This window comes from Emticicia agri (genome assembly GCF_004168285.1).
Classification (GTDB): Bacteria; Bacteroidota; Bacteroidia; order Cytophagales; family Spirosomataceae; genus Emticicia; species Emticicia agri.
In genome coordinates this window covers 1-57671 of sequence record NZ_SEWF01000017.1, presented here as the reverse complement: position 1 = coordinate 57671, position 57671 = coordinate 1, and the positions used below count along the sequence as shown (strand labels likewise).

The 57671-nt window shown below is 38.4% G+C and carries 47 protein-coding genes and 1 tRNA gene (1 of these 48 running past the window's edge); 28 read left to right on the top strand and 20 right to left on the bottom strand.

Features of this window, described 5'->3' with window-relative positions; translation table 11 throughout:
- On the bottom strand, nt 1–3570 hold the 5' portion of the coding sequence (locus tag EWM59_RS13080; protein WP_130021428.1) for an AAA domain-containing protein. 336 nt of this gene lie to the left of the window's left edge; only the first 3570 of its 3906 coding nucleotides appear in the window; the start codon lies at nt 3568–3570; its stop codon lies beyond the left edge, outside the window.
- 244 nt (nt 3571–3814) lie between these two features.
- Here EWM59_RS13080 and EWM59_RS13075 point away from each other — a divergent pair, with 244 nt between their 5' ends.
- A complete protein-coding gene (locus tag EWM59_RS13075) occupies nt 3815–6676 on the top strand; it encodes a M16 family metallopeptidase (RefSeq protein ID WP_130021427.1) in 2862 nt (953 codons plus the stop codon).
- A gap of 34 nt (nt 6677–6710) precedes the next feature.
- Here EWM59_RS13075 and EWM59_RS13070 read toward each other — a convergent pair whose 3' ends face one another.
- Together EWM59_RS13070 and EWM59_RS13065 are read right to left on the bottom strand one after the other, a co-directional pair.
- Nucleotides 6711–7346: a TetR/AcrR family transcriptional regulator gene (locus EWM59_RS13070; protein WP_130021426.1), complete on the bottom strand. Its 636-nt coding sequence runs from the start codon at nt 7344–7346 to the stop codon at nt 6711–6713.
- Between the two features lie 95 nt (nt 7347–7441).
- Nucleotides 7442–8683: a PQQ-dependent sugar dehydrogenase gene (locus EWM59_RS13065; RefSeq protein WP_130021425.1), complete on the bottom strand. Its 1242-nt coding sequence runs from the start codon at nt 8681–8683 to the stop codon at nt 7442–7444.
- A gap of 287 nt (nt 8684–8970) precedes the next feature.
- On the opposite strand from EWM59_RS13065, the gene EWM59_RS13060 reads away from it, so the two are divergent.
- From EWM59_RS13060 to EWM59_RS13050, 3 genes are all read left to right on the top strand, one after another.
- Complete coding sequence (locus EWM59_RS13060) at nt 8971–9315, top strand: hypothetical protein (RefSeq protein ID WP_130021424.1); 345 nt, start codon at nt 8971–8973, stop codon at nt 9313–9315.
- A gap of 248 nt (nt 9316–9563) precedes the next feature.
- On the top strand, nt 9564–12584 hold the full coding sequence (locus tag EWM59_RS13055) for a PVC-type heme-binding CxxCH protein (RefSeq protein ID WP_130021423.1): 3021 nt from the start codon (nt 9564–9566) through the stop codon (nt 12582–12584).
- 7 nt (nt 12585–12591) lie between these two features.
- Nucleotides 12592–14940: a penicillin acylase family protein gene (locus tag EWM59_RS13050; protein WP_130021422.1), complete on the top strand. Its 2349-nt coding sequence runs from the start codon at nt 12592–12594 to the stop codon at nt 14938–14940.
- Here the strand turns inward: EWM59_RS13050 and EWM59_RS13045 are convergent.
- Together EWM59_RS13045 and smpB are read right to left on the bottom strand one after the other, a co-directional pair.
- The gene (locus EWM59_RS13045; RefSeq protein ID WP_130021421.1) at nt 14937–15740 is read right to left on the bottom strand and encodes an HpcH/HpaI aldolase family protein; all 804 of its coding nucleotides are present in this window, start codon (nt 15738–15740) and stop codon (nt 14937–14939) included. The two genes, EWM59_RS13050 and EWM59_RS13045, sit on opposite strands and share 4 nt — an antisense overlap.
- Before the next feature lie 44 nt (nt 15741–15784).
- The gene (gene smpB, locus EWM59_RS13040; protein WP_130021420.1) at nt 15785–16240 is read right to left on the bottom strand and encodes an SsrA-binding protein SmpB; all 456 of its coding nucleotides are present in this window, start codon (nt 16238–16240) and stop codon (nt 15785–15787) included.
- A gap of 826 nt (nt 16241–17066) precedes the next feature.
- Between smpB and hflX the strand changes: the two genes are divergently transcribed.
- The 3 genes from hflX to EWM59_RS13025 all read left to right on the top strand — a co-directional run bounded on the left by hflX (nt 17067) and on the right by EWM59_RS13025 (nt 22548).
- Entirely contained in the window at nt 17067–18302 is a 1236-nt protein-coding gene (gene hflX / locus EWM59_RS13035; protein ID WP_130021419.1) for a GTPase HflX, read from the top strand.
- A gap of 95 nt (nt 18303–18397) precedes the next feature.
- A complete protein-coding gene (rnr, locus tag EWM59_RS13030; RefSeq protein ID WP_130021418.1) occupies nt 18398–20749 on the top strand; it encodes a ribonuclease R in 2352 nt (783 codons plus the stop codon).
- Nucleotides 20750–20757: 8 nt separating this feature from the next.
- On the top strand, nt 20758–22548 hold the full coding sequence (locus tag EWM59_RS13025) for an acyl-CoA dehydrogenase (RefSeq protein WP_130021417.1): 1791 nt from the start codon (nt 20758–20760) through the stop codon (nt 22546–22548).
- Between the two features lie 41 nt (nt 22549–22589).
- Here the strand turns inward: EWM59_RS13025 and EWM59_RS13020 are convergent, their stop codons facing one another.
- Nucleotides 22590–23006 carry a DoxX family protein gene (locus EWM59_RS13020; RefSeq protein ID WP_130021416.1) on the bottom strand — a complete coding sequence of 139 codons (417 nt, stop codon included), beginning with the start codon at nt 23004–23006 and terminating at the stop codon, nt 22590–22592.
- Nucleotides 23007–23130: 124 nt separating this feature from the next.
- On the opposite strand from EWM59_RS13020, the gene EWM59_RS13015 reads away from it, so the two are divergent.
- Entirely contained in the window at nt 23131–23583 is a 453-nt protein-coding gene (locus tag EWM59_RS13015) for a hypothetical protein (protein WP_130021415.1), read from the top strand.
- Between the two features lie 171 nt (nt 23584–23754).
- On the opposite strand, the gene EWM59_RS13010 is transcribed toward EWM59_RS13015, so the two are convergent.
- Both EWM59_RS13010 and murB read right to left on the bottom strand, forming a co-directional pair.
- Nucleotides 23755–24489 carry a hypothetical protein gene (locus EWM59_RS13010; protein WP_130021414.1) on the bottom strand — a complete coding sequence of 245 codons (735 nt, stop codon included), beginning with the start codon at nt 24487–24489 and terminating at the stop codon, nt 23755–23757.
- Between the two features lie 217 nt (nt 24490–24706).
- Nucleotides 24707–25723, bottom strand: coding sequence for a UDP-N-acetylmuramate dehydrogenase (gene murB / locus EWM59_RS13005; protein WP_130021413.1), 1017 nt, complete (start codon nt 25721–25723; stop codon nt 24707–24709).
- Between the two features lie 564 nt (nt 25724–26287).
- On the opposite strand from murB, the gene sucD reads away from it, so the two are divergent.
- The 9 genes from sucD (at nt 26288) to EWM59_RS12960 (ending at nt 36557) form a co-directional block, all read left to right on the top strand.
- Nucleotides 26288–27163, top strand: coding sequence for a succinate--CoA ligase subunit alpha (gene sucD, locus EWM59_RS13000; RefSeq protein WP_130021412.1), 876 nt, complete (start codon nt 26288–26290; stop codon nt 27161–27163).
- Nucleotides 27164–27250: 87 nt separating this feature from the next.
- The gene (locus tag EWM59_RS12995; protein WP_130021411.1) at nt 27251–28405 is read left to right on the top strand and encodes a DUF4271 domain-containing protein; all 1155 of its coding nucleotides are present in this window, start codon (nt 27251–27253) and stop codon (nt 28403–28405) included.
- A 252-nt stretch (nt 28406–28657) separates the two neighbouring features.
- Nucleotides 28658–29446, top strand: a complete 789-nt coding sequence (locus EWM59_RS12990) for a uroporphyrinogen-III synthase (RefSeq protein WP_130021410.1) — start codon at nt 28658–28660, stop codon at nt 29444–29446.
- Nucleotides 29447–29557: 111 nt separating this feature from the next.
- Nucleotides 29558–30517 (top strand): PorP/SprF family type IX secretion system membrane protein, encoded by a 960-nt coding sequence (locus EWM59_RS12985; protein ID WP_130021409.1) that lies wholly within the window; start codon nt 29558–29560, stop codon nt 30515–30517.
- A 489-nt stretch (nt 30518–31006) separates the two neighbouring features.
- Complete coding sequence (gene porK / locus EWM59_RS12980; protein ID WP_130021408.1) at nt 31007–32101, top strand: T9SS ring complex lipoprotein PorK/GldK; 1095 nt, start codon at nt 31007–31009, stop codon at nt 32099–32101.
- Nucleotides 32102–32404: 303 nt separating this feature from the next.
- Nucleotides 32405–33220: a type IX secretion system motor protein PorL/GldL gene (porL, locus tag EWM59_RS12975; RefSeq protein WP_130021407.1), complete on the top strand. Its 816-nt coding sequence runs from the start codon at nt 32405–32407 to the stop codon at nt 33218–33220.
- A gap of 103 nt (nt 33221–33323) precedes the next feature.
- Nucleotides 33324–34922 (top strand): type IX secretion system motor protein PorM/GldM, encoded by a 1599-nt coding sequence (porM, locus tag EWM59_RS12970; RefSeq protein WP_130021406.1) that lies wholly within the window; start codon nt 33324–33326, stop codon nt 34920–34922.
- Between the two features lie 23 nt (nt 34923–34945).
- Complete coding sequence (gene porN, locus EWM59_RS12965; protein WP_130021405.1) at nt 34946–35848, top strand: type IX secretion system ring subunit PorN/GldN; 903 nt, start codon at nt 34946–34948, stop codon at nt 35846–35848.
- Nucleotides 35849–36206: 358 nt separating this feature from the next.
- On the top strand, nt 36207–36557 hold the full coding sequence (locus EWM59_RS12960; protein WP_130021404.1) for a hypothetical protein: 351 nt from the start codon (nt 36207–36209) through the stop codon (nt 36555–36557).
- Between the two features lie 268 nt (nt 36558–36825).
- On the opposite strand, the gene glyA is transcribed toward EWM59_RS12960, so the two are convergent.
- The 6 genes from glyA to EWM59_RS12930 all read right to left on the bottom strand — a co-directional run bounded on the left by glyA (nt 36826) and on the right by EWM59_RS12930 (nt 42303).
- On the bottom strand, nt 36826–38118 hold the full coding sequence (glyA, locus tag EWM59_RS12955; protein ID WP_130021403.1) for a serine hydroxymethyltransferase: 1293 nt from the start codon (nt 38116–38118) through the stop codon (nt 36826–36828).
- A 159-nt stretch (nt 38119–38277) separates the two neighbouring features.
- Nucleotides 38278–39510: a hypothetical protein gene (locus EWM59_RS12950; protein ID WP_130021402.1), complete on the bottom strand. Its 1233-nt coding sequence runs from the start codon at nt 39508–39510 to the stop codon at nt 38278–38280.
- A 105-nt stretch (nt 39511–39615) separates the two neighbouring features.
- Nucleotides 39616–40116: a hypothetical protein gene (locus tag EWM59_RS12945; protein WP_130021401.1), complete on the bottom strand. Its 501-nt coding sequence runs from the start codon at nt 40114–40116 to the stop codon at nt 39616–39618.
- 24 nt (nt 40117–40140) lie between these two features.
- Nucleotides 40141–40392, bottom strand: coding sequence for a phosphoribosylformylglycinamidine synthase subunit PurS (purS, locus tag EWM59_RS12940; RefSeq protein ID WP_130021400.1), 252 nt, complete (start codon nt 40390–40392; stop codon nt 40141–40143).
- 44 nt (nt 40393–40436) lie between these two features.
- Nucleotides 40437–41189 (bottom strand): CDP-alcohol phosphatidyltransferase family protein, encoded by a 753-nt coding sequence (locus EWM59_RS12935; RefSeq protein WP_130021399.1) that lies wholly within the window; start codon nt 41187–41189, stop codon nt 40437–40439.
- A gap of 391 nt (nt 41190–41580) precedes the next feature.
- Complete coding sequence (locus EWM59_RS12930; RefSeq protein WP_130021398.1) at nt 41581–42303, bottom strand: GNAT family N-acetyltransferase; 723 nt, start codon at nt 42301–42303, stop codon at nt 41581–41583.
- Between the two features lie 375 nt (nt 42304–42678).
- Between EWM59_RS12930 and EWM59_RS12925 the strand changes: the two genes are divergently transcribed.
- The 7 genes from EWM59_RS12925 (at nt 42679) to EWM59_RS12895 (ending at nt 48290) form a co-directional block, all read left to right on the top strand.
- Entirely contained in the window at nt 42679–43254 is a 576-nt protein-coding gene (locus tag EWM59_RS12925) for a hypothetical protein (RefSeq protein ID WP_130021397.1), read from the top strand.
- 89 nt (nt 43255–43343) lie between these two features.
- Entirely contained in the window at nt 43344–43952 is a 609-nt protein-coding gene (locus tag EWM59_RS12920) for an RNA polymerase sigma factor (protein WP_374755947.1), read from the top strand.
- 50 nt (nt 43953–44002) lie between these two features.
- A complete protein-coding gene (locus EWM59_RS12915; protein ID WP_130021396.1) occupies nt 44003–44581 on the top strand; it encodes a hypothetical protein in 579 nt (192 codons plus the stop codon).
- On the top strand, nt 44556–45641 hold the full coding sequence (locus EWM59_RS12910) for a DUF4097 family beta strand repeat-containing protein (protein WP_130021395.1): 1086 nt from the start codon (nt 44556–44558) through the stop codon (nt 45639–45641). The genes EWM59_RS12915 and EWM59_RS12910 overlap by 26 nt, the downstream gene beginning before the upstream one ends.
- A 256-nt stretch (nt 45642–45897) precedes the next feature.
- On the top strand, nt 45898–46743 hold the full coding sequence (locus EWM59_RS12905; RefSeq protein WP_130021394.1) for a DUF7452 domain-containing protein: 846 nt from the start codon (nt 45898–45900) through the stop codon (nt 46741–46743).
- 136 nt (nt 46744–46879) lie between these two features.
- Complete coding sequence (locus EWM59_RS12900) at nt 46880–47398, top strand: cupin domain-containing protein (RefSeq protein ID WP_165372170.1); 519 nt, start codon at nt 46880–46882, stop codon at nt 47396–47398.
- A gap of 79 nt (nt 47399–47477) precedes the next feature.
- On the top strand, nt 47478–48290 hold the full coding sequence (locus EWM59_RS12895; RefSeq protein ID WP_130021392.1) for an SDR family NAD(P)-dependent oxidoreductase: 813 nt from the start codon (nt 47478–47480) through the stop codon (nt 48288–48290).
- Here EWM59_RS12895 and EWM59_RS12890 read toward each other — a convergent pair whose 3' ends face one another.
- The 5 genes from EWM59_RS12890 to EWM59_RS12870 form a co-directional block, all read right to left on the bottom strand.
- Nucleotides 48291–49499 carry an endonuclease/exonuclease/phosphatase family protein gene (locus EWM59_RS12890; protein ID WP_229239354.1) on the bottom strand — a complete coding sequence of 403 codons (1209 nt, stop codon included), beginning with the start codon at nt 49497–49499 and terminating at the stop codon, nt 48291–48293.
- Between the two features lie 2 nt (nt 49500–49501).
- Nucleotides 49502–50443: a DUF8428 domain-containing protein gene (locus EWM59_RS12885; RefSeq protein WP_229239353.1), complete on the bottom strand. Its 942-nt coding sequence runs from the start codon at nt 50441–50443 to the stop codon at nt 49502–49504.
- Between the two features lie 189 nt (nt 50444–50632).
- The gene (locus tag EWM59_RS12880) at nt 50633–52003 is read right to left on the bottom strand and encodes a sensor histidine kinase (RefSeq protein WP_130021390.1); all 1371 of its coding nucleotides are present in this window, start codon (nt 52001–52003) and stop codon (nt 50633–50635) included.
- Nucleotides 52003–52683, bottom strand: a complete 681-nt coding sequence (locus EWM59_RS12875) for a response regulator transcription factor (protein WP_130021389.1) — start codon at nt 52681–52683, stop codon at nt 52003–52005. The genes EWM59_RS12880 and EWM59_RS12875 overlap by 1 nt, the downstream gene beginning before the upstream one ends.
- Before the next feature lie 114 nt (nt 52684–52797).
- Nucleotides 52798–53931 (bottom strand): glycoside hydrolase family 88/105 protein, encoded by a 1134-nt coding sequence (locus EWM59_RS12870; RefSeq protein WP_130021488.1) that lies wholly within the window; start codon nt 53929–53931, stop codon nt 52798–52800.
- A gap of 180 nt (nt 53932–54111) precedes the next feature.
- Here EWM59_RS12870 and trxA point away from each other — a divergent pair, with 180 nt between their 5' ends.
- Nucleotides 54112–54411, top strand: a complete 300-nt coding sequence (gene trxA / locus EWM59_RS12865; RefSeq protein WP_130021388.1) for a thioredoxin — start codon at nt 54112–54114, stop codon at nt 54409–54411.
- Between the two features lie 453 nt (nt 54412–54864).
- On the opposite strand, the gene EWM59_RS12860 is transcribed toward trxA, so the two are convergent.
- Nucleotides 54865–56193 carry a 4Fe-4S dicluster domain-containing protein gene (locus EWM59_RS12860; protein WP_130021387.1) on the bottom strand — a complete coding sequence of 443 codons (1329 nt, stop codon included), beginning with the start codon at nt 56191–56193 and terminating at the stop codon, nt 54865–54867.
- A 204-nt stretch (nt 56194–56397) separates the two neighbouring features.
- Between EWM59_RS12860 and EWM59_RS12855 the strand changes: the two genes are divergently transcribed.
- From EWM59_RS12855 to EWM59_RS27625, 3 genes are all read left to right on the top strand, one after another.
- Nucleotides 56398–56470 (top strand) — tRNA-Phe (locus EWM59_RS12855).
- A 260-nt stretch (nt 56471–56730) separates the two neighbouring features.
- Nucleotides 56731–57162, top strand: a complete 432-nt coding sequence (locus tag EWM59_RS28400) for a helix-turn-helix domain-containing protein (RefSeq protein ID WP_130021386.1) — start codon at nt 56731–56733, stop codon at nt 57160–57162.
- Nucleotides 57075–57671, top strand: a 597-nt coding sequence (locus EWM59_RS27625) for an IS630 family transposase (RefSeq protein WP_310587857.1), incomplete at its 3' end; no start/stop codon positions are given. The genes EWM59_RS28400 and EWM59_RS27625, both read left to right, overlap by 88 nt.

Below are 57671 nucleotides of genomic sequence, written 5' to 3'. Positions count from 1 at the left end.
CGATTGGTCAACCTGTAATTGGTGAGGTAAAATACTACTGACAATATAAATAAATTCTCTTGCACGGGTTACAGCCACATTCAATCGGTTTTCTCCGCCTTGCTGATTCAGACTACCGAAATTCATTAATAGCTTGCCTTTCAGGTTAGGCGCATAGCCTATCGAGAAAATCACAATATCATATTCATCACCTTGTATATTTTCGATATTTTTTATTACCCCCCAACCCTCACCCAGAACCGGTGAGATAGTCTGATAAATCAAATCAGCCTGTTTAAAGTTGAAGGTAACTACCCCAATCGTTTTAGACGGAGCTTTACGTTTCAAGTCTTCAACAATTTCTAATACCTTTTGTGCCTCAGTCGGATTTGTATTATTTTCCCAATAGCCATCCAGTTTGATATAACTGATAGCAGGTTTGTTTTTGCTGATTTCGGTATAATGCGGCAATAATTGAAGAGAATTTTTATAAAAATGCTGATTAGAGAAATCTATCAGGTCTAAAGAATGACTGCGATAGTGACCTCTTAACCAAGATTGTGGCAGGTATTGGGCAGCTAAATCAAGCAAGGAGTCTATTTCTAAAACAGTCTCATCTTCGGCGTCCTCATCATAGCGAATCTGATATAAGTCGGTTGGTTGTAGTTGTTTAGAATCTCCGGCAATTACTACCTGTTTACCCCGATAAATGGCTGGGATACCATTTTCGGCAAAACATTGAGAGGCTTCATCAAAAATCACTAAATCAAAAAGTGAATCAGTTGGATTTTGCCCTGAAAGCGGGAAAATAGCCGATACCGATTCAGGGGAAGCCATCCAGCAGGGAATCAGCTTAAATATTTCTTCTGAATGATTTTCTAATAATTTCCGAACCGACCACAGTTTACGTTTTTTGGTAGTCTGGTGTTGTAATTCCCGATAGGTAACCACGTTTTGAAGACGGTTAATTACCAAATCCTGATAAGTCTGTTCACGCAATTTCAGTAATAATATCTCCTGACTCAGCTCCTGCTTTTTAATCACACATTCCTGCAATTCAGTTTCCAATTGCTCTACTTTTAAAGAGCTAACCCCTCTTAAAATAGGATAAAGCATTTCAATATGTTGTGTCCAGGCTATGCGTAGCGAGTTCAGAAATACCTCTGTTAACTCGGTAGTACTTACCGCCGGATTATTATAGCCAAGTAAACGTTTGATTACGTCTGATTCAGTAGTGTTGAAAGACTCCTTCAGTTCATCAGCTTCTACCAGTAAATCAAAATTCTGTTTAAGATAGCTAATACATTCTTGTTTTAACTCCGGTTTTGCCACCAGATTCTCTATCTGTTGGTAAGATACATACAACTGCCATTGCACAAACTCTAATTTGGTGTCAACAATCAGTTTAGCTAAATCTTTGAATGGATTAACAGAAAATGCTTTTGCATGCGTGAATATATCGGTAGTCTGACGGCGAATAAACTCTTCCTGTTGATAAATAGCATAGGCTTTATTAGCAAGTATATAATTCCGCAACTGGCTTTTGATAGTCTCCCAGCTATCCTTTTCATCAATTACAACCTCTTTTTTATTGAGTTTTTCTTTGATGTCTTCAAACGCAATTCGTTGCTGAATTTTCTTATTCAATAGGCCTAATCCTGCTTCATTAAGTGGTAGCCTGTTTTGTGCTAATAATAGTTCAATCTCTCTTTTATCTTTTGAGAAGAATTTCCAGACAAGCGAGTTGAGACCTGACTGGCTGGCTAAGTAGGCTTTCTCTACCTGTGTTTTCCTGAATAACAAATCTCTGGCCGGAATACTCTGTTCAATGCCCTCGTGTGTAAACAATTGCGCTAATTCGGTATAGATTTGTTCTAAATCAAACTGGCGGTTACTGATGAATTTTTTCTCCTGAACAATAGAAGTGAAAACCTCACCGACTTGTGTATTTTCAAAATATTTAATGAAATTCTGGACGGTATTTTCATCAAACTGATTCAACTCGATAATAGAGAATAATTGCCCGTTCTTTTGTTGAAAACCCATAACTGCCTCAAGAGTATCTGTAATTTTTACAAGGTCTGTAAAAGTTCTTTTGCTGAATGAGTTGCGCAATTGCCAGAATTCATAGCCTGCTCCGCTTCTGAGTTTAGCTTCGTATTGAAGGTAACGGCTAAGTCTTCCTTCAAAATCAGCTAATTCATGAAAGGGGAAAGACCTATACAGGTCTTGTAAATCAATAGCAGGTTTATTGAGACTACTGCTCAGATATAACTCTTTTACTGATGTACCGCACACAGATTCATCAAAAAGGGCATCTTTCAGGCTTTGCAACTCTTCTGAAATCTTATCAATTCTGCGGCTGATTTGGGTAAAGTTGCGTTCCAGAAAAATGGCATCAAGTCCTTTGTTTTTCTTCTGATAATCTTCAATCCGTTCTATCTGTCCGGCAATTTTTTCAAAAAGGGCTTTTCTGTCATTCTTGAAATCATGAATCAAAGCCGCAAAGTCGGTCATAGCCACTTTTTGCAGACGCTGGTACACAGTATCTAAAGCCACACGCTTCTGGCAAACTACTAAAACCTTTTTTCCTCGGGCCGTAAAATCAGCTATCAGGTTAGCAATCATCTGAGATTTACCTGTACCGGGAGGCCCCTGTACTACAATCGAATACCCCTCTTTTACCTGCTTGATGGCTTCTTCCTGCGAGGCATCAATGGCAAAAGGTAAAAAAGCAGTTTCTTCTTTAAACAAAGGCTGATTGGTTGGAGGCGTAGCGTGTTGAAATAACTCTTCAAAAGTATCTAATTCATAATGTCCCTCTTCGGCATTTTTGATGAGTTCTTCATAGTCGGGTACCAGATAAGAACCTGCCTGTGGGAAAATACCTAATACTGCCTGCGGATATAGTTTTAGCTCTCCATTACGTTCACTGCTGTCTAACTCCGATTTAGCTAATTTTTCAAAATCAATTAACTGATTTTGAAAAAGCTCCTGATTGAAATTAATTTCAACCGGACTATCTTTCAGTAACTCATATAATTGTGTGCGAAAGGCCAGACTATCTTTGTCAAAATCCTCGAACGATTTCTCTAACCATTCGTCAGGTAGTTTTATCTGATTGAAATAAGAATACGCTAATAGAAAACTTCTGTTGAGGCTTACAGGCTCGTCACGTTGTTCTAAAATCCATTTTTTGCCATTGTTTTTTAGAGTAACCGGAAAAAACAATAAGGGGCAACGCACCGGAGTGCCATCAGAAAGTTTTCCTTTTATAAACGGATAGGCCACATATAAATCTTTAGCTCCACGTTCTTCTTCAATAAAATTTTCGGTTCTTGCCAGTTTGCGCAGGCGTTGGCTTACCTCATTCACTTTATCATACCGACTATCCTGCACATCACATAACGTAATCTGGTTTTTCTGACTAATCAGTTGATGGATATAGTCAAAAGAGGGTTTGTTGTCTAAAAAATTCAGACTATGTAAGTCAAGAAATTGTTCCTGAGGTAAATTTAAGAGTAAAAGCGACCTGTTACGAGAAGTAAGGTTTGTTAGCCGACGAAGGTATGTTTTTAGTAATTTTTGCACTATTCTATGATTTGGGTACTAAATAAAGCCTGCTTTTATCATTCAGACTTCTATTTACAAATTTATTGGTATTAACCATTCATCAACGTTTAACACACCTTAACATTTTCTGTTTGCATTAAATTATTTAATTACCTTAATTCGTTATAGCAATTTAAAACGACAAAGTAGGCATAGGCAACAAACTTATGCTCATTTTGGCGTTTATTTGTATGTATATTATTCCTCATTTCACCTCAAAATTATGTTAAAAACCTATCGACAATTTCCAATCAGGCAGATTGCTATTACTTTGCTTGTGGGACTTTTCTTGTTTGGCGGCGATGTTTTTGCCCAGAAAAAAGAAAAGAAAAAAAGAAAGAAAAAAGGCAACGCTACAGCGATGGCTGAAAAACCGGTGATTCCGGACCCGGTAAAAGTTACTTCAGTAGAAGGAATTACAGAGTACATGCTGGGCAATGGTCTGAGAGTTTTAATGTTCCCGGACCCCTCAAAACAGACCATTACGGTAAACATTACCTATCTTGTAGGTTCTCGTCACGAAGGTTACGGCGAAACAGGGATGGCTCACTTATTAGAGCACATGGTGTTTAAAGGCTCAACCAAACATACCAATATTCCACAAGAACTGACTGACCATGGTGCTCGTCCGAACGGTACTACCTGGCTCGACCGTACCAACTATTTCGAAACTTTCTCGGCAACCGAAGAAAACCTGAAATGGGCTTTAGACTTAGAGTCTGACCGTATGGTAAATTCGTTTATTAAAAAAGAAGACCTGGAAAAAGAGTTTTCAGTAGTAAGAAATGAATTTGAAATGGGCGAAAATGACCCCGAAAGCGTATTGAGCGAAAGAGTTATTTCAACCGCTTATCTGTGGCATAACTATGGTAACTCAACTATCGGTTCACGCGAAGATATTGAGCGGGTACCTATTGATAACTTGCAGGCATTTTATAGAAAATACTACCAGCCTGATAATGCGGTATTGTTGGTAGCCGGAAAAATTGACGAGGCCAAAACCATTAAGATGATAAACGAATACTTTGGCTATATTCCTCGTCCGACACGTGTATTGCAACCTACTTACACTGTAGAACCTGTACAGGATGGTGAACGTTCGGTTACCTTACGTCGGGTAGGAGATGTGCAGGCTATTGGTGTGGCTTATCATATCTGTGGCAATGCTCACCCTGATTATCCGGCTTTAGATGTGTTGCAAGGCATTCTGACAAGCGAACCGGCAGGTAAAATTTATAAAGCCTTGGTTGAAACCAAAAAAGCATCAAGCCAGTATGCTTATTCGTTTACCAACAAAGACCCAACATTTTTATACTTTAATGCGTCTGTTCTGAAAGATAAAGATTTAGAAGATGCCAAAAAGACCATGCTGGCTACTTTAGATGCGGTTCCGACAATGGAAATTACCAAAGAAGATGTAGACCGTGCCAAAAACGAAATTCTGAAAACGCTTGAGTTGACTTTACGCAATACCGAAAGAACAGGGCTGCAATTAAGTGAATACATTGGTGCAGGCGACTGGCGATTGGTATTTATTTACCGTGATGCCATAGAAAAAATAACCCCTGCTGATGTAGCTCGTGTAGCCAAATTCTATTTCAAGCCATCGAACCGTACGATAGGTTTATTTATACCGGAAGAAACTCCCGACCGTGTAAAAGTACCTGAGTCTCCAAATGTAGATGATTTAGTGAAAAACTACAAAGGTCGTGCGGTAGTGGCACAAGGTGAGGCATTTGACCCATCTCCGGCAAATATCGAAAATCGTACCAAACGTGGACAAGAGCCTAATGGCCTTGAATATGCGTTTCTACAAAAATCAACCCGTGGTAATACGGTAAGAGCCAATATTACTTTAAGAATGGGCGATGAACAAAGTCTGCAAAACAAGCAAACCATCGCTTCTTTTACTGCTTCGATGCTGAATAAAGGCACTAAAACCCTGAATCGTCAGCAAATCAAAGACAGTCTTGACAAAATCAAATCGCAGGTATTTATTGGTGGTGGTGGTAATAACGTTGTGGTGAATATCGAATCAAGTAAAGATAATTTACCAAAAGCATTGGCTATTGTTAATGATATTCTGAAAAATCCGGTATTTGATGCCAACGAGTTTGAGAAATTAAGACAAGAAAGCATTGCACAGATAGAGTCTCAGAAAAGCGACCCACAGGGCCTGGCTTTCACAGCATTCCAACGTACCATGAATCCATATCCTAAGAGCGATGTGCGTTATGTAGGAACATTAGACGAGCAACTGGAGAATGTGAAAAACGTGAAATTAGAAGACGTGAAGAAGTTCTATACTGATTTCTATGGAGCTTCGGCCGCTACTGTTTCGGTAGTAGGTGATTTTGACGAGCCAACCATTAAAAATATTATCAGTACTTCTTTGGGTACCTGGAAAAACCCTACTCCATTCAAACGTATTCAGGCTGTTTATCAGGATATTGCGCCGAGTGCTAATGCCATTAAAACCCCTGATAAAGCCAATGCATTGTTCCTGGCAGGTGTGAACTTGCCTTTACAGGATACTGATGTAGATTACCCTGCTCTTATTTTGGGTAACTATATGTTAGGCGGTGGTTTCCTGAGTTCTCGTCTGGCTGTCAGAATCCGTCAGAAAGATGGGCTTAGTTATGGTGTAGGCTCACAATTATCGGGTGCACCATTTGATAAATCAGGTAGCTTCATGACTTATGCTATCTATGCGCCTGAAAACGCCGAGAAACTGGAAAAAGCGTTCTTTGAAGAAATGAATAAAGTCGTAACAGAAGGTTTTACGGAAGAAGAACTGAAAGCCGCAAAAGCAGGTTGGTTGCAAAGCCGCAGTGTATCTCGCTCGCAGGATAATGAGTTATCAAGCCGTTTGAATAACTATCTCTATTATGACAGAACTCTTGCTTTTGATGCTGACTTTGAGAAAAAAGTAGAAGCACTAACCGCAGAGCAAGTAAATGCTGCCATGAAAAAACACGTTGACCCTAAGAAAATATCGATTGTAAAAGCAGGTGATTTCGATAAAAAGCCAGCAACAGGCACAACAGGTACTGCTCCGGGTGTGCAGGGAAGTGGAAAGAATTAATTGTTTAATACTCAATTTACAGAAACAGAGTCGGCTAGCTAACCGACTCTGTTTTGTTTAATAAGCCTTTATACTCATTCAAACCTTTCTCAGTCAGGTAGGGTACGATCAAAGTAAAGGCAATATTCAGATAAGTAGGTAATTTATCTTCTTCTTTGCCCTCAAACAGAATTTCGGCACTTGCCAGCCAGAAATCACCAATGATAAAAAGCTGATTGAAAAAGTTTTCGTACTGTCCTTTAATAATATCAGGTTTTAAAAATCCGGCCTGAATACCTGCCTCCATACCCATTCTAAAAAAAACTCTGCGACTGGCTACCAAGTCACGGTGTTTTTGTTTCAGCCTCGGATTTCTACGGGTAAGACTGATAAAATCCTGTATCAGAAATCTGTATTTATAGAGTTTTTCAAAAACAAAAGCAGCCAGGGTATAAAACGCCTGTAAGTTTATGGTATTAAAAACAGAGGGTTCTTCAATGACATTATTTAATTCTTCTATTAATTGTTCATAAAGTGTTTCGGCAATGGCATCGGTATTCGGGAAATGATAACACAAATTGCCGTGGCTCATGCCCAGTTCTTTGGCTATATGCCTTACTGTAACTGTATCAACCCCGTATTGATTAAATAATTGTAATGCTGTTTGAAGAATCCGTTGTTTGGTGGTCATGAAAGAATCAGGGAATTTTTAGCGAAGATACAAAAAAAACTCAATTAGGACATTTGTTCTAATTGAGTTTTTGCTTTTATAGTTCTGGTAAGGGTTTACTTTTTGAATATTCTGTATAACCTACCTTCGTCTGTAACTGCATATAGTGCCCCATCTTTACCTTGTGTAATATCACGGAAACGTTGGTTCTCTGACTCTAACAATCTTTCTTCGCCTGTAACTTTGTTATTTTCAATCACCAATCGGGCAATGTGCTTACTGCTCAGGCAGGCCAGAAACAAATTATTATTCCATTCAGGTATAGCGCTGCCGCTGTAGAATGTCATACCACTGGCAGATACCACAGGGTCCCAGTAATAAACAGGCTGTTCCAACCCTTCTTTCTGCTGAATACCCTCGCCAACTTTTTCGCCTTTATATTCAATACCGTAGGTAATGGTTGGCCAGCCGTAGTTTTTTCCGGCTTTTATCAGATTTACTTCATCTCCACCTTTGGGGCCAAATTCATTTTCCCACAAATCGCCTGTAGTAGGGTGCAAGGCCAATCCTTGTACATTTCTGTTTCCATAGGCATATATTTCGGGTCTGGCGCCAGATTTCCCCTCAAAAGGATTCCCACTGGCAGGTTTACCGTCTTTGGTTATTCTCAGAACTTTGCCTAATGCCGAATTTAAATCCTGTGCCTGAGGTCTTGTTTCAAGGTCAGATCTTTCTCCGGTACTCACAAACAGATTACCACTTTTATCAAATACAATTCTGCTTCCATAGTGTTTATCTCCATCATAAACCGGAGTAGCACGGTAAATAACCGTGGCTCCTTCAATCATTTTTTCATCGGCCGAAAGTTTTCCTTTAGCTACTGATGTAAGATTACCTCCCGGACGCTTTTCTGAAAAAGTCCAGTAAATCATGCGATTAGTATTGAAATCCGGGTCAATGGTTATTCCTAACAAACCACCTTGCCCTTTAGCGTCAACTTCCGGTATGCCTTTAATAGGCTCACTTAGCGTACCCGAAGTAGTAGCAATGCGCATAGTACCTTCTTTCTCTGTAATTAATAAACGGCCATCGGGCAAACTTGTAATGCCCCAGGGCTTTTTCAGGTCTTTTGTGAGTACAGCACCCTCAAAAGCTGTTTGCGTTTTTACCGCCGCTATTCTGGTTTGTCCGTCAAAAGCAGGTTTATAATTGGTATTTGGTTTTTCGGTTTCTACCGAAGCCGCTGTTGAGATACTATCTCCATCGGCAGTAGTTTCAGGAGCTTTGGTAGAATTGTTTTTGCAAGAAGAGAGCCCAAGCAGTGTAGCTGCCAGGATTGTTAGCATTTCTTTTTTCATTGTTGTGTTTTATTTGTGTGATCAATAGGTCTTAAAATGTAATGCCAGCAGAGAGGATTGTATTTTAAGACAATTAGTATGTATAACTAAATTGAAAGCAAAATGTCTGAAAACAGCGTGAAATAAATTTGTTAGTGGTAAATTTCAGTAGTAAAACAACCGTTTCATTGGTAGAAAAAGTTGCTTCATTACAGTTTTTGAGGGTTTTAATAAAAATTATAATTAGAACGTTTGTTCTAATTAATTATATTTTAGTACATTTGTTCTAAATTTTAATTATTACTCCAATGACAGCCAAAATAAACAATACCTATTTGCTTTTAGTAAGAAATATACTCGTTGCTATAGGTACGGGTTCTTTAATTGCCTACACTAATTTTCATGTTGAAACCGGATACTGGGCTATGTCTGCTATAGCACTTTCAAGTTTCCTGATTGGTTTTTTAGAGCCTCGCAGAGGCTGGATTCTTGCTTTGATACAAGGGGCTATTGTGATAAGTTTTTATTATATTAAACCTATTAAACCTGTAAGCGAAGATCTGGCCATGTTTACCTCACACATAGCCGTAGTGATGTCTCTAATTTTTAGTTTCGTAGCCGGAGGTTTGAGAAGATTATATCTGAAAAAATAAGACAGAGCTATTTCTGATAAATTTATACAGATGGCAAGGGGTTTTAATAGCCCTTTTTTTATGTTTAATAGTATATAAGCAAATAAGCAAGAGAGTATAAGTACTAATAAGAGAGTAGCTATTATCTCTTAAAGGTTTATAAGTCGGGAAATTCTCTTAACCCAAGATTTTAATTATTGATTAGCGCGCATAAACGCTTATTTTTTACTAATTTACCAACAGACTTTAACACTCTGAATATATCTTCTATGCGTTACCTTTCCCTGATTTCGCTATGCCTGCTTTTTTCTTGTCAGCAAAAAACATCCCAACAGACACTTTCGCCTGAACACCAGAAAGCCTTAGCATCTTTGTCTGTCATGGAGGCCTTTAAAGTAGAAATGGTAGCCGCAGAACCATTAATAGCAGACCCCGTAGCTATGGAGGTTGACGAAGACGGAAATATGTATGTGGTTGAAATGCACGGTTATCCTTTAGATTTGACCAGAACCGGAAAAGTAAAATTACTGAAAGATACTGACAACGATGGCTATCCGGATACAAGTACCGTATTTGCCGATAGTCTGCGGCTGCCTACTGGTATTATGCGCTGGCAGAAAGGCATTATTATTACTGATACCCCTGATGTAATTTATTTAGAGGATACCAATAATGACGGTAAGGCCGATATAAGAAAAGTAATGCTGACTGGCTTTGCCCTTTCTAATCCGCAACATAACCTGAATACCCCCCGCTTTGAATTGGATAACTGGATTTATTTAGGACACGAGGCAGTGGTTACACCTTTTGTATATAAAAAAGAGTTTGGTGATGAGGGCCAAAACATCTATTTTCCGGATAAGCCTGATGGACAAACTTTAGGTAAAAATGCCAATGGCCGTGCGGTAAGATTCAAGCCTGACAGCTATCAGGTAGAAGAAGTGTCTGGGGAGACACAATTTGGCCATACAATGGATGCCTGGGGGCACCATTTATATACCAGCAATGCCGACCATTTGTTTCATGAGGTTTTAGCCAGTCAATACCTGAAAAATAACCCGAACTTATTAGTTTCTAATGCTACTCAGGATATTTCAGACCACGGCAATGCAGCAGAAATATACCCGATTACCGAGAATCCGAATCATCAGTTGTTGACAGATGTGGGCGTAATTACTTCTTCATGCGGGGTTACCTGGTATCTGGGTGGCGCATTCGGAGATAAGTTCAGAAATGTAACTTTTGTAGGTGAGCCTGTGCACAATATGGTTCATGCTGATGTGATTAAAGAGGCAGGCGCAAGTTTTACAGCCAGCCGATTGAACGAAAAATCTGAGTTTTTAGCCTCAAAAGATGATTGGTTTCGCCCGGTAAATTTCTATATCGGACCAGATGGAGCATTATATGTGATTGATTATTACCGTCAGATTGTTGAACATCCGGAATGGATGTCTGACGAAATCAATCAATCAGGTGCCTTATATAATGGTACTGATAAAGGTAGAATTTATAGGGTAGTACCAGAAAAGGGTTTGCCTATGAACTGGCTCGGCAAACTTAACCTATCAAAACAGTCGGATGCTGAACTGGTAAAATTATTGGAGAACGAAAACATCTGGTATCGTCGCACGGCGCAAAGGTTATTGTTGCAACGTCAGGCAAAAGGCGTGAGTAACGATTTAAGGAGTATTCTGAGTAAAAGTACCTTGCCTGAAGCAAAAATTCATGCCTTGTGGTTGTTAGACGGGTTAAAAAGCGTGGAAAGTCAGGATATTATTCAGGCGTTTCGTGACGAAGAAGCAGGTGTAAGAGAAAATGGAATCAAATTGGCCGAAAACTATATCAATCAATTGCCTGCAAAACCCGATGCAGAAAAACTGAAGAAAGAATTGGTTAGCTTGCGCAACGATGGTAATAACAAAGTAAGGTTTCAATTATTGAATACATTAGGGTTTGTAAAAACACCTGAATCAGAACAGGCTCGTCTGGATATTCTGAAAAGAGATTTTCATGATAAATGGATAGGAATAGCCTGTATTGCTTCCTTTGCCGGAAAAGAGAATCAGGTATTTAATTTTGCCATAAAAGAACTGGCTAAAGAAAAATCAGAAGAAACCGCAGAGTTTTTCTCTAATATAGGGGCTACCATTGCTAATAGTGGTAATAAAGAAGTGTTTGCCGCTATTTTTTCTTATATAAGTACAACGGGCGAAAACGCAAATGATGATTGGTGGAAAGCTGCTACCCTAAAAGGAATCTCTAAACTCTGGCATTACAAAGGCATTACTATTACGTTGACTGACGCAGATAAAGAACGCCTGCTAACGGCATTTTCAGACCAAAGCTCACCTGAGTTCAGAAGTGCGTGTCTGGATTTATTAGAAGTAACAGGCTTACCTAAAGGGAGTTCAGGAAAAATAAAAGAAGCTAAAGATATATTGAGCGATAAAGGCCATGATGAAAAACTGCGTGCTGATGCCGTACAATTGCTTTCAATGGCTAATGCCAATGCGTATAAGAAAGACTTTTTACAGATATTGACGCTAAAAGAACCTGAAGTTGTACAGGCAAGTGTCCTGAAAACACTAAGTAAAATCGGAGATAAAGCTATCTTTACATTCTTACTACAAAATTTTAAGGGTTTCTCTGCACCAATTCAGCAAAAAATAGTGGAGTTGTTCATGGCGAAGCCTGACCGGATTCCTCTGTTATTGGCGGCATTAGAAGAAAAAATGATTGATAAATCGGCCATTGGCTGGCGACAAATGGTTGACCTGATGAATTATGAAGAGACCAATATCCGTGCCTATGCCCGTAAGGTACTGGCCGTAAACGAAGACCGCAAGGCTGTATTGCAAGGTTATATGAAAGCATTGGATATGAAAGGGGTACAGGCAAACGGAAAACAGGTATTTGAGAAAAACTGTGCTACCTGCCATCAGATTGAAGGGGTGAATGGAGTTAATTTTGGCCCTAATCTTTCGACCCTGAGAAGCAGAAATGCTACTTCGATTCTGACCGAGATTATCAATCCGAATAATTCAATTGCAGATAAGTATGATTTCTGGACTTTGACTTTTAAGAATGGCACTACTATGGGAGGCTTGATATTGCAAGAAAATGCCAATGTACTAACCCTTAGAGAAGTGGGAGGAAAAGAAAGCGTAATACAGAAAAAAGATGTGGCAAAAATGGTAAAATCAGAAAGTTCTATTATGCCGAATGGTCTGGAAAATGCCATTAGTGTAAAAGAAATGGCCGATTTAATAGCGTTTATTCAGAATAAATAAATGTAATATGAGAAAAATCTTCTTATTGGTCTATCTTGTTTTTTTTAGTTTAAACCTATCAGCACAGGATACTTTGAAACTCAACGGAATTAAAAAACCTGTTGAGATAATCAAAGACCAATGGGGAATTGCGCATATTTATGCCCAGAACGACGAAGACCTGTTCTTTGCACAAGGTTATTCTGCTGCTTCTGACCGTCTTTTTCAGTTTGAAATGTGGCGAAGACAATCCACAGGAACCGTTGCAGAAATATTGGGTACAAAAGATATTAAAAGAGATATTGGCACCCGGCTTTTTAAATTCCGGGGAAATATTGAGCAGGAACTTAATCACTATCACCCTCGTAGTGCCATTATTATAAAATCATTCGTCAAGGGCATCAATGCTTACATAGCTGAAATATTAAAGACACCTGAGAAACTTCCCTTTGAGTTTAAGCTATTAAATATTAAACCCATGCCCTGGATACCTGAAGTAGTTATCAGTCGTCATCAGGGACTATTGAGTAACGTACAATCAGAACTGAATTATGGCAGATTAGTCCATCTGTTAGGTGCGGAAAAAGTAAAAGATATACTGAATTTCCATCCGGGCGAACCCAATATTGATTTAGATAAGAACATTGATGGAAAGTTACTTTTTCAGAATATACTTGAGTTATATGATGCTTTCCGTAAGCCTTTAAGTTTTAAAAAAGAAGAAGTAAAAACCGGCTTTCTGGAAAATACCATAGATGATTCAAGATTTACAGGCTCAAATAACTGGGTGATTAGTGGTAAAATCTCACAAAGTGGTTTTCCGATGTTGGCTAATGACCCACATAGAGCACAAAGTACGCCAGCCCTACGTTACTGGTGCCACCTGAATGCACCGGGTTGGAATGTAGCAGGGGGTGGAGAGCCAACCATACCGGGCATTTCAATAGGACATAATGAGTACGGTGCATGGGGGCTAACCATTTTTCAAACCGATAATGAGGATTTGTATGTATATGAAACTAACCCTAAGAATCCGAACCAGTACCGCTACAAGGGTATTTGGGAAAATCTGAAAATCATTACCGATACCATTAAAGTAATGAATGCTGAGCCAGTGATTGTTCAGTTAAAATACACAAGGCATGGCCCTGTGGTATTTGAAGATGCCAATAATCAGAAATTATTTGCCGTAAGAGCAGGCTGGTTAGAAGTTGGGTGTTCGCCTTATCTGGCCAGTTTACGTATGAATCAGGCAAAATCGTGGGACGAGTTCAGAGAGGCCTGTAGTTTTAGTAGAATTCCGGGCGAAAACATGATTTGGGCAGATAGAAAAGGCAATATAGGGTGGCAAGCAGTAGGTATCTCACCTGTACGCCCTAATTGGGATGGTTTAGTACCAGTTACCGGAGACGGGCGATATGAATGGGCGGGTTATCTCAATATCAGACAACTGCCTAATAAATCGAATCCTGCCGAGAATTATATTATCACGGCAAATGATAATCTTACACCGGAAAATTTCCCTTACCGGAATGCCATCGGGTGGGAGTGGGCGAGTCCGTACCGGGCACATAGAATTGAAGAGGTCTTAGGAAGTGGCAAAAGACAAAGCGTGACGGATTTTATGCAATTGCAGAATGATTATGTGTCTTTGCCTGCCCGAAACTTTGTGCCACTCTTAAAAGGTGTCTCCTCTAAAGACAAAGACACTGAAAAAGCCATAAAACTACTATTGGATTGGGACTTTGATATGCAACCTTCTTCTGTTCCTGCTACCATCTATTTAGAATGGAGCGAACTGATGGAAAAAGAATTGATTAAGCTGATGGTACCCGAGAATGCCCGCACGTATATTAAATACTTATCTACTACTAAAATGGTTGATTGGTTGGTGTCGGGTAGAAAAGAATTTGGTATGAATCCTATTGAGGGGCGAAACGAATTTATTATCGGCTGTTTAGAAAAAGCTGTTCAGGCTATCAGAAAAAGACTTGGCAATGATATGACCGACTGGCAATATGGCCAGTTAAAGAATAAACATATTTATATCACTCACCCTATGAGTGGCCTGGTTGGTGAAGAGATGAAAAATAAAATCAATGTAGGGCCATTTATCAGAGGAGGAAATGGAGAAACGGTGAATAGTACAGGTGATAGCCTGAATCAGACACATGGCGCTTCTTTCAGAATTATTATAGATACCAAAGACTGGGATAAAACACTTGGCAATAATGCACCCGGACAATCAGGTAACCCTGATGACCCACATTACAAAGATTTGATAGACCTGTGGGCAAAAGGGCAATATTTTCCTGTTTATTTCTCTAAAAAGAGAATCAAAGACGTAGCAGAAAAAACAACGATTCTTAAACCCTAAGCATAAGGATTATCTACATTCTTAGGTTCGTCAGTAGGTTTGTGATGAAACCTCTTTATGGTATCAACAGCCCCCTGTTTAAGCAAAGTAGTATCGTTGGCGGCTGTTACAAACCTGAATCCCATTTCTGACATTCTGATAGCCACTTCCGGAGAGGGACATTGTATGCCGGCAATGAGGTTGTTTTTCGCACAGGCGTTTAATACTTTGTCAAAAGCTTTTAAGAGTTCAACATCATCAAAATCACCTTGACGGGGGCGTCTCATAGAGATGCTCAAATCCCAGGGGCCTATATAAAGCCCGGTCATGGTAGGCGTCAGGGCAATATCCTCTACATTTTTTAAGGCTTCAGCCGTTTCAATCATCGACATTGTTACAATTTCTTCAGTCGATTTCTCAAAATATCCTTCACCGCCATAGACACTTGCTCTTACAGGCCCAAAACTTCTATACCCATCGGGTACGTATCTGCAAGCGCCTACAAAACTTTCTGATTCTTCACGGGTATTAATCATGGGGCATATAATTCCATAGGCTCCCATATCTAACATTTTCATATGCGAAGCAGGCTCATTCCATTGAACCCGTACCAACGGAACGGTATCTGTAGTAGAGATAGCCTGAAACATGTTCAGAATTGTCATATGGTCGCTGGCTAATCCATGCTGGGCATCAATCGTCATGGCATCAAAGCCCGAATGTGCTACTACTTCGGCAGTCCATGAAGAAGGAATCGTAACCCAGGCATTTACTACAGTTTTATCTTCTTTCCAGAGTTGTTTCAATCGGTTAGGGCGCATTCGTTTGGTCAGTTTTGTGGTTAATACTAATGGTTAGCTGTCTGTTATTCGTCTCGCATACGTTCACGGGATACATCTCTTTCCTTAATGGTCTCACGTTTATCATAGAGTTTTTTACCTTTTGCCAGTGCTATTTCTAATTTAGCCAATCCACTATCATTAATAAACAAACGTGTAGGTACAATGGTCAGACCCTGGTCAGTGAGTTTATTATCCAGTCGCTTCAATTCTCTTTTTTTCAACAAAAGCTTTCTGTCACGCAAGGGGTCATGATTATAATGCGTTCCCTGGTCGTACTTAGATATATTCAGATTTTTGACAAACAATTCACCATCAATAAAAAAACAATAGGCGTCAGTCATATTAAACTTATTCATGCGTATCGACTTGATTTCTGTTCCTGTCAATACCATTCCTGCATCATACTTCTCTAAGAAGAAATACTCAAATCCTGCCTTCTTGTTAAATACATCAATCTTTTTTGCAATTTTCTCTTTCATAGGTATATACTGTTGTATAGAATAAATAGACTATACGCTTAATAATTCAACAAATGCGCTAAAAGCCAAGCGGTTTGTCTTAAAGGATAATACAAAGTTAAGCATAAAAAAAATCCCTGCCTCAAAAATAGTGACAGGGATTCCGACTTACGTGCTTTCCTAATAATCCATGTATAAGCTCTATCTGGATTCGATTCCAAGTGAGGTTTTTCAAACATTATTGAAACACCCCGATGCAAATCTGAATAATTTTTGATACAAAACCGACCCTCATTTCATGCACTTACTTCCTCAAATTGTGTATCTCTATTCAAATTTTGCGTGTATTACTGTTAAGTAGCGCAATTTATGATATAAAACATGAAAACGCAATTAAATTGAGATTTTTCTTGCAAAAACAAGTTATTCTACCTGTTTTTGCATATTTTAATATCGCTGAATTTAACACTCTAAAACTGTGCCAAGTTCCCTGGTTTATTTATCAAAAGGATACGTTAAAGTGTAAATAATTGATAGTCAGTAAATTATTTATTTTTTTTCTTTTCTATGGGCATTTTTTATTGGGCGTAAATTTATTCAAAAAAAAATGTAATTTTTTTATTTTTTTTTGTTATATTTATATTCTTGCCAAAAAAGACCATAGTTTTTTGGGTAGGAAAAAAAGTGTACAGAAAAACAATGGCTTTTCTCTTCTCCGTACCTGGCTTTTCTATACTGCTTTTGGTAAGCACCTCTATGAATACAATCTGCTCAGAATGTGTAATTGAGTGCAGAAACTTTTCACAGAGTTTAGTAGTTATTTTATTTGGAACAAAATTTTTTAAAATTGCTTAATTCACCCATTTTTTCTACTGCTAAACATCAGGAAACCGCCGTATTGGTTGGTCTGATTACGCAGAAACAAAACGCTGAGCGTACGCATGACTACCTCAACGAATTAGATTTTCTGGCTACTACAGCCGGAGTTGTTACTAAAAAAACATTTGTGCAGAGACTGGAAAGAGCCGACCAGAAAACGTTTGTAGGCAAAGGTAAATTAGAAGAAATAGAAACATGGATTACCGATAACCCTGTTGATACGATTATTTTCGACGATGACCTGACGCCTGCTCAGGTACGTAACTTAGAGGCGGCATTTAAGGATATAAAGATTTTAGACAGAAGCTTGTTGATTTTAAATATATTCTCTCAACGTGCCAGAACCGACCAGGCCAAACGACAGGTAGAGTTAGCACAATATCAGTATTTATTACCACGATTAACCCGTATGTGGACTCACTTGAGCCGCCAGAAGGGGGGTATTGGTATGCGCGGCCCGGGAGAAAAGGAGTTGGAAACGGATAAACGGATTGTGCAGGACAGAATTGCTTTTTTGAAAGATAAATTAGACAAGATAGATAAACAAAGTGCTACCCGCCGCAAAGAACGTAGCCGACTGGTACGTGTGGCTCTGGTGGGTTATACCAGCGTAGGTAAATCAACGCTGATGCGTCGTCTGTCAAAAACTGAGGTATTTGCTGAGAATAAGTTATTTGCCACCATTGACTCTACTGTCAGAAAAGTAGTATTAGGAAATATCCCTTTTCTCTTAACAGATACTGTCGGGTTTATCAGAAAATTGCCTACCTCTTTAATTGAATCTTTTAAATCGACCCTCGACGAGATTCGGGAAGCAGATGTATTAATTCATGTGGTAGATATTTCTCACCCGGCTTTTGAAGAGCAGATTGAAGTAGTGAATTCAACACTGGCAGAAATTGGTGCGGCTGAGAAACCGACTGTTCTGGTGTTTAATAAATTAGACCTCTTTAAACCCGAGACAGAAGAGAATCTGGACGAACACCTTGAAACTGTAACAGAAGAGGATTTGAAACGTAATCTGGAAAAACTGAAAAGAAGCTATCTGACCAAAAATACAGAGAATGTAGTATTCATTTCGGCTGAACACAAAGAAAATATCAGCGAGTTGCGTGATATTTTATTAGATAAAGTTCAGGAAAAACATTTCAAGATTTATCCGAACTGGGATCCTTCTTTGAATCCATTGTATGAATGGCAATAATTGAATGATTAACACACAATTGTAGTAACACTATTCAACCAAACTAAAAAATTAAATAATAAGGCGAACTACAAGCGGGTTCGCCACACAACAAAATGGCAAAAAATAAACATCAATCATATTATGACCAGCAAAAGGCAGAAATTTTAGCTTTTTTGTCGGTCAATACCACACAACCTTATACACTGCAGGACCTTTATCAACACTATGATGTACATAATAAGCAGGAAAAAATGCTCTTTGGTATGGTGATAGAAGACTTGTTGCAGGAAGGGAAAATATATCAGGTAGATAAAGGAAAATATACAGTAGATGCCGAAGCCAATGCAGTCATCGGTCGTCTCGACCATGTGAATGCACGTTTCGGGTTTATCAGACATGAAGAAGGCAAGCCCGACATCTGGGTAAGTGCTGATGATTTGAACGGTGCAATAGAAGGCGACTTAGTAAAAGTAGCAACATTCGGAGAATTTTACCGGAAGGGCGATAACCCGGAAGGAAAAGTAATAGAAATCTTAGAGAGAGGTAGAAGTGAAGTAGTAGGTAAAGTACAGGTATTTGGTAATTATGCCTTAGTAAAACCCGATCATAAAAGTCTGCATGAAGATATTTTTATTCCTAAAGATAAAATCAACGGAGCTACTAAAAACGATCTTGTTATTGTAAAAATCAATGCTTATCCTACTAATACGCAACAAGCTGTTGGTGAAATAATTGAAATCTTGGGAAAAGCAGGTGAAAATAATGCTGAAATGCACGCTATTTTAGCTGAATTTGGCTTGCCTAATAAATTCCCGAAAGAGTTAGAGGAAGAAGCAGAGGCCATTTCGGAAGTTATTGACGAGGCAGAGATTCAAAAAAGAAGAGATTTCAGAGATATTCTTACCTGCACGATTGACCCGCATGATGCCAAAGATTTTGATGATGCCTTGAGTTTCCGTGAGTTAGAAAACGGCAATTACGAAGTAGGCGTGCATATTGCGGATGTAACACATTATGTAAGACCTGGGACAAGGTTAGAAGAGGAGGCATTAAACCGTGCCACATCGGTTTATCTGGTTGATAGAACTATTCCGATGTTGCCGGAGAAATTATCTAATAATCTTTGCTCGCTTCGTCCGAATGAGGATAAACTGACGTTTTCGGCTGTTTTTGAAATGACCCACGATGGGCGTGTAGCAGGTGAGTGGTTTGGTCGGACGATTATCCATTCAGATAAAAGATTTACCTATGAAGAAGCGCAGGAGATTTTAGAAATAGAAGAAGGACAGATAGTAGTTGATGAAGTAGCACTCAAATATCTTAAACCACTGCATACACTCAATCATCTGGCAAAAATCCTGAAAAAAGAACGTTTTAAGAAAGGCGCTATTAATTTTGAAACCAATGAAGTAAAATTCAAATTGGATACTGATGGAAAACCATTAGGAGTAGTGCTGAAAATACGTAAAGACTCACATAAGCTGATAGAAGAGTTTATGCTATTGGCTAATAAAAAAGTAGCTGAATTTGTCTTTAACTTAGGTAAAAAGAAAACTAAAGAGGGCGAAGAGCAGGAGAGTGGCAATACGATGGTCTATCGAACCCACGAACCGCCAAACCCTGAGAAACTCTTGAACTTTGCCAATTTTGCTGCCCGTTTAGGGTTTACCATCAGAACTGATTCGGAGAAGGGTCTATCAACTACCATGAATAAAATGATGGAGGAAGTAGAAGGAACAGGCGTGCAGAACGTATTGGAACAACTGGCAGTAAGAACCATGTCTAAAGCCCGTTACACCACTGAACCATTAGGTCACTTCGGTTTAGCTTTTGAGCATTACAGCCATTTTACTTCACCCATTCGTCGTTACCCCGACATGATGGCACACAGACTATTGCAGAATTATTTGGATAAGAAAAAAGCACCAAGCCTGGAAGAATACGAAAAGAAGTCAAAGCATTCGTCAGACCGGGAAAAATTAGCTGCCGAAGCCGAGCGTGCTTCTATTAAATATAAGCAGGTCGAGTTTATGAGTATGCAAGACCATAGTACTATTTTTGATGGCGTAGTAACAGGTGTAACTGACTTCGGAATTTTTGTTGAAATTACTTCTACCAATTGTGAGGGCATGGTACGTCTGGCAGATTTGAACGACGATTTTTATGAACTAGATAAAGAGAATTTCCGTCTGGTAGGTAAACGCACCGGACGAATCATTACTTTTGGCGAAGCCGTAAAAGTACGTGTGAAAACTACCGATTTAGAACGCCGGAGCATGGATTTAGAGTTAGTAAGCGTAAGCGGAAAAGCCTTTAGAGCATCGTCAGGCACAGCCAATAAAAGTAGAGGACGGGACGGAAGAGGTGGTTCATCAAGAAGAAGTGATTCAGGCAGAGGCGGTGCAAAAAGAAGTTCAGACAAAAGCAGCGCTAACAAAGATAAAGGCAAAAGAAGAAGAAGATAAAAGCAAATATGTTTTTTTCAAAGCGTGATATTCAGTTTAATCTATACGAAGTGCTTGATAGCGAAGCACTTACCCAGTATCCTTACTTTCAGGATCATAACCGTGAATCGTTCGATATGGTTCTGGATGCTGCCCAGCAGATAGCCGAAAAAATGTTATATCCGCTCCTGACAGAAATGGACAGAAAAGAGCCACAACTGATAGCTGGTAAGATAAGGGTGCATCCGGGTATGAAGCCTATTGTTAAGCAATTCGGACAGGACGGCTGGATAAACGCAGGGTTTTCGTATGAAGAAGGTGGGCAACAATTGCCGGTAACTATACTCAATGCCGCAGGCTTTATCTTTCAAACAGCCAATTATTCGGCAAGTGTTTTTCCTTTTCTGACTACCGGAGCAGCTAATCTGATTCGCAGTTTTGGTTCACAGGCTCTGATAGATACTTTCACCCCTAAAATGTACTCCGGCGAGTGGCAAGGTACTATGGCGCTGACCGAACCTAATGCCGGAAGTTCATTATCTGACATCACTACTTTAGCAGAGCCTACTGACCAGGATGGCGTTTATAAGATTAAAGGACAAAAAATATTTATTTCGTGTGGAGACCATGATGTCTGCGATAATGTAGTGCATCTGATGTTAGCCAAAATCAAAGGAGCACCGTTGGGGGCAAAGGGTATATCTTTATTTGTAGTACCTCAGCAAAGAGCCGACGCCGATGGTAAATTGATGGCCAACGATGTAGTTACGGCAGGCGTTTATCATAAAATGGGCTATAAAGGAGCACCTATTGCACATTTAATGATGGGCTCAAACGATAATTGTGAGGGCTATCTGGTAGGTGAGCCACACAAAGGGCTGAACTATATGTTTCAGATGATGAATGAAGCCCGCATAGGCGTAGGCTTGAATGCGGTTTCTATAGGTACGGCAGCTTATCATGCTTCTTTAGTTTATGCCAAGGAACGTCCGCAAGGCAGAAAGATTTCAGAAAAAGACCCAGCCAAACCCCAGACCAGTATCATTAATCATGCAGATGTGAAGCGGATGCTGTTGTTTCAGAAAGCGGTTACGGAAGGCGCATTTGCTTTACTGATGTATTGCAGTAAACTGGCAGATATGGCACACGTAGCCGAAGGAGAAGCGAAAGAAAGAGCACAACTATTATTAGATTTACTGACTCCTATTGCTAAATCATACCCCTCTGAAATGTGTTGTCTTTCTACAAGTGCGGCCGTTCAGATTTTAGGCGGAGCCGGCTATACAACAGATTTTCCTGTAGAGCAATATTACCGCGAAGCACGTATTCACCCGATACATGAGGGTACTACGGGTATTCATGGACTTGACCTGTTGGGTAGGAAAATTACGATGCAGCAAGGCAAAGCCGCACAGGTTTTCTTTGAGGAAGTTTCCCGTACATTAGCAGAAGCAGTTACCATAGATGAACTGAAACCTTTGGCTGAACAATTACAAAAAACTTTGGGTAAAGCGCAACAGGTTACAGGGCATTTATTAGGTCTGGCTCAAAAAGGAGAAATAGAGAAATACCTATCAGATGCTACGCTGTATTTAGAACTATTCGGCCTTGTTACCATTGCCTGGAAATGGCTCAAACAAGCCATTATTGCTCAACAAAATCTATATGAAGCACACGACTCAGACCGTGATTTCTATCAAGGGAAAATTATGACTATGCGTTATTTTTATGAGTACGAACTGGTAAAAGCAGATTCATTGATAAAACGACTACTAAGTGCCGACCAGGTAACTATAGATATGCAAAGCGAATGGTTTTAATGTATACGGAACGCCGCCCGCACGATTTTTTAAGTCGTCCTCTAACCCTGCAAAGAATATAAATAAAGACCAAAAGCCATCAGTAAGAAATAACTTACCAACGAAGCTGCTCCTGCATAATCTTTGGCAATGCGTTGTCCTGTAAATAAGGACAAGATAGCCAATGCCGCTAACTCTAATCCTAAAACAGCAAAATCGGCTTGCCCTTCTACAAAATAGTAAACTCCGCCTAAAAAACTGGTAATACCTGCTGCTACTTCTAAAATAGTGATGACAATAAATAAGACAGTTGAAACACCGCTCAGAAATGTCTTGGCAAATACATTTTGTATATAAGATTTATTGCCGCTGAAATCAATCACTTTATCAAAACCAGATTGTAGAAAGAGGACGCCTGCAAAAAGTGAGATGGCAACCTGTATCAATTTAAGGATGGTATGGTCGAAAATAGGGTTCATAGTATTAGTAGTTTTTGGCAAATATAGGAAAAATATAAAGCTGAAAAAGATTGCGGAATAATATTTTGAAATTGGCAGAATTTAGACTTTTTTTGTAGGTATTTCAAAATAAAATTTGCCTAAAATGGAGTACTCTATTCCTTCTACCCAAAAAGAGTTCGAGCATATTGTGGATGGCTTCCGCTCTAAAACGCTTCCTGTCAGTGAGTGGACACACGAAGCGCATTTGATTACAGGTTTATGGCATGTAGCTGAATTAGGTTATGAAAATGCTTTAGCCGAAATGCAATTGAATATACCGATTTATAATGAATCGGTAGGAGGAAAGAATACAGATTATAGTGGGTATCATGATACCATTACTGTTTTCTGGATATGGCTTCTGAATGAGTTCTGGATAAAGTATTCGGCTGATGAACAGTCATTTGAAAGAGTATGCAATCAGTTCCTGCGAAGCAAATATTCAGATAGAGCCAACGCTTTTATTTTTTACTCGAAAGACTATCTTTTTACGAAAGAGGCAAGATTAGGATATGTAGAACCTGATATTCAGCCTTTGGATTTTGAGAAGATATAAGATTAGCGTGCCACCCCTCTACTCGCCCCGAATAAGGGGGTGGCACGCTTAAGCACTCGGATAAACTACCTTGTGGGATTTTAAAAGTATTGAATAGTCTAATCCAAAATTAACCGTGGCACGGCTATTCTTGGACGAGGATAGCCGTGCCACGGTAGATGTAGAATATCCTTATAAACGAATACCAAACATAATACTATTACCATTTACAGGGTTGTTATCTTTAAACATAGGAGTCATTTGATAACGGGCGAATAAGGTGAAACTTTTATGGCCAAGTTCTGCTGCAAAACCATAGTGAAACTTGTTCATGTTATAAGCACCACGGTCTCGTTTATTGCCATTTTCGCCTTTGGTTTTAGTATAGCTATCAATTCTTGCACCACCGTATGCTCCCAAACCCAATATCCATTTGCTTTGTTTGAAACCAAATTGCAACATCACCGGAATATTGAAATTGGTAACTACTAATTTAGATTTTTCTAACTGGTCTTTTGCTTCTATAAAATCGGCTCCTACAGCCTGATTGGCTAAAGTAATATTCTCTTTTAACATATAGTTGTTCCAGGCAAACTCAAATCCGGTTCCTAAAGCTACATCTACTTGCTTGCCGGTAATCAAACGATGGTTTTTCTTCCAACTTAATCCGATATAGCGAGAGTTCCAGTTATCTAATTCAGGCATATCTTTCGTTTCATACGTATTCAAGCCCAAGTATAAACCAAAGTCTCTGCGAGAAAACATATTGTATCTTCTTTCTTTTCTTTCATAATGTTTCTCGGTATAATCGTTGTTATACTCTTTCTCTTTTGAAGTGCCAAAGTGGTCTTCTTCTTGTGCTGTAGCTCCGAAATTCATGGTCATAGCAACGGCTAATGCGGCAATTGTTTTTACAAGCGTTTTCATAATTGTAATCGTTAAAAATGTTTTATTCTGGATATATTTAGAAAAACTGCCGCGGAGTTTTTAAAAAGACTTTTTTTATTGCTTTTCGTAAACAAGATGCAGAAAGCAAGGGGGAGGGTTGCGCAGAAATGAAAAAATTTTTGCAGGAATGATGAATTGTTAAAACCAGCAGATTAGCGGTCTTTTAACCAGATAATAAAATTTAGGTGATAGAGTTTCAGATGAAATTTACTTCAGCATGAAGTTGAATGCCGAATTTCTCTTTAATGGAATCCTGAATTTTCTGAGATAATTCTTTTATCTCATTGCCTTTCCCATCGCCAAAATTAACCAACACCAGCGCTTGTTTGGCATGTACACCAATATTGCCAAAGCGTTGGCCTTTCCATCCGGCTTGTTCAATCAGCCAGCCTGCGGGTACTTTAACCATTTGCTCGTTGACAGGATAGGAGGGAATAGCCGGAAATTGCTCTTTCAATACATCGAATTGTGCTTTGGGTATCTCAGGGTTTTTGAAGAAACTACCTGCGTTGCCAATTTCAGCCGGATTAGGTAATTTGCTGTGACGGATACTGATAACTGCATCGCTGATAGCTTTAATACTCAACTGGTCGACACCCATCTCTTTCAGGGTATCTTTGATAGCCCCATATTCTATATGGTAAACAGGTGTTTTATTCAATTTGAAATTGACATTCACAATCACATATTCACCTTTTACTGCATGCTTAAAAATACTTTCCCGATAGCCAAACTGACATTCGTCTTTAGTAAATATCCGGCTCTTTCCGGTTTTTATCTCTATCGCTTCCAGGCTTTCAAATACTTCTTTTATCTCTACCCCATAGGCACCGATATTCTGCATCGGAGCAGCCCCGACTGTGCCGGGTATCAACGATAGATTTTCAATACCTGCGTAGTTACGATTGACACAATACAGTACCAAATCATGCCATACTTCTCCTGCACCTACTTTTAACCATATATGCTGGTCATCTTCTTTCAGCTTTTCAATGCCTTTAACAGCAATCTTGATTACAACGCCGTCAAAATCTTTAGTGAGTAATAGATTACTACCACCCCCTAAAATCAATCGTTCAATACCCTGAAATTCCGGATTTTGCAGAATAGCCTGCAATTGCTCAATGCTCGAAACCTCTACAAAATATTTAGCAGTGGCATCTATTCCGAAAGTATTATAAGGTTTAAGCGATACGTTGGTCTGAATGGTCATTGAGAAGAAGATTGTTAATTCAATATGGCACAAATTTAGTGTTTTTTGAATCAAGTAAGGCTACTGGAAAATCAAAATTATCTTTTAAACCCCGGACTCAACAGAATTTGATAACGAAACCAGAATTTCTGAACATGATAAAGGATTGATTGTAAGAAAGTTAATGTTATTAATGAGAAAATTTCATAAAATACCTTTTGTAGTTTATATTTTTTATGAGAAATATGCTATATTTGCATCAACTATTCAAGCTTACTCTTTAGTGTTTGTTTTTACAAACCATCATTTGGCCCTATCTATAAACTTTTATTGTTTTCTACCACCTATTTTATCTTTTTAGCTGATTAAGGCAAATCAAATAATATTTTAACGGATAATTTTTATTGTGTAATTGATTGATTATCAGTTGTTTGTGTTTTATTGTTGCTGTATCGGCGTTTTTGCTTCAAAAAAACTTTTGCACTTCTCTCATTTCAAACTACTTTTACGTAAAAATGAGAAAAGTACAAGTTTACCCTCATTTTAAGTATAAAAAATTCTACTAATCATCTAATCAATGATATAATGAGCGTTTTAGTCAATAAAAATTCTAAAATAATTGTACAAGGTTTTACTGGCTCTGAAGGAACTTTTCATGCCGGACAAATGATTGAATACGGTTCTAATGTAGTAGGAGGTGTTACACCCGGAAAAGGTGGCCAGTTACATTTGGATAAACCGGTATTCAACACAGTTGAGCAAGCCGTACTAGCAACCGGAGCAGACGTTTCAATTATTTTTGTGCCACCGGCGTTTGCAGCAGATGCAATTATGGAAGCAGCCGATGCAGGTATCAAGGTAATCGTTTGTATTACTGAAGGTATTCCTACCAAAGACATGGTGGTGGCAAAATCTTATATCCAAGGCAAAAACGTTCGTTTAATTGGCCCTAATTGTCCGGGTGTTATTACAGCCGAAGAATGTAAAGTAGGTATTATGCCAGGCTTTATCTTCAAAAAAGGGACAATCGGTGTTGTATCAAAATCAGGTACACTTACCTATGAAGCCGTTGACCAGTTGACCAAAGCAGGCTTAGGACAAACTACTGCTATCGGTATTGGTGGAGACCCGATTATTGGTACTACTACTAAAGAAGCGGTAGAGCTATTGATGAACGACCCTGAAACAGAGGGTATTGTAATGATTGGCGAGATTGGTGGAGGTATGGAAGCAGAAGCGGCTCGCTGGATTAAAGAACACGGTACTAAACCCGTAGTAGGTTTTATAGCAGGCCAGACGGCCCCTAAAGGTCGTCGTATGGGTCATGCAGGAGCTATTATTGGGGGTGCTGATGATACGGCAGCAGCAAAAATGAAAATCATGGCAGAATGTGGTATTCATGTAGTGGCCTCTCCGGCTGATATTGGTGCTACCATGTTAAAAGCGCTTGGTAAAGCATAATTGAAAAATTTTATAGAGATGATAAAGGTCAGATGTAAAAATCTGACCTTTTTTTGTTAATTTTGCGCAAAAATTCTGCTTAATAGATTGAAAAAGGCCTTTTATATACTTTTCCTGTTGGTTTCTTTTAACTCGTTTGCTGGAACTGTTGGGCCAAACGGTGGATATTACCTGGTGCATGACTATCATGACGACTGGCAGGTCTATAACGACCGCATGAAAGCCTATGTACCTTATATTGCCGAGCAGCACGTCAATTATCCTTCTCATACTGTTTTTTGTGATATTGAAAGTAACCGGGGCTATCATTTATTGATTCATGCTCAAAAAGAAGACAACTTTTTGTTTATCAATGGCTCTCTGCGCCAGAAAATTCCGGTTAATCAATGGATTGTATTAAATATTGACAGTTTGTATAAGGTATATGAACAGCCGCAGATATATATTACCTTATACGGATCTCCTAATATTGAAGATAAAAAACTGTATTTGGGTTATAAACGCCAGTTGAACCAGAAGCCGATTGTTCTGGCCGAATCGAGCATTAAAGCACAACCTCGTGCTCCTACTCCTTATAAAAACTACTTCGTACTGGTGTCGATGTTCATCCTTATTATGTTTACCTACTTGTCGAACTCTTACGTAAGGGCTTTTGAACGTTACTATAACCTGCGGGACCTGTTTAATACACTGGTTCGCGACCAGTCTTTTTTAATCAACAAGCCTTTAAGCCGCATGAATATCATGTTTATTGTCATGCTGGCTATGATTATGAGTTTTTTTTGTATGCTCTTACAAAGCAAAGGTATTTATGTTTTTGGGGCGAGAACCTTTTTGCAGGAAGGCGAAACGCTGGGTGTACTGGCATCTAATTACTTCCGGATTTGTCTGGCGGTGTTTATGGCACTCATTTTTAAATACTTTTTTATCAGCCTTATCGGTCAGTTATTTAATCTTGAGAAAGTAGTAGATCTGCATTATTTCAAAATCATTCAATCTTCTATTATTTTCTATACTTTTCTAGTAATGATATTGCTGATTTTGTTTTTAGAGTACTTCCCGATTGATTTTAACTGGACGGCCTATCTCTATACACCTATGATTTTGTTCTATCTTATCAGGTTTCTTATCCTGTATTTTACGATAAATCGAAGTGTACCTATACAAAGTCTATATTTAATTTCGTACCTTTGCATTGTTGAACTTTTGCCAATCATACTTGGAATCAGATTCGCTATTTAAGTGTTAGGAAATTAGAAACTGTTTGAATTAATCTTGTTTTGCCCAAAATGATTCTTTTTTACAAATACTGCGTTACTAAAATCCTCACTTAGCTCTGCTAAGCTCCGGTTTTAGTGCCTTGTCTTTATAAAAAATAATACATTTTGATTCAAAAAATTTAATCCAAACAGTTTCTTAAAGTTGATGAAACTGACTTTATTGTTGAAAATTAATATCAGAAATAAACTCTGTATTTGAAACCCCGCAATTTGGATGAGTGAAATGACAGATAAACTTCTTCAAGAACGCCTCCGTAAAGTTGAGAGCATTTTAGTAACACAGGCAAGACCAACAGACGAAAAGTCTCCTTACTTTGAACTGGCTAAGAAATTCAATCTTAAAGTAGATTTCCGCCCGTTTATTGAGGTCAAAGGCCTGGATCATCGTGATTTCCGGCGTCAGAAAGTTGATATTTTAGCACATACGGCTATTATTCTGACCAGTAGAAACGCAGTTGATAATTTTTTCAGAATAGCCAAAGAACTGCGTATTGAAATACCGATTGATATGAAGTATTTCTGTATTTCGGAACAAACGGCTAATTATTTACAGAAATATATAGTTATCAGAAAACGTAAAATTTTTGTAGGACAAAAAACTGCAGCTGACCTGGAAGCCCTGATTCTAAAGCATAAGAGCGAGAAATTCCTGTTTCCGTGTTCAAACATCAGAAGTAATGAGATCCCAAACCTGATGAATCGTAACGACCTTCATCTAACAGAAGCCATTATGTATGAAACTGTACCTGCTGATTTATCTGATTTAACAGAAGTTTTCTATGATATTATCTGTTTCTATAGTCCGTCAGGAATTACGTCTCTGGACGCCAATTTCCCGAACTGGCAACAGAACCATACAAGGCTGGCAGCTTTTGGGCCAACAACGGCCAAAGCCATACGTGATGCAGGCTATATTCTTGATATAGAAGCACCGCTGCCCAATGCTCCGTCAATGACCGGAGCACTTGAACTCTACATAAAAAAAGCAAATCATCTTTCATAGAATTTATTAGGCTAAACTACAAGTTTAGCCTAATTTTTTTCGTTATAATATTACAAATAATATTTTTGCTTATATTGCTCAAGGAAAAAACAGAATATCCCCTGGCCTACTATGAAAAAATTTTACATTGTAATATTGTCTCTGACACTTTTTACAGCTACTGCTCAACAAGATACGCAATTCAGTCATTATTATTTTAATCAGCTATTCTTTAATCCGGCCACTGCGGGTTCAGAGAATGTTACACGTTTTCAGGCTATTTACCGCACACAATATACAGGGTATCAGAGTACGTTCGACGATGGAGGAGCTCCTGTTTCGCAGGTTATATCAGCCAATGTGCCGCTTAAAATGATAAAAAGTGGATTAGGACTTACTTTTGTGAATGATAAAATAGGTGCAAGTATCCAACGTGATTTAAAATTAGCCTATGCCTATCATATTCCGGTAGGGGGTAGCCAGTTGGCCTTGGGTGTAAACGGCGGACTTTTTACCAGAGGAATAGATTACGGACGTTTACGCCCCAGAGATGATAATGACCCTCTTTTAGGAACAGGAATAGTAAGCCAGTCGGCACTTGATTTAGGAGCAGGCGCTTATTTCTATAATCCCACTTACTCAATAGGTCTTTCAGTCAACCACCTTAACCAGCCTAAATTTGGTCTGGCTACCGACGCCACCAATGGGGCAACCAATGTTTTAGACCGTAGTGCTTATCTGACAGGAACTATGCTTTTTGGCGTATCGTATATGATTGATGTAAGCCCGATGTTTTTGTTAGGTGGAAACCTCAATAATATGAGTATTACTACTTTTTCGGCAGGAGCTATAGCTACGTATGATAATACGTATTATTTAGGGGCGAGCTATCGTGTGGGCGATGCCGTAACTGCACTATTAGGTGCGAATATCTTAAATGGTAACTTAAGGGTAGGATATGCCATAGATGTAATTGTAGGCGGAGCGCAGGCAAAAAGTGCTACAACACATGAGGTAATGCTCAGTTATGCCTTATCGCCTCCAAGAGCCGGTAAAAAATCTATTATCCGTACACCCAGATACAGATACTAATCTTATAGGGGTATGGTGTATAGAAGATTTTTTTATTAATTTTTAACTGTTTTTTTGACAATTATTGTAACTTCGGTCTTTAATTTGCAAAAGCAGTACATATTTCCGGTAAGGAAAATTTTAAAGTTTAATCAGGAAAAAAAATGCTATTAGTGAATAGGAGTTTAAATAGCTTCTTATTCCATCACCTTCAGATTGTTATTTTGGCACAATTTATGCCGTTTAATAATAAAACTGAGACTTGCCTTCTCTTTTCTTGAGTGATTGATTAATTTTCAATCGGGCTTATAAAATTACCTGAATTGGTTCAATAGCAGATTGAATTGTCGTTTTTTGGCTTAATAATTGCTATACAAGTGGAGTATTACCCGAAAAATCCAATTTTTTTGATAACTTTGTCTGTTAATACAATAATGTTTTCATAAGCCTCGTTTTTACAACAAATAGAGTAAGTACCCCAAAATATAGATTATTAACTTGTTTTACGCTATGAACAAGCAAATGCTTAAGACCTTATTTAAAAGTCTGTTAATCGTTGCCCCAATTATTATAATGCAAGGTTGTGGTTCTGGTAAGAATCCGATCGGTGGTTTATTTGGTGGAAAGAAAGGAAAAGACGGTAGTAGTAAAGAAGCTGGAATGGATGGTATCCGTAACGGGCAAATCAATGCTTTTGCTCGTAAAGGTTACAAACAGGTCTCTCCAGATGGCATGGTTCTGATTCCCTCGGGGTCTTTAATGATGGGACAAGCAGATGAAGATGTAATGTCGGCGCGCGTTTCAATGAACAAGAGAGTAACGATTGTGCCGTTTTACATGGACGACACAGAGATTACTAACCATGAGTATCGTCAGTTTATGAATCGGATGGTAGAAGATTCGGTTTCAGTATTGGGCGAAGAATTTATTATGTCAACTCTTTATCCTGACACATTAGTATGGACTAAAGATTTCTCTTATCACAATGGCGATCAGATGACCGAGAATTATTACTCTTCTCCGGCTTTTGATATGTATCCGGTAGTAGGTGTAAGTTGGGATGCCGCTCAGTATTTCTGTAAATGGCGTTCACAATTGTACAATACTTATTTAACAGAACACAAATCTTTCCGTTCTCCACGTTACCGTCTGCCTTCAGAAGCTGAATGGGAATGGGCAGCACGTGGCGGAAAAGAAGGTGCAAAGTATCCTTGGGGTAACCCTTATGTAGCCAATGGTAAAGGATGTTTCTTGGCAAACTTTAAACCATACCGTGGAAACTACCGTGCTGATGGGTATCCTTATACGGCTCCATCTAATGCCTTTAATCCGAATGATTACGGCTTATATAATATGGCAGGAAACGTAGCTGAATGGTGCCAGGATGCCTACGCAGAATCTTATATGCCCGTTACCTGGGACTTAAACCCTGTGTATAATGACGATAACGAACCAAGAAAAGTAATTAAGGGTGGCTCGTGGAAAGATGTAGCCTATTTCCTGGAAACAGGTACTAACACTTTTGAGTATCGTAACGAGCGTCGTTCTTATATCGGTTTCCGTTGCGTAATGGATCGTTTGGGAAGCGTTCCGGGCAGAGAATAATATGAATTTATCTATTGCGAAGTATGAAGAACAGGTGTTCGTAAACGAATACGCTCTTCATATTTCGCAATTGTTTTGAATAGGAGTCTGTAGAGTCATAGTTTTACCAAATGGAATTTCTGTCATAGCGGTTAGATTATTTAAAATCACTTGAGTAATAAAATTTCAGACAAGTTCTACCGTTATAATCCATAAAATAAATTTGTTGCTTTAATTTTTAATTAGAACAACAAATTCTTTATTTCGTGTCGTAATAACCTTTTTATAGCATAACAAAATAAAACTCTTAATTTATTTAAACAAATGGCAGCAAAGAATAGTAGTACGAATTTCTTTTGGGATAGATTTATACCTACAATTTACGCATTGGGTGCAGCAGTTGTAATTTTAGGAGCAATGGGTAAAATCATGCACTATGAGGCCCTTGCATTTTTACTTCCCATAGGATTAGCAACAGAAGCAGTAATTTTTGTCCTATATGCAATCCAATCGTTCCTTTTTCCTCCGGTAGATTACCAATGGGAAAGAGCTTACCCTGAATTAGCTGATGATTATACAGGCGAACCTGTAAAAAGAAATATTGCCCCAACACAAGGTGCAGGTTTAACAGCTAAAATGGACGATATGCTGGCAAATGCCAAAATTACTCCTGATATTTTCGATAACCTTAAATCAGGTATCCAAAGTTTAACAGGACAGGTAGCTAAAATGTCAGATCTGAGCGATGCTACTGTAGCAACGAGCGAATATGCTAAAAATGTAAAAACAGCATCAAATCAGGTAACTGCCATGAACAGTGCTTACGGAACAGCCGTAACAGCTATGAACAGTATGGCAGATGCTACCAAAGACGCACAGGAGTACAGAGCGCAATTTGGTAAAATTACGCAAAACATGGGTGCATTGAACGCCGTATATGAGTTAGAATTACAAGATACTAACAAGCACCTGAAAGCAATGAATGCTTTCTATAGCAATTTGACTACTGCCATGCAGGATATGGCTGAGGCCTCTAAGGAAACACAACAATTTAAATCAGAAATGTCTAAATTGACTAATAACCTTAGCTCGTTGAATAACGTTTACGGCAGTATGTTATCAGCTATGAGAGGTAACTGATAGTTATCTGTTTTATCGTCAATAAAGTTTTGGAACTATTATTGAGAGATAAAAAATAATTCTAAATTAAAATTTTTACTAACCGTATAATACTACTATATATATGGCAGGCGGAAAAGAGTCACCACGTCAGAAGATGATCAACATGATGTATCTGGTTCTGACGGCAATGTTGGCACTCCAGATAAGTAATGCTATTTTACAGAAATTTCAACTATTAAATAATAGTATAGAAAGATCAAATTCAGCAGCAAATGATGCAAACGGTAAATCAGTGCAAGCAATTAAAGAAAAAATTGAGAAGGATGCAACTGCTGCAAAGTATGCGGATGTATTACGTCAGGCAAATGAAGTAAGAAAAATGACTGCTGAAATAGACGGTTATATTGCTGGTTTAAAGCAGGAAGTAATCAACGCAGGTGGCGGAATCGACCCTGTAACAGGGGGTGTGAAAAACCCTTCCGAAGAAGAAAAAGTAGCTATTCTAATGGTTGGTGCTAATAAAAATGGGAAAGGATACGAATTGAAGAAAAAACTGAATGATTTTAGTGTAGCTCTTCAAAAATTCGCTGCGCCTAATACTAAATTCTCTGAATTAGCTATTGATGCTTCACAAGACCCGGCATTGGCTAAAACGGATGCATCGACAAGAAATAAGGATTTTTCTGAATTATATTTTGCCCAAACACCAGTTCCGGCAGCTTTGGCAGTACTAAGCCAGAAACAATCGGAAGCCCGTCGCTTAGAAAGTCAGGTATTGGAATACCTGGCGACTCAGGTAGGGATTAAAGAAATCAAATTTGATGAAATTTTTGCAGTAGTTATTCCTGATGCCCGTGCCGTAGTAGCAGGCCAGAAATACCATGCAGAAGTGGCTATCGGGGCCTATTCAAAATCTATTACGCCTCGTATCAGTATCAATGGTACTGCATTACCTATTAAAGATGGTAGAGGGGTTTATGAAATTACTGCACAAGGTGGAGAGTATGATAAAAATGGACAGTTGAAACGCTCTTATAACGCAAGCGTATCTTATCCTGCTCCGGATGGAAGCATGAAAACGATGAACAAAGAAGAAACTTATACTGTATTGCAACCTTCTGTACAGATAGAGTCTGCTTCTATGCCGCCATTATACTTTAAATGTGCCAATGAATTGCAAACATCATCTCCTGGTTTAGGTGCTTTATATGCGCCTACTTTCGGTGGGTCTGGCGCAGAATTTATTCCGGGCGGTGGCGGAAAAGTAACCGTTGTGCCTAATTCTGCACAAGTAGTTTTAAGCGTGAACAATGGTGGGTATAAATTGAAAGATTTCCCTTTCAAAGTTCGTCGTGTGCCTAAACCAACCGTTTATTTCACTACACAAGGTGGTAAAAGACTGGATGAGAAAAGAGGTGAATCTGCTGCAGGTTTAAGAGGTATTGTAGCTGTAGCTGCAGCTGACGAAAACTTTAAGGCTACCAATCCTAAAGACGCAAATTATCGGGTATCTGAGTTTGAAGTAAACCTTGCCCGTGGTAGCAAGCGTGTAGGAAATGTACCGGGCGGTGGCTCTGCAAATATTTCAAGCCTTGCACAACAAGCACAAGCAGGAGACCGTTATGTAATTGAAGTAAAAAAAGTAGAACGTAGAAACTTCAAAGGCGAGATTGAATCAGTTGACGTAGGAAGTGTCATTGTTACAGTACCCTTGAATTAAAAATAATTTATAAATTTCAGCTAATGAGAAAATTACAAGGCATGGCTTTGGGTGTTGCTCTAATAACCAGCCAGTTAGCAGTAGCTCAGGAAAAAACAAATAACAATCTGAATCCGCTTTCGGTGCGTCCGATTAATGATTCAAACGTTATGTACAAAACAACGCTTTGGAGAAAAATTGATTTAAGAGAAAAACAGAATCAACCTCTTTTTGCCAAAGGTGCCGAGATTACCAAGCATTTGATGGAAGCCGTAAAAGCAGGTTTGCTTGATGCCTACACCAATGACTCATTGACAACTAAATTGACTTTAGAACAATTTAGTGAGCGTTTACAAATGAAAGAAGAAGGTGGTGGACTATCGCAGGAAGAAAAAGACGCAGGTTTTGGTGCTGAAACTCCTGCAGGCGGCGGCAGTGACGACGGCTGGGGTGGTGGTGGCGATAAAGCTACTACTGCTACTGATACCACAGGCGCAGGTTTTTCTACTCCAACAGCTATTGCCAGCAGTGCAACCGAGTATTTTCCGAGCCAGCTAACTACACTTGAGTTGAAAGAAGATTGGATTTTTGACAAACAACGCTCTCGTCAGTACTTCGATATTCAGTCGTTAGGAATTGTTATTCCGGCTGCACAAACTACCTTAGGTTTCGACCGTCCGGTAGCTTATTTCAGATATAAAGATTTAGAGCGTTATTTCCGTTCTAATCCAAAATGTATCTGGTACAATGCAGCCAATGTAGCGCAACACAAAAACTTAGCTGATGCTTTTGAATTACGCTTGTTCCATGGCAGAATTACTAAAAAATCAAATGCCAGCGACAGAGATTTAGATGATATCTACAAATCGGCTCGTGAAGGTATGCTTAAGTCAGAGCAATTAGAGCATGAGTTGATGGAATTTGAACATAATTTGTGGGAGTATTAAGAGTAATCTTAATCGCCAGAGAGGGGAGAGGCTTCAATGCTTCTCCCTTTTTTTTTGCCCAAAATCAATTCACACCAAAAAAACGGCATTTCACGGATGTTTTAACACTCTTTAACGTTTTTTAGCTTAAAAAATATTTTTTATAGTGCAACTTTGTATCAGGGTTTTGCATCTAATGAGTGTGAATAAAAAAAGAGTTCAAAACTAATTAAGTAAAAATTACCGTTTATCCAGGAATATGACCATTCATCTAAAACAAAGAAAAATAATAGTACTATGTATTGCATAATACCAAACAAAACATATATCTTTGTAATGTCAATAAAGAAAGGTGAAGGCTCTCTAAAAAAATAAAAATATGAAAAAGCTATTATTACTATTCGCAACTCTATTAATCAGCCTCAATTCGATGGCTTTGAGTTTCCCTCATAATAGTTATGGACAGAAGCGCATTCTTAATCAGGCTGGTAATAAATCTGTAGCTTTAACAGAGGTACAAGCTATAAAAACTTCATTGACTACTATTGAAACAAAATGTGAGGAGAGCGCAACTGAGCAGTCGTTTGTAGAAATGTTTGCCAGTTATATTATCAGTTTATTTACAGAGAAGTTGTTTCAGAACAAAAGCATTGCATTTGAGTCTTTTGAAAAAGCAAAATTTGAGTGCTTCGCTATTAAACAAGATTTTGATTGCCAGGTAATTGGTTAATAATAGACTTGTTGCGATGAAAAGAATTTCGGTCAAAAATAGCCCTTTTTCGCTTACTTTTCGTTTGTTATTTCATCCATAGCTCTGCTATGAACTCAATAACAAGCCTCAACTAAGCAAAAAATGACTTGATTTTTTACTCGAAACTTTTCATCACAACAAGTCTAATAAAGATTCTTATTTTCATACGGTTTAGTTAAGGTTTAGACAAAAAGCGTGGCTCTTTGAACCACGCTTTTCTTATTTTTACTGGTATGAGAATCTAATCTTAAAACTGGAATAAAGGATAATCCTGCATCCAGGTATTGATTTCTTTTTTAACAGCCGCAACAGTTGTTGCTTTGTCATGATTCATTAAGACATCATCAATCAAATCTACAATTCTTACCATATCTTTTTCAACCAGTCCACGGGTAGTCATGGCAGCTGTTCCTACACGCATACCAGAGGTCGTCATGGCAGTTTTATCGTCAAATGGTACCATATTCTTGTTTACAGTAATATCTGCCTGTATCAACGAGTTTTCAGCGATTTTACCAGTTAAACCTTTCGGACGCAAGTCAATCAGCATTAAATGATTATCTGTACCATCTGAAATAACTTTGTAACCACGGTTGACAAATTCAGTAGCCATTACACGGGCATTTTTCTGAACCTGTATGGCATAGTTATAGAAATTCTCAGTCAGGGCTTCGCCAAAAGCAATGGCTTTAGCGGCAATAATATGCTCTAACGGGCCACCTTGAGTGCCAGGGAATACGCCTGAATCCAACAACGACGACATCATTCTTACCTCACCTTTAGGGGTAGTAATACCAAAAGGATTCGGGAAGTCGTTACGCATCATAATCACTCCACCACGTGTACCACGAAGCGTTTTGTGTGTAGTAGTAGTAACAATATGACATTGGTCGAAGGGGTCGTTTAATAAACCCTTAGCGATTAATCCGGCAGGATGAGAAATATCAGCCAAAAGGATAGCACCGATAGAATCGGCAATCTGGCGGAGACGTACATAATCCCAGTCACGAGAATACGCAGATGCACCGCAAATAATTAATTTTGGTCTTTCTTTGTGCGCAGTCTCTTCTACTTTGTTCCAGTCGATTAAACCTGTTTCCTGTTCAACGCCATAGAAAAAAGGTTGGAAATATTTACCTGAGATATTTACAGGTGAACCGTGTGAAAGGTGTCCACCATGCGAAAGATTAAAGCCTAAAATTTTATCGCCCGGTTGTAAACACGCCAAGAAAACAGCCATATTAGCTTGTGCGCCTGAATGTGGTTGTACGTTAGCCCATGTAAGATTAAATAAAGCCTTCAGGCGGTCTATGGCAATCTGCTCAACCTGGTCAACTACCTCACAGCCTCCATAATAACGCTTACCCGGAAGCCCTTCGGCATATTTATTCGTAAGTACACTACCCGCAGCTTCCATTACTTGTGGCGAAACGAAGTTTTCGGAAGCAATCAGTTCAATACCATGTAATTGGCGATTGTTTTCTTTCGTGATTAAATCGAAGATTTCGGTATCACGATAGAGCGATGTTTGGACAGACATATTGATTATTTGATGTACGTTTTAAGAAGTACGAATGATAAGAGTAAGTACAAATTTAATGGAATGTTGTAAGAACATAAATTTTGAACCAAATAATCTTTTGACAAAATTCTAATAAGCAGGTTTTTTCTTGAAAAAATACTATTTCGAGCAAGCTCTCTATCTTAAAACAATGGCACCTTTAATCATTTTATCAATCAATTCGCAGTTAGGTATATACGCTAACTCGGCCTGGTAACTGCCGCCATAAATAAGAAATGGCGTAGGGCGGGATTTAAAAAAAGCTTTCCTATAGGCATCTTCTAACTTCTCTAAACCTAAGTTTTGTCGCCTTTCATTAATCTCTATTTCGCTTAGCGTAGCAGATTTCTCTTTTTTCCAATAATACTTTTCCTTTTTTATATCCCAGTCTTTATTGGGGCAGTTGATATTGTCTTCCAGGCGTAATTGCATCACTAAAACCTTTCCCATCGTACAGGGTTCGTCAGTAGAATACCCGACCAGTGCCTTGATAATAACCGGATGGGCTTTCCCTTCTCTGATGGCCTGTTTAATTATAGGAGAAATGTCTATTTTATCTACCTGCCGCTGAAAAGAACTAAACATGAGTATATCACCTACAAGGGTATTTTCATACAAATAAGAGGAGGAATAATTAGCAGTAACAGTATTATTACGAAAAGGCGGGCCTTGCATATTGGTTTGAAAATATTGGTTAAGGCCCAATAGGTTTTCATCAAGAAACCCATGTATATCTAACATTTTCAGCACTATCAGGAGTTTATCTCTTATAATATCAGCTTCTTTCATGGAGTTAAGTTTCCGAAGGCTATCTACTTGATTCTGTAGATTTTTAGGCATATTATTCATCAATACCAGGCTATCAACAGGCATCCATTTCTGTTCTTTCTCATGCGCTTTAATGTAACTTCGTAATTCGGCTGTAATAGGAGTTACAGGCGGCTTCGTTATTAAACGATATATATTCCGCAACGAATCCCGCAATTCAGTGTTTATCTGAGGTTTTATCAGTTTGGCTTGCTTTTCAAAATTTGCCCATTGCTTGCAGGTATCGGCTACATTCTTAAAAAAGAAATCGTGTCTGAAATTTTCTATCTGATAACCCTTGGCTACAATTTTTTCCAGAAAGTCGAACATCACAGGCATTTTACCAACTATTGTGGCACAAACGGCAGCATTGTAATAATCTTTGGCAAAGGGTTTTTCTACATTGGCAAAAGCTTCGTTATAAAATGCCAGTGCTTCATGGTAATTGGTATCTACAATAGCCAGTTCGGCCTCGTTGATGATGGGATGGTAGATTCGGGTAAAATCTATCTGGGCATAACTAATAGAGCTATAAAAGAAAAGTAGCAATAATAGTTTTTTCATAGATAAAGGTAGATAGATACGTTAACAGCCAGAAAAGATGGATAAAATTAAAAAACCAACTCAAATTTGAGTTGGTTTATCTTAGCATTAACAATTGCTTAACAATTAAGAAAAATATTTTAAGTGTATGGCATACAAGCCTGTAAAAAGAGCAGCGTTAATCAGCGAGGCTATTCCTATCGACCACCCTATCATTCCACCTATGAGAAAAATAGGGGCTAATACCCCAATGGCATTGCCGGCAATATATACATAAAACCCTTTTTTTCGCAACCCCCACATCCAGATACCTCCTAAAATCAATAAAACGCTGGATATAATGGTGATTATTCCTGAAGCCACCAGATTTTTTTCGGTAAAAAGTTTATTCGTTTCTTCCTGACTTTTCTCCATTTCTTCGAGGTCTTTGCCTGATAAGTACTTCGACATCATGTCCATCATCATTTCATTGGCCTGTTCTTTACTGGCGGCTACTTTCTCGGGTGTAAACACACTCGGAATAGCCCCATAAAACTTATAGGCATTCCACAAAAAAGTAAGCACACACAAGATAGTCAGGAATGTAGGCCGCATAGGCACAGTATTTTCCTCAAATGGATTCTGCATAAAGGTTTATTGATAATTTTTGAATCAGATAGCTGTTAACTCAAAAGTATATTCTTCCATAATCAGGTTGGCCAATAGTTTTTTGCAGGCATCTTCTACAATGCTTTCGGCAGTAGCTTTATCGGCGGCCTCAATTTCCATATTAATGTGTTTGCCTATACGGCAATCGCTAAAACCTTGAATGTCAAGGTTTTTTAAACCCAATAATACAGCTTTTCCCTGAGGGTCAAGAATTTCTTTGATAGGCATTACGTCAATCGAAGCGAGGAATTTCATAAGTATTAACCCCCATTCCCGATAAGGGGGATTTTGTTTAAGCTTTACTCCCCTTTGGGAACAGGGGCTGATTTATTAATAAGAGATAAGATTATATATAGAAATATAACCAATGGAATGCCTAAGAATTGCAAAACCACCAACAAAATTACGGAAAGAATTATAAATATGTACTTGATTTTGTTATCAACCCACGAAAAATTTTTAAACTTCAAGGCAAACAGTGGAATTTCTGATACTAATAGGAAGCTCATTACTAAGGTATAACCTATCAGAAAGAGGTTATTATGGATAATAAACTCATAATTTGCATTGAATTCTAAAATTAAAGGGAAAGAGGCTACTACAAAAGCATTGGCTGGTGTAGGTACACCAATAAATGAATCTGACTGACGGGTATCTACATTAAACTTGGCTAACCGCAAGGCAGAAAAAAGTGCCAGAATGAAAGCAATATAGGATAGTGAATGAAATGAAATCTGGGAAACAATAGAAGAAGATACAAAATCTGAAAGTATAGAGCCTTTGTGCATAGTATCGCTGATGAGTTTAGCTACAATAAAAGCGGGCAATACGCCAAAAGTAGCCATATCAGCTAATGAATCTAATTCTTTACCAATAGCAGAGTGTTGTTTGAGCAGGCGAGCCACAAAACCATCTAAAAAATCAAGAATACCTGCTATAAAAATAAGATAGGAAGCATAGGTAAGTTCACCCTGAAAAACAAAGACAATCCCAAAACACCCACATAGCAGATTGCCGAGAGTCATGAGATTAGGAACAGTAAAAAGTTTCATACGATGGTGCTTGGGTAGTTGAAATTAAAGCGCTGAAAATTACGATATTCCTATAAGAATATGTCATGTAATGAGAAATTATTATTTTGAACGGAGGTTTTTATAGATTGTAAATATCCCTGACAGGAAGATAATTAATAATATAAAACCAAAAACTAAATAGCCTTCATTGGTAAGGTGTTTTTTGGACATATCCCTCTGAAGGTACGCCGCAATCCCTCCAAGAATCATACTTCCTGAAAAAATAGTGATGGCAAAGCCGGTAGTTAGTTCAAAGATTTTCGAGAACTTTTTGAAAAACTCATACATAGTTCTTGCGTTTTCAAACCACAAAAAAAGCCCCGTTCATAAAACGAGGCTCTGATTTATTCTATAATACCATTAATGGTATCTATAATTCCACTAATTCCTTTGCGGCTGCCAATTTTTTTTTTCTACGTTCTTCGCGTCGTAATAAGATTCTTTGTTTGAAACTCATCCAACGTTCGTATAAAGGCAACTCTTTCAGAAAATCCCAGTTATCATCCTGTTTACTTGTTTCTTCTTTTTTCTTGGCTTCTACAGGGTCAAAAAGCATACCCGTACATAAGCAGTGCTTACGATTGGTACGTGTGAGAATATCATAATTCACACAACTCGAACATCCTTTCCAGAAAGCATCATCGGCAGGCAACTCACTAAAGGTGGTTGGTTCATAACCTAAATCAGAATTGATTTTCATTACGGCCAGACTTGTAGTTAAACCTATGATTTTAGCATCTGGATATTTTGAACGGGACAATTCAAAGGCTTTTTGCTTGATACGCGTGGCTATTCCACTTTTGCGGAAATCAGGACTAACAATCAATCCTGAGTTTGCTACAAACTTACCATGTTCCCAGGTTTCAACGTAGCAGAAACCTACCCACTTCCCTGTTTTTGTCAGGGCAATGATAGCCTTACCTTCACGCATCTTCTCACGCAAATAATCAGGAGAACGTTTGGCAATCCCTGTACCACGGGCTTTAGCACTTTCGGCCATCTCGTCACAAATCGTTTCGGCTAAGCTGTAGTGCTTTTCGTTAGCTATCTCTACAATATATTGGTCGTCGGAAATTATTTCTGTGTTATTCATCGTCATTTATTGGGCTTTCCACAAACGGAGACGCTGTATCCTAAAATTGTTAAAAATGAAATAAAGAGAAAATTGAATGAAGGGGATGTTTTACCGCACAGGCAAAACGGCTACAGTCTGATCCTTTCGGACCTGACAAATCGAACGGGCGTTATGGGAAGACGAATGTTCATGTATTATTAGACAAGTACAAAGATGTTTGGTTTAAAATTTATATCCAAGATATAGACCCGATTTTTTTACTTGCCAATCAATAACGATACACTTTAGGTTTTAGTTCGTGCATTGAAAAAAAACTGATAACTTTGAAAAAAAAATATATCCTTGAATACGCGATTAGCTAACTTCTTATCCGGCACCTTACACCCACTGTTAATGCCTACTCTTCTGTTTCTGATTCTGTTCTTTCTAGCTCCTGTTTCTTTAGGACTTGAGGGAATGGACATGACATTCAAATGGATAGTGTTAGGCTTTGTATTCATCTATACTTTTGCTATACCGGCTTATCTGGTCTATCTGCTCAAACGCTGGGGGATTATCAGTAGCCTTAAAATGGAAAACCTACAAGAACGCCGGATACCTTATCTGATGACTGCTGTTATCTATGGTATTTTAGGGTATTTTCTCTATACCAAAAATTCAAGCCTTTTTGCCTGTGCTTATATACTCTGGAGTATCACACTTGTTATTCTTTGTGTAGCTATCATTAGTTTCTGGTGGCAAATCAGTGCACATGCCGCAGGTATCGGTGGGGTAGTGGGGGCTTTGGCAGGCCTTATGGTGAAATTTGGTGAGGGAAGCCTCTTTGTGCCGCTTTTGTGTTCAATGATTATCGCCGGATATTTGATTGGGGCTCGCTTGCAACTCAATGCCCACACGCCTAAGCAGGTATGGGCGGGTCTTAGTTTAGGTGTTGTTTTAAGTTTACTCTCTGTCTCTTATTTTTTTTAATATTTTATTCCGCTCATTATCAATGATTTACGTGAGATTTTTAAAAATCTTATGTGATTCGTGCAACATTCTGTTTTTCAAGGCGTCTTTTGTTTGAAACCATAAAACAGCATAACCCTCTGACAAATACAGTATTCATTAACAAGCATGCCGATCTGGTCGAGCAGTGTAAACGTGGCGAAAGTAAAGCGCAGTACGAATTGTACAAGCATTACTCTAAGGCTATGTTCAGTGTCTGTATGCGAATATTGAACCATGTAGGTGAAGCTGAAGATGTATTGCAGGAGTCGTTTATTGATGCGTTTGCCAAAATCGGAGACTTTCGTCAGCAGGCAACTTTTGGTGTATGGCTGAAACAGATTGTGGTTAACAAAGCCATCAATCATCTGAGGTCGAGAAAAGTAGAACTGGTAAATATTGATGATTATAGTTCTGGCGGAGAAGAGTATGAACTAGCCGATTATACCGAAAACGATTCATACAACGAAGAGCATACAAAGCTCGAAGTAGAACGCATACGAAGGGCAATGGAACAGTTACCGGAGGGTTTCAGGGTGGTACTTTCGCTGTATTTATTTGAAGGGTATGACCACGAAGAGATTGGAAATATATTGGGTATAAACGAGACAACCTCTCGGACACAATATATGCGAGCCAAAAAAAGGTTGTTGGAAATTATAGGCAGACAAATGTTTTAACTAAACTATAATTAATTCAATTAAAAAAATCCCTGCAAAGGGTGAGTGATATGAAAGACCGTTTAGAAAGATTCGTGAGAGATAACCGTGAAGACTTTGATAGCTACGAGCCATCAAAAGCCTTATGGAAGAAAATTGAGGTGGAGGTTGCAGAACAACAACCTGCAGGCAAACGCCTGAACGGAAAAGTAGTGAAATTTGGTGGTGCCAGATTAGGTATAAGTATTGCCGCAGGAATTGCTATATTATTGACAGTAGGATACGGATTTTTTATGTATTCGCAGATTCCCAATGATTTTGCCAGTTTAGAGTTGCCACGTGCCTACGAAAAAACCTACGGCAAAGAAATCGTACAGTTTGCCTCTTTGGTAGAGCAGAAGAGAGAAGAACTAAAGGCTTTAGAAAAAGAAGACCCGCAGCTTTACCACCAGTTTGATGCCGAATTACAGGCGTTAGACAAAAATTACCAGAGCCTTAAAAGTGAATTACCGCAAAATCCGAACCCGGAAGATTTGCTGAAGGCGATGGTACAAAACTTAACTATGCAGATCGATCTGTTAAACCAACAGTTACAAATAATTCAAAAAATTAAAGAAGTTAAAAATGGAAAAATTAAAACGATGGTGTAGCCTTTCCACCAAAAAGAGAGGCGTATTCTGGACATTATTTCTATTGACAGCTATACCAACTTTTGCCAATCATGACGATAAAGAATGGATAGAGAAAAAGAAAACCGTAAACCTGTCTTATCCGGTTTCATCGTCAGATAAAATATCTCTGCATAATCAGTTTGGCGATATTAAAGTCAATTTCTGGGATAAAAAAGAGGTAAAAGTTGAGGTACTTATTGTAGCCAATGCTTCTTCTGACGATAGAGCGGCTGATTTTATTAACTCGGTTGATGTAACAGGCAAAAAAGAAGACGGGCAGGTGAGTATTAAAACCAATATCGAACGCTCAGATAACAGAAACTGGAGCAACAAGGGAGAGAAACATTCATTGAAGATTGATTATATGGTGTATATGCCCAAATCAAATCCGCTTCAGGTAAAAAACTCTTTTGGAAATACATTTCTCCCAAGCTTTAATACACCGTTGAAAGTTGACCAAAGCTATGGGAAACTGGTTGCCGAAGATATTCTAAGCCCTGAGTCGGATATCAAGATAGCTTTTTGTCAGAACTCCTATATCAAATCAATGAACGGAGGCAAATTAAATGCTTCTTACTCAGGTATCAAGATGGAAAAAGCCGATAATTTTGATTTCAATAATAGCTTTGGCGATATTGATATAAAGGAAGTAGGCAAGGTTGATGCTAAAATCAGTTATTCGAGCGGCTCAATAGGTATGCTGAAAGAATCGGGTAATCTGAAATTAGACTTCTCCGGCGATTTTAAATTAGGAAGCATAGGGAAAAATGTAAAAGAACTGGACATTAAAGCCAATTATTCGCCTGTCGCACTTCACTTAGATGATAATACCACTTATGATTTTAATATCAAAGCCCATTATGGTGATTTTGATTATCCGAAAGATAAAGGTATCTCGTTTACCAGAAATACAGAAACTGAGAAGAAAGAAAGCTACCACTTTAACCCTACCAAATATTATGAAGGAAAGGTAGGCAAGGGAGCTCCTACATGCAGGATTACTGTAAACGGTAATTTTAGTAGTGTTATATTGAAATAAATTAAGTGTTTTGAATGCAGACAGGATAGACCCGAAGGGTTTATCCTGTTTTTTGTTATAATAGCCTAAAAACGATTCATTGTTTTTTACCCGTCATTCGATTACTATTTCTTCCGTATAAGACGGCTATTTTTGGTGAACTTCTCCCTGAAAGATACCTTTGATAAGTAATATATCTGTCTTAATCTTACCAAACAGGAAATTTCATTTACCCCTTAAATAATTATTTGTACTGCCTACTTAAATAAATAAAACTATGAAAAAAACATTTATCTCATTTATTATTTTTAGTGCTTCTTTGTCAGCTTATGGCCAACTTGATGTAGTGGTTACAGAAGAAGGGGCACCTGGTGGAAAAGTTCAGATAAAAAATGACGACAATAATGCTAATGCTTTTGCAGGCATAACTAACGGAAAAGGTGCTGGTTTGTATGGCTTGAATACATCCATGTCAGGAATTGTAGTTGGTATAAGGGGGTCGAGTGCGTCAATTACTCATGGGAGTAGTGCTATTTCAGGAGTTACAGGAGTTTACGGGCTTATAACCACAGCTTCAGCCGGGGATAATTCAGCAGGTGTAAGAGGCATCAATAATGGTACTGGTTTTAGTAGTGTTGGAGTAATAGGCTATCAGGCAGGATCTGGTAGGGGAGTTTATGGAGAAACTCCAAGTGGTTTTGGAGTTTATGGCTTTGCTTCTGAGCCTGATCATGCAGGTGTAGGTGTAAAGGGAGCAACTCTTGGTAATTATGGGGCTGGTGTAGAAGCAGCGTACTCGGGAACAGGTGTCGGGACTGCCTTACAGATAGATAATGGTACTATAAAAGTATCAGGAAGTAATAGGGCTGCGTTTGTTCATACAGCCACTGTTGCCAATAAAATAGGCACTAATAGTACAGATATAGATAATCCGATGTGCAATGGAGACCCAAATTGTTTAGTTTTTATCACTCAAAGATTAAATCCTGAAGGGTTGATTTATAACAACTCTCCTGTAGGTGTATTTTATAATAGTAACAGAGGTAAATGGGTGATTTTTAATGAGGGTACTTTTCTACTACCTACCAATGCGCAATTTAATGTCTTAATCATTAAGCAATAGTAACAAAATATAAATTTAAGAAGCCATACTAACATTTAGTGTGGCTTTTTTGTTATATACATGCCTGACAGCTACCATCTTAATTAGAATTACTTACTTAATGAGATTCAGTAAATACTGTACAACAAATACTGCAATGGAAAAGGTAGCATTCATCAAAGAATCGGTAAAAACCAACAAAGGTAAGCGCACCGTAATAGAGTCAGAATTTACGGCGGGTGCCAGTATTCCTCCACATTATCATCGGAAATTTGATAAAACTTTTGAGGTATTAGAAGGAGAAATCAGAATATGGAATGGAAGCGAAGAGCTTATACTGAAAGCGGGCGAGTCGGCCACAGTTAAAAAGGAAATGGTACACAACTACCAGATAGGCAATGCAAAAGTTGTGTTGAAAACTACCTTAATACCGGGTAGTCTTTGTTTTGAAAACGCTATAACACTCATGCAAGGCATACACAATGATGGGGAGCATGGAGGGTTGGCCGCTGTTGAGAATAACAACATGGTTTATATGGCTATTATCTCTAAACTGACAGATTCTAACTTTTTGGGTGAGGCAGGTGCTACGCTTGAAACGTTTCTGTTAAGTGAAGAAGGGAAGCAGGTGATGTATGTACAAAATGAATTATTAGAGAAATATTGTGAGTTATAATAACGAATAATAAAACTCTTACTAAAACAGGATAGAATATTGTCCTGTTTTTTTATTTTTGTATAAACTACAAAACAATATGAGCCAGATAAAAGACAGTATTTTTATAGTAACAGGTGCTGCTTCTGGTATTGGCAGGGCATTGGCTATTCAGGCAGCCGATGCCGGAGCAAGGGTAATTGCTACTGATGTGAATGAAATTGGCTTAAACGAAACTATTAATCAGGCAACAGGCACTATTGAAGGATATATTTTAGACGTTTCTGATGCTGAACAAATCAAAACCTTTGCTGCTGAAACTATCAAAAAACATTTTCATGAACGTTTCATATTGGTGAACAATGCAGGAGTAGCTTTGTTCTCAGGCAGTTTCTTAGAAACTTCTCTGACAGATTTTGAATGGTTGCTGAATATTAATCTCTGGGGCGTAGTACGCATGACGAAGGCCTTTTTGCGCCATCTGGTGAAGCAGAATCAGGGACATATTGTGAATGTATCAAGTATTTATGGGATTACGGGTATGCCTGAGAACTCGGCTTATTCTACCGCTAAATTTGCTGTAAAAGGTTTTTCTGATGTGTTGAAATTTGAATTGTTGCGTACCAACGTAAAAATATCAACGGTACATCCCGGTGGTATTAAAACCAACATTACCCGGAATTCACGTGTGGGGCAGCACAGAAATAACGAAGAAGGGAAAAAAGCGATGGCAAAATTTGAACGAATAGCCTTAAAAACTTCTCCCGAAAAAGCAGCGGCTATTATATTAGACGGCATTGCCAAAGACAAGCCTCGTATTCTGATAGGAAATGATGCCAGAACGATGGATATGATTGCCCGTGTTTTTCCGAACGCCTACCACAAAGTTCTGGCAAAAATGCTTAAATTGTAATTAACGATTGGCCACCAGATTAGTAGGTCTATCCAGTGATTTTTTGAGTACGTATTGGGCTACGACAGGGAAGTGGTCTGAAATAGTGATGCCTTTCATTGTCTGGCAAGACTGCACTTTCCAGTCGGAGCTAAAAAACTGTTGATCAATCCGAACCCAGTAAGGGCGACGGTTCAATGTAAATCCTAAGCCTTGTCCGGCTTCTTCAAAGGCATTATTAAAACTCAGGCTCAATTTTCCATACACATATCCAAAAGGAATTTCGTTGAAATCTCCGCAAATAATTACAGGGTACTTACTGCCCGATACATATGATTCTATTTCTTTTATCTGTTCGTCTCTTGCCTCAAAACCCTCTTTCAAACGACGAAAAGTATCAAAAATCTCAAAGGCAAATTCTTTCACATCTCCTTTTTTCAGGGCATCAGTTGCCTGGTTAATACGTACACCCATCGACCACAAATGCACATTTACGACACGTACGGTATCTTGATGATAGGCAATATCGGCACAAATAAAGCCATTGATATTTGGTTGACCTTTTCTATCCCATATTTTGCTGTATTCTTTCACAACCGGATACTGAGAAAACAGCGCTAAACCTATATGTCGGTCTTGGTCAAAAGGCGTCAGTTTTACCAATTTATTGCTGTATTGAGACTCAATGTTTTCATTAGGAGAATATTCCTGAAAACAGGCTATATCCGATTTAAGTGAGGCCCAGTTAACACCTTGTCCGTTTTGTTCTCCAAAACTTTCGCTATTAAAACTTAATACTTTCAGCGATTGAGCGTGGTTCGTTTCGGGTTTGTTATTACGTATTCCAACAAAGCGTTTAATTATCGGGAAAGTCATTAAAAACCATATAAAACCCGCCGAAGCCATCAGTTTCTGCTTTTTATACAATAAATAACAACTCGCTATTAAACCTGCCAATACGGCTACAGGTAAGCTCATCATAATAAATCCTGTTACCCAATGGTCAAAAATCGGATAGTAACAAAAAGCCATAGCAATAAACATATAGAAAACTGCTATATAAGAGCGTGGGAATTTCTTGAATGCTCTGACTGTAATTCTTAGCCCTTCTATGGCTATTTCTCCGAAAGTCTGAAGTATAGCCAAGACAAATATTTTAAAGCCGTTTAATACAATCATATATTTATAATTATGGGTCAACAATAGTTTGCGTGGAGGTAAAAGAGTCATATTTATTTTACTTCAAATGCGCCTTTACCAATTTTAAATCCTTCGCAGTAAATTTCTATTTCATATTTTCCGGGGTTATAAGGTGCCTCTTGTGCATAAATAATATCTACTTTCTGGTCGTTGTTTTCAAACATCACTCCTTGTCTTATACTATAACCTATTTCGTTACCCTCATACTCTAATACACCGCTGTTTACATTATCACTTATCAAGCCCCCGTTTTCATCAAGAATTCTTATATAAATGTCTTTTCTGTTTTTAACAGCAATTGAGTTTGATGGCATAATAAAAGAAACTCTAAGGCGGTTAATACGTGATGATTTAAAAGCATTGCCTTCGCGTGCTTTGCCATTGGCCGATAAAGCGGCTACCTGTACATTAATGGCTTTCATTGAAGAGGCTAAGGTTACCTGCCGTTGCAGGTTATAATTTTCGGCAGAGTATTCGGCTACTGTCTGCGATAAGGTTTCTTTATCGCTCTTTAAAGTAGTATTTTCGCTTAATACCTCTTGTTTTTCTTGTTCAAGCAATTCAGTGCGGGCCTTTAGCTCAGTATTTTCTTCTTTCAGGTTATTAAATTCTCTGTCTTTAACAGTCAGAAAATTTTCGTAGTCTTTTATTTTGGCATTATACTTCTGAATCGAAAAGTTCAAATCAGATTTAAGTAGTTTCTTGTCATTTTCCAGTTGTGCTTTAATCCTTTTCAACTCGACGATGTTACCACCTAATTTGTTGATTTTTGCTATTTTTTCATCTAAAACCTTTGAAATTGAGTCTAATTTTATCTGCGTAGAAGAAAGTTGCTCAACTTTTTCAGTCAGTGATTTCTGAAGCTCAAATGTGTCGTTTCTTGCGCCCATAAACAAGTAGCCAAGCAAGGCCAATATTCCTATCAGCACTCCGAACGAGACTTTGAATATACCTTGATTACTGTTAGACGCCATTTTTGTATCAGTTATTTCCATACTTACAAACTAACTATGCTTAACTTAAATAGCCGTTAAACTGACTTTAAATTTAGCTTAAAATGTAAATTAAGTGTCTTGAAGATAGAGAGTAATAAAAAAGTGTGCCAGCCGTCTTTTTTATACGGTATTTTGTATTGCGAGTAGTTTTGAGTAGTTATAGGGGTATTATCGTGTAAAAATCAGAGTAAAAGTAGTACCCTCAGCAGTAGATTTTACGTTTATTTCGCCTTGATGTAAACGGGTTATCTGTGCTACAATGGCTAACCCCACGCCATGCCCTTGCACCGCCTGGGCAGATGCATTGCTTCTGTAGAATGGTTGAAAAATATAAGGAATATCTCTTTTAGGAATAACAGGGCCTTTGTTGAAGAAAGAAATTTCTATTGCAGAATCAGAGGCTGTAAAGTTGACAATGGCAGTATTATCTTCAGAAAATTTACAGGCATTATCCATCAGATTCATGAAAACTACTTTCATGGCGGCTTCATTGCCCTGAATCATCAGTGCCTCTTCATCATCAGGGAAATCAGTAAAATTTAATTGAATCTGGCATCCTTCATGCCATTTCTGTAATTGACTTTTGGCTTCCCAAAGAAGTTCGTCTAACCGGATAGCTTTGTATTTTACATTTTCGGCATTGGCAACTACTGTAGCCAGATTTAACAGGGTATTGGTCAATTGGGTAAGCGTTCGGGTATCTTCCTGTAAAGATTTAAGACTTTTTTCGTAGGCTTCCGGAGACCGCTTCTGCAAAAGTGCTATTTCAATCTGCGAATAGATTTTGGTTAAAGGATTCTTTAATTCGTGCGATACATTAGCTATAAACATTTTCTGGGTAATAAGCGCTTCTTCAATCCGGTCGAGCAACTGATTGAAGGTGGCTACTAACATACCTATTTCATCGTCGGGGTTAGCATACTCGACCCGTTTTTTTACATTGCGGGGAAAAATCTGATTAACCTGCCTGATAATACCCGAAACTGGTGCCAGGGCTCTGTTGGCAAATATCCAGCCTGAAATTCCTAAAAGGAGAATCCCTACAACTACCATTACAATCAGAATTTTTTTTAAATCCTGCAAGGCAGCTTTGCCATTCAGGTCAATGGCACTCACAATTACCCAATTACCTTTGCCTTCATTTGTCAGATGAATCCCTAATACCTGATATTCTTTAAATTTTGTATAAGTCGCCGGGTTTTTACTTATTACTAATGGGAGCAATTGCTGATGAAAACTGGTATCGGATGGGTGAGTAAAGAAGATAAATTGCTCTAAAGATTCATTATATACCGAAATACTCTCGTTAGTAAGTAGTTCTCTATCTGACACGTTGACTAACTTTAAGACAGTAGTATCGGCCGCCTGAATATCAAACAAGAGTGTAGTAGTAGTAATGGCACGGTCTTGCAGGCGTTTATAAAAACGCTTTTCGAGGTATAATTTACTGAAAAAATAGACCCCGAATGAAAAAAACAGAAGAACGGCACTCACTAATATGATAAACTGGTAAGTGAGCCGTGAGCGTATATTGGTCATCAGGCAACTACTTTGAGAACATACCCCATCCCTATCTGTGTATGAAGTAACTTAGATTCAAAATCTTTATCTATTTTTTTTCGTAGAAAATTGACATATACCTCTATTACATTGGTTCCTGTATCAAAAGTTACGTCCCATATTTTTTCAGCTAATTCTGCTTTGGAGATAACTCTGCCCTGATTCCGGATAAAATATTCTAATAGTGCAAACTCTTTAGCCGTCAGAGTAATATCTTGTCCGGCACGATTTACCGTTTTTGTATCCAGGTCCATTTCAAGGTCAGCTACTTTCAGGGTATTAGCTGTATGTATAATACCGATACTTCTGCGGGTCAAAGCTCTCACTCTTGCCATCAGTTCTTTAAACTCAAATGGCTTGGCCAGATAATCGTCGGCACCTGCGTCTAAGCCTTCAATTTTATCATCAGTAGTTCCTAAAGCTGTCAGAAGCAGGATAGGAGAGGAGACACCTACTTCACGGAGTTTCCGGCAAAGCTCCAGTCCATTCATGCCGGGTAAAATAATGTCAGAGATAATAAGAGCATAAACCTGCCGGGTAGCCAATTGAAAACCCATAGCTCCGTCGTAGGCTATATCAACTTCCCACTGTTGCTCTTCGAGCCCTTGCCTGATGAGTTGAATAGTTCGGACTTCGTCTTCAATTACTAAGATTTTCATTATAGTGGCTTTAGATTTTACCAAAAATAGGAAATTAAATGGAAAACGCAGCTAATTGTAGGAACATAGCTGCGCTTTATCAGAATTTTAATAGAAAAAACAGGAAAATCAGCATTAACGCTTCATTTTATACACCTCGGTGCCTGCCAAGAGAAAACAGCCCAAACCAAAATCTTCAAAGTCAGGAACCTTATCATAAGTAACAGGCTGACCATCTTTAGGCTCTTTACCTGTACCCTGTACGTAACCCAAAAAACCATTCGGATGAATACAGTTATTCATAATAGCATACATGGCTTTTGCAATAGGCGCATAAAATTTTTTCTTGTCTAATAAGCCTTTATTGATGCCCCAGGCCATTCCATACACAAACAATGAAGTACCCGTCAATTCTTTTCCTCCAAAATCTGTCTGGTCAGTAAGACTTACATTCCAGAAGCCGTCTGTTCTCTGAAGTGGGAGCAGTGCGTTCATCATTTCAAGATAAGTCTTTTCATATTCTTCCCGGTGCGGTGCATCTTTCGGTAAAATATCAAGCACCCTTACCAAAGCAGCTATCACCCAACCATTGCCACGAGACCAGTAACAGTTTTTGCCTGCAGGTGTTACATAAGGCGGGTCAAAGTCTTTATCTCTCCACCATAGCCCTTCCTGTGGGTTATACAAACCTTTGTCTCCGTGCATGGTTTTGGTGTGCATGTACATTTCATACATTTTCTCAAAATAGCGGTTATCGTTATAAATAACGCCTAATTGAGCAAATACCGGCATAGCCATCTGCAAGGCATCTACCCACGACCAATCGTCTTTTTTAGGACTATTAATCAGACTGTCTATAGAAGCCTTAATGTCATGAATACGCTCGGGCTTAGGATCAAGTAAATATAAATCTATATAGGTTTGTCCGCAGCACTGGTCATCTGCATTCCGGGTTTTAATACCATTGCGCAAGCCCCATTTATGTGCTTCTCCCCACGCCACCGCATAGTCGTAATAGCGTTTTTGCTGGTCAATTTTATAAAGACTCATTAGTCCCTCATAATATACACCTCTTGTCCAGATATTGCTTGGGCGAGTGCGGTCGGGTCTTACAATAGGTTTACTTACATCAGACCATTTCAGCATAAAGTATTCGTTAGCCAGTGTCATGACTTTCATAAGGTCTTGATTTTTGGGAAGACTTTGTGCAAAAGTTGAGTGAATGCCCCATAGGAGGAGTAGAGATAAAGTAAAGGTGTGTTTGCTCATAGATACTATATTAATCATGGTTGTAATCGCACAAATATAGACGTTGCCACCCCAGGAATGGCTGCTTACAGTACAAAGATAAACTATAGAATGGTAAAACTTTAGTGAAGTATGTAATTGTCTGAAACCACCAGACCCAGTTATTTGTTAAGTAGAAATGATACATAAAAATAGACAACAATGACAGGAACATTTGAAGAACTGATTGCCTCAGAGACACCAATTCTGATAGATTTTTTTGCGGAGTGGTGTGGGCCATGCAAAGTATTGTCTCCCACACTGCAACAATTAGCGCAAGATCAGGGTGATACTATTAAAATTGTAAAAATTGATGTAGATAGAAATCCTAAATTAGCCTCAAAGTACAAGGTTTCAGGTGTACCAACTTTAATGTTGTTTAAAAAGAGCGAATTAAAGTGGCGGCAGTCAGGAGTATTATCACTACCACAACTGAAAGGGATTATTGAGAAGTTTGCCTGATTGGAGAGCCATAAAAAAACAGCGTCTTAAAGAGGTTTTCTTTAAGCCAGATGCTTTTTTTAGGATTTGGAAAGCTATAAGCTAATTTAAGATATTACTTCTTTTTCGATAATATCAGAAGTAGCTTGCTCAAAAACACGCTTAATACCATCAAATGCCCCGCTTACAATGGCCAACGGTAATAACAATGGCATAAAAACTATCCATTGTAAAAACATGGATGAATTAAATTTTCTCATGGAGGTTAGAGGCAAAAATGCACATTAGGCAAAATTAAAATTTAAAATATAATAGCTTATCTCAAATAATATGCCAACATATTTTTGTAAAGCCTATGTAAAATTAAAAAAAATATTTCCTAAGTGCAAAATGTTTAGGCATTAAAATACTTCAATAATAAAAAAAAACTATTTTTCTCCAAACAAAATAGTGATTTATTTATTTAACGGTTAATTATTTAACGCCATCTGCCCAATTGAATCTATCGTCCGGTGGAAATTTCCAGGGAGCCATATTATTTTCCAGACTTGAGAACATCCCATTCCACGAAGCAGGAGCCGAAGATTCTTCCATAATCTTGTATCTACGGAGTTCCAGAATGATGTCGAGAGGCGAAATATTAACCGGACATTCCTGTACACAGGCATTACAGGTGGTACAGGCTAAAATTTCTTCTTCCAAAATATAATCACCTAAGAGAGTTTTGCCATCATCATATTCTTCTCCGTTTTTGAGCCACCCTTTCTGGATATCTTCCAATCGGTCGCGGGTATCCATCATTATTTTTCTTGGTGAAAGCTTTTTGCCCGTAATATTGGCCGGACAAGCCGCTGTGCAGCGTCCACACTCAGTGCAGCTATAAGCATCCATCAGATTCTTCCAACTCAAATCTTTTACATCTTTCGCACCAAAACGGCCTACTTCGGCAGGCGTAGTATCAGGTTGTTCAATGCCCAGCATGATTTTCACCTCTTTGGTTACAGCAGGCATATTCGCCATCTGTCCTTTAGGCTTGAGGTTAGAAAAATAGGTATTCGGAAAAGCTAAAAAGATATGCAGGTGTTTAGAATAAGTAACATATAAAGCAAAAGCCATAATGCCCAAAATGTGGAACCACCACGCAAAACGCTCATAAGCAACCAAAGCAGTGGCGCTCCAGTTACTAAAAATGGGGTGAAGCCATTGACTGATGGCAAAGTTTCCTGTTATGGCTTCTGCATAGTGTCCTACGCCTCTCTCCTGTAAAATTGTATCAGCAGCATTCATGCTTAAAAATGCCCACATCAATAATATTTCAATGGTTAATATAATATTGGCATCGTTCCGGGGCCAGGTTTTCATTTCCCGATGGCGACTCTCCTGAAAGCGTTGTACTTTTAAAACATTACGCCGGAGTAAGAATATAACACAGACTGTTAATACACCTATGGCTAAAACTTCAAAGAAATTGATTAGAAAATTATAGAAACCTCCTAAAAAGGGGAAAAATAATCGGTGAGTGCCAAAGATACCATCTAATATAATCTCTAATACCTCAATATTGATAATCAGAAAACCAGCATAGATAATGAAATGCATGAACCCTATCAGAGGTCGGTTAAACATCTTTTTTTGCCCAAAAGCAATCAATAGCATGGTTTTAAGACGTTCGGCTGGTCTATCCGTGCGGTCTTCGGCATGACCCAACTGAATTGTTTTTTTGATAAGCACTACCCGACGGGTGATAAAGTAGGCAGCAATACCTAATGCTATAATGAATAAGATTTGTGATAGGATTTGCATACGAGTCAGTTTCGGTAAATACTGATGAAATAAGTCTTTGTTATACTGTCATATTAGTATGCAAGCATACTAATACAAATATAGTCAAATTTTGGATAATGCAAGAGTAAAGAAATTTTTTAAGAAATTTTTTGGCAGAAGTTTGTACTTGAATTTTTTTTGTCTACTTTTGCAGTCCCAAATCACGGGGAATGGTGGTAATAGGGTAATGTAGCTCAGTTGGTAGAGCAAAGGACTGAAAATCCTTGTGTCGGCGGTTCGATTCCGTCCATTACCACACTGATATTCAGGCAGTTATAACGAGATGTTGTAGCTGCCTTTTTTCTTGCTACAACAATACTACAACAAATGGATTTTCGAGTAATTCGCCTATCCGATTAAACACGGTACAAAATCATTCAATTTAATACTCAATACAAGTCAGGTTTAAATCTCTACTTTTCTATCTAATAGGTAAATATACAAACTGCGTGTGAAAGTTTTTTCTTATTATTAAGTAATGCGACAAAATTATTTTAAAATTGTTAACTTTGCTCTATGCGAGCAAAACGATATATTAAATTAGAGCCAAGTGAGGTCATCACAATGGAAGAAGGGTACAAAAATGCTACCCATCATCAATTCAAACAACGTTGTCATTGTCTATTGCTAAGTCATCAGGGGTATGATATGTATAGCCTAAAATCTATATTTCAAGTAAGCCACCCTACCATCACTAACTGGTTTGACAGTTGGGAAACGCATGGGATAGTAGGTTTACGCAATCAATTGGGTCAGGGTCGCAAACCTATTTTCAATGCAGCTGATGAATCATTGGTAAAAAGCAAAGTAAAATCAAGCCCTCAGACTCTGAAAAAAGTACGTCAAGAACTGAAAGAAGCATTACAGAAAGACTTCTCTCAAAGAACATTAGAGCGTTTTTTAAAAACACTTGTCGAGCCAGTTGGAAAAGAGCCAGAAAAAGTTTAAAGTCAAAGCAAAACACTTCTGAGTACGCATATAAAGAAGACTGCTTAAATGACTTACTCGAGCTCCACCAACAAAGTCATATTGACTTATTTTATGGTGATCAGGCTGGTTTTTCGCTCAATTGTGTCGTACCTTACTGCTGGCAATTTCCAGATGAACCCGTTTATATTCTGCCACAAAAAGGCAAGAATATCAATGTATTTGGGTTGATGAATGCTGATGGAAATGAACTTTACACTTTTGATGTAAAAGGTACTATTAATGCTGATTTTGTCATCAATTCAATAGAAATATTTATTGATAAAATTAGAAAACCAACAGTTTTAGTAATTGATAATGCCAGAATTCATCACGCCAAAGTTTTTCAAGAAAAGTTAGAATTGTGGCAAAACAAAGGGCTCTATATTTTCTATTTGCCTGCTTACAGTCCACATCTAAACAGAATCGAAAGGCTTTGGAGGCATACTAAATATTATTGGCTTAAGCCTAGTGATTATCAAGATTTGGAA

Coding starts and splice junctions, on each gene's coding strand:
- EWM59_RS13015 (WP_130021415.1), top strand. CDS start 23,131: ATGGAGTACTCTATTCCTTCTACCCAAAAAGAGTTCGAGCATATTGTG.
- EWM59_RS12880 (WP_130021390.1), bottom strand. CDS start 52,003: ATGACCAATATACGCTCACGGCTCACTTACCAGTTTATCATATTAGTG.
- EWM59_RS12910 (WP_130021395.1), top strand. CDS start 44,556: ATGGAAAAATTAAAACGATGGTGTAGCCTTTCCACCAAAAAGAGAGGC.
- EWM59_RS12860 (WP_130021387.1), bottom strand. CDS start 56,193: ATGCAAATCCTATCACAAATCTTATTCATTATAGCATTAGGTATTGCT.
- porN (WP_130021405.1), top strand. CDS start 34,946: ATGAGAAAATTACAAGGCATGGCTTTGGGTGTTGCTCTAATAACCAGC.
- EWM59_RS12990 (WP_130021410.1), top strand. CDS start 28,658: ATGAGTGAAATGACAGATAAACTTCTTCAAGAACGCCTCCGTAAAGTT.
- EWM59_RS12985 (WP_130021409.1), top strand. CDS start 29,558: ATGAAAAAATTTTACATTGTAATATTGTCTCTGACACTTTTTACAGCT.
- EWM59_RS12895 (WP_130021392.1), top strand. CDS start 47,478: ATGAGCCAGATAAAAGACAGTATTTTTATAGTAACAGGTGCTGCTTCT.
- rnr (WP_130021418.1), top strand. CDS start 18,398: ATGGCAAAAAATAAACATCAATCATATTATGACCAGCAAAAGGCAGAA.
- EWM59_RS13025 (WP_130021417.1), top strand. CDS start 20,758: ATGTTTTTTTCAAAGCGTGATATTCAGTTTAATCTATACGAAGTGCTT.
- EWM59_RS13065 (WP_130021425.1), bottom strand. CDS start 8,683: ATGAAAAAAGAAATGCTAACAATCCTGGCAGCTACACTGCTTGGGCTC.
- porK (WP_130021408.1), top strand. CDS start 31,007: ATGAACAAGCAAATGCTTAAGACCTTATTTAAAAGTCTGTTAATCGTT.
- EWM59_RS12870 (WP_130021488.1), bottom strand. CDS start 53,931: ATGAGCAAACACACCTTTACTTTATCTCTACTCCTCCTATGGGGCATT.
- EWM59_RS13010 (WP_130021414.1), bottom strand. CDS start 24,489: ATGAAAACGCTTGTAAAAACAATTGCCGCATTAGCCGTTGCTATGACC.
- EWM59_RS13070 (WP_130021426.1), bottom strand. CDS start 7,346: ATGACCACCAAACAACGGATTCTTCAAACAGCATTACAATTATTTAAT.
- EWM59_RS13020 (WP_130021416.1), bottom strand. CDS start 23,006: ATGAACCCTATTTTCGACCATACCATCCTTAAATTGATACAGGTTGCC.
- EWM59_RS12905 (WP_130021394.1), top strand. CDS start 45,898: ATGAAAAAAACATTTATCTCATTTATTATTTTTAGTGCTTCTTTGTCA.
- sucD (WP_130021412.1), top strand. CDS start 26,288: ATGAGCGTTTTAGTCAATAAAAATTCTAAAATAATTGTACAAGGTTTT.
- porM (WP_130021406.1), top strand. CDS start 33,324: ATGGCAGGCGGAAAAGAGTCACCACGTCAGAAGATGATCAACATGATG.
- smpB (WP_130021420.1), bottom strand. CDS start 16,240: ATGAAAGAGAAAATTGCAAAAAAGATTGATGTATTTAACAAGAAGGCA.
- EWM59_RS12900 (WP_165372170.1), top strand. CDS start 46,880: ATGGAAAAGGTAGCATTCATCAAAGAATCGGTAAAAACCAACAAAGGT.
- trxA (WP_130021388.1), top strand. CDS start 54,112: ATGACAGGAACATTTGAAGAACTGATTGCCTCAGAGACACCAATTCTG.
- EWM59_RS12930 (WP_130021398.1), bottom strand. CDS start 42,303: ATGAATAACACAGAAATAATTTCCGACGACCAATATATTGTAGAGATA.
- EWM59_RS13045 (WP_130021421.1), bottom strand. CDS start 15,740: ATGCGCCCTAACCGATTGAAACAACTCTGGAAAGAAGATAAAACTGTA.
- EWM59_RS12890 (WP_229239354.1), bottom strand. CDS start 49,499: ATGACTCTTTTACCTCCACGCAAACTATTGTTGACCCATAATTATAAA.
- EWM59_RS13075 (WP_130021427.1), top strand. CDS start 3,815: ATGTTAAAAACCTATCGACAATTTCCAATCAGGCAGATTGCTATTACT.
- porL (WP_130021407.1), top strand. CDS start 32,405: ATGGCAGCAAAGAATAGTAGTACGAATTTCTTTTGGGATAGATTTATA.
- EWM59_RS13060 (WP_130021424.1), top strand. CDS start 8,971: ATGACAGCCAAAATAAACAATACCTATTTGCTTTTAGTAAGAAATATA.
- EWM59_RS12875 (WP_130021389.1), bottom strand. CDS start 52,683: ATGAAAATCTTAGTAATTGAAGACGAAGTCCGAACTATTCAACTCATC.
- EWM59_RS28400 (WP_130021386.1), top strand. CDS start 56,731: ATGCGAGCAAAACGATATATTAAATTAGAGCCAAGTGAGGTCATCACA.
- EWM59_RS12950 (WP_130021402.1), bottom strand. CDS start 39,510: ATGAAAAAACTATTATTGCTACTTTTCTTTTATAGCTCTATTAGTTAT.
- EWM59_RS12915 (WP_130021396.1), top strand. CDS start 44,003: ATGAAAGACCGTTTAGAAAGATTCGTGAGAGATAACCGTGAAGACTTT.
- glyA (WP_130021403.1), bottom strand. CDS start 38,118: ATGTCTGTCCAAACATCGCTCTATCGTGATACCGAAATCTTCGATTTA.
- murB (WP_130021413.1), bottom strand. CDS start 25,723: ATGACCATTCAGACCAACGTATCGCTTAAACCTTATAATACTTTCGGA.
- purS (WP_130021400.1), bottom strand. CDS start 40,392: ATGAAATTCCTCGCTTCGATTGACGTAATGCCTATCAAAGAAATTCTT.
- EWM59_RS12935 (WP_130021399.1), bottom strand. CDS start 41,189: ATGAAACTTTTTACTGTTCCTAATCTCATGACTCTCGGCAATCTGCTA.
- EWM59_RS12885 (WP_229239353.1), bottom strand. CDS start 50,443: ATGGCGTCTAACAGTAATCAAGGTATATTCAAAGTCTCGTTCGGAGTG.
- EWM59_RS12925 (WP_130021397.1), top strand. CDS start 42,679: ATGCCTACTCTTCTGTTTCTGATTCTGTTCTTTCTAGCTCCTGTTTCT.
- EWM59_RS12960 (WP_130021404.1), top strand. CDS start 36,207: ATGAAAAAGCTATTATTACTATTCGCAACTCTATTAATCAGCCTCAAT.
- EWM59_RS13055 (WP_130021423.1), top strand. CDS start 9,564: ATGCGTTACCTTTCCCTGATTTCGCTATGCCTGCTTTTTTCTTGTCAG.
- EWM59_RS13050 (WP_130021422.1), top strand. CDS start 12,592: ATGAGAAAAATCTTCTTATTGGTCTATCTTGTTTTTTTTAGTTTAAAC.
- EWM59_RS12945 (WP_130021401.1), bottom strand. CDS start 40,116: ATGCAGAATCCATTTGAGGAAAATACTGTGCCTATGCGGCCTACATTC.